Annotated in this window: 58 protein-coding genes, 1 tRNA gene, 1 other RNA gene and 1 pseudogene (2 of these 61 only partly in view); 16 read left to right on the top strand and 45 right to left on the bottom strand. The window is 45.7% G+C overall.

Translation table 11 applies throughout. The annotated features are described in order from the left end of the window. Positions 1-2,797, bottom strand: the 5' portion of a protein-coding gene (gene hrpA, locus ICN29_RS02080; protein ID WP_216861463.1) for an ATP-dependent RNA helicase HrpA. Its footprint begins 1,202 nt before the window's first position; the window shows 2,797 of its 3,999 coding nt (coding positions 1-2,797); the start codon lies at positions 2,795-2,797; its stop codon lies off the left edge, out of view. A 53-nt stretch (positions 2,798-2,850) separates the two neighbouring features. On the opposite strand from hrpA, the gene argA reads away from it, so the two are divergent. Then, positions 2,851-4,215 carry an amino-acid N-acetyltransferase gene (argA, locus tag ICN29_RS02085; RefSeq protein ID WP_216129250.1) on the top strand — a complete coding sequence of 455 codons (1,365 nt, stop codon included), beginning with the start codon at positions 2,851-2,853 and terminating at the stop codon, positions 4,213-4,215. A gap of 23 nt (positions 4,216-4,238) precedes the next feature. Beyond that, a complete protein-coding gene (locus ICN29_RS02090) occupies positions 4,239-4,511 on the top strand; it encodes an oxidative damage protection protein (RefSeq protein WP_216129252.1) in 273 nt (90 codons plus the stop codon). Between the two features lie 261 nt (positions 4,512-4,772). On the opposite strand, the gene rpiA is transcribed toward ICN29_RS02090, so the two are convergent. Continuing rightward, positions 4,773-5,483, bottom strand: coding sequence for a ribose-5-phosphate isomerase RpiA (rpiA, locus tag ICN29_RS02095; protein WP_216129254.1), 711 nt, complete (start codon positions 5,481-5,483; stop codon positions 4,773-4,775). A gap of 113 nt (positions 5,484-5,596) precedes the next feature. On the opposite strand from rpiA, the gene tal reads away from it, so the two are divergent. Continuing rightward, positions 5,597-6,562 (top strand): transaldolase, encoded by a 966-nt coding sequence (gene tal, locus ICN29_RS02100; RefSeq protein WP_216129256.1) that lies wholly within the window; start codon positions 5,597-5,599, stop codon positions 6,560-6,562. A gap of 25 nt (positions 6,563-6,587) precedes the next feature. Here tal and ICN29_RS02105 read toward each other — a convergent pair whose 3' ends face one another. From ICN29_RS02105 to rnr, 3 genes are read right to left on the bottom strand one after another with little or no spacing between them, the layout of a single operon-like run. Further along, the gene (locus tag ICN29_RS02105) at positions 6,588-6,770 is read right to left on the bottom strand and encodes a YgaP family membrane protein (RefSeq protein ID WP_216129258.1); all 183 of its coding nucleotides are present in this window, start codon (positions 6,768-6,770) and stop codon (positions 6,588-6,590) included. Between the two features lie 18 nt (positions 6,771-6,788). Further along, positions 6,789-7,556 carry a 23S rRNA (guanosine(2251)-2'-O)-methyltransferase RlmB gene (gene rlmB, locus ICN29_RS02110; protein WP_216129260.1) on the bottom strand — a complete coding sequence of 256 codons (768 nt, stop codon included), beginning with the start codon at positions 7,554-7,556 and terminating at the stop codon, positions 6,789-6,791. 16 nt (positions 7,557-7,572) lie between these two features. After that, positions 7,573-9,954 carry a ribonuclease R gene (gene rnr, locus ICN29_RS02115; RefSeq protein ID WP_216129262.1) on the bottom strand — a complete coding sequence of 794 codons (2,382 nt, stop codon included), beginning with the start codon at positions 9,952-9,954 and terminating at the stop codon, positions 7,573-7,575. A gap of 155 nt (positions 9,955-10,109) precedes the next feature. Between rnr and ICN29_RS02120 the strand changes: the two genes are divergently transcribed. Then, positions 10,110-10,196, top strand: a tRNA-Leu gene (locus tag ICN29_RS02120). Between the two features lie 86 nt (positions 10,197-10,282). On the opposite strand, the gene ICN29_RS02125 is transcribed toward ICN29_RS02120, so the two are convergent. The 19 genes from ICN29_RS02125 to ndk form a co-directional block, all read right to left on the bottom strand. Next, the gene (locus ICN29_RS02125) at positions 10,283-10,624 is read right to left on the bottom strand and encodes an AzlD domain-containing protein (RefSeq protein WP_216129264.1); all 342 of its coding nucleotides are present in this window, start codon (positions 10,622-10,624) and stop codon (positions 10,283-10,285) included. Further along, positions 10,621-11,349, bottom strand: a complete 729-nt coding sequence (locus ICN29_RS02130; RefSeq protein WP_216129266.1) for an AzlC family ABC transporter permease — start codon at positions 11,347-11,349, stop codon at positions 10,621-10,623. The genes ICN29_RS02125 and ICN29_RS02130 overlap by 4 nt, the downstream gene beginning before the upstream one ends. A 9-nt stretch (positions 11,350-11,358) precedes the next feature. After that, positions 11,359-11,856 (bottom strand): hypothetical protein, encoded by a 498-nt coding sequence (locus ICN29_RS02135; protein ID WP_216129268.1) that lies wholly within the window; start codon positions 11,854-11,856, stop codon positions 11,359-11,361. A gap of 25 nt (positions 11,857-11,881) precedes the next feature. Continuing rightward, positions 11,882-12,565, bottom strand: a complete 684-nt coding sequence (locus ICN29_RS02140) for a dienelactone hydrolase family protein (RefSeq protein WP_216129270.1) — start codon at positions 12,563-12,565, stop codon at positions 11,882-11,884. 110 nt (positions 12,566-12,675) lie between these two features. Next, positions 12,676-13,167, bottom strand: coding sequence for a hypothetical protein (locus ICN29_RS02145; protein WP_216129272.1), 492 nt, complete (start codon positions 13,165-13,167; stop codon positions 12,676-12,678). A gap of 72 nt (positions 13,168-13,239) precedes the next feature. Then, on the bottom strand, positions 13,240-15,456 hold the full coding sequence (locus tag ICN29_RS02150; protein WP_216129274.1) for a malate synthase G: 2,217 nt from the start codon (positions 15,454-15,456) through the stop codon (positions 13,240-13,242). Between the two features lie 54 nt (positions 15,457-15,510). Next, positions 15,511-16,851, bottom strand: coding sequence for an adenylosuccinate synthase (locus ICN29_RS02155; RefSeq protein WP_216129276.1), 1,341 nt, complete (start codon positions 16,849-16,851; stop codon positions 15,511-15,513). Between the two features lie 56 nt (positions 16,852-16,907). Further along, entirely contained in the window at positions 16,908-18,068 is a 1,161-nt protein-coding gene (locus tag ICN29_RS02160; protein WP_216129278.1) for an ATP phosphoribosyltransferase regulatory subunit, read from the bottom strand. A gap of 20 nt (positions 18,069-18,088) precedes the next feature. After that, positions 18,089-18,958 carry a protease modulator HflC gene (hflC, locus tag ICN29_RS02165; RefSeq protein ID WP_216129280.1) on the bottom strand — a complete coding sequence of 290 codons (870 nt, stop codon included), beginning with the start codon at positions 18,956-18,958 and terminating at the stop codon, positions 18,089-18,091. Next, positions 18,958-20,484: an FtsH protease activity modulator HflK gene (hflK, locus tag ICN29_RS02170; RefSeq protein ID WP_216129282.1), complete on the bottom strand. Its 1,527-nt coding sequence runs from the start codon at positions 20,482-20,484 to the stop codon at positions 18,958-18,960. Before hflK ends, hflC begins: the two co-directional genes overlap by 1 nt. After that, on the bottom strand, positions 20,474-21,715 hold the full coding sequence (gene hflX / locus ICN29_RS02175) for a GTPase HflX (protein WP_216131907.1): 1,242 nt from the start codon (positions 21,713-21,715) through the stop codon (positions 20,474-20,476). Before hflX ends, hflK begins: the two co-directional genes overlap by 11 nt. Continuing rightward, positions 21,708-21,950, bottom strand: a complete 243-nt coding sequence (gene hfq / locus ICN29_RS02180; RefSeq protein ID WP_216129284.1) for an RNA chaperone Hfq — start codon at positions 21,948-21,950, stop codon at positions 21,708-21,710. The genes hflX and hfq overlap by 8 nt, the downstream gene beginning before the upstream one ends. A 122-nt stretch (positions 21,951-22,072) precedes the next feature. Continuing rightward, positions 22,073-23,437, bottom strand: coding sequence for a ribosome biogenesis GTPase Der (gene der / locus ICN29_RS02185; protein ID WP_216129286.1), 1,365 nt, complete (start codon positions 23,435-23,437; stop codon positions 22,073-22,075). Beyond that, positions 23,434-24,579 carry an outer membrane protein assembly factor BamB gene (bamB, locus tag ICN29_RS02190; RefSeq protein WP_369411619.1) on the bottom strand — a complete coding sequence of 382 codons (1,146 nt, stop codon included), beginning with the start codon at positions 24,577-24,579 and terminating at the stop codon, positions 23,434-23,436. Before bamB ends, der begins: the two co-directional genes overlap by 4 nt. Before the next feature lie 20 nt (positions 24,580-24,599). Next, positions 24,600-25,259 (bottom strand): YfgM family protein, encoded by a 660-nt coding sequence (locus tag ICN29_RS02195; protein WP_216129290.1) that lies wholly within the window; start codon positions 25,257-25,259, stop codon positions 24,600-24,602. A 60-nt stretch (positions 25,260-25,319) separates the two neighbouring features. Beyond that, positions 25,320-26,639, bottom strand: a complete 1,320-nt coding sequence (gene hisS / locus ICN29_RS02200; RefSeq protein ID WP_216129293.1) for a histidine--tRNA ligase — start codon at positions 26,637-26,639, stop codon at positions 25,320-25,322. Between the two features lie 30 nt (positions 26,640-26,669). Next, positions 26,670-27,941, bottom strand: coding sequence for a flavodoxin-dependent (E)-4-hydroxy-3-methylbut-2-enyl-diphosphate synthase (gene ispG, locus ICN29_RS02205; RefSeq protein ID WP_216129295.1), 1,272 nt, complete (start codon positions 27,939-27,941; stop codon positions 26,670-26,672). A 13-nt stretch (positions 27,942-27,954) separates the two neighbouring features. Continuing rightward, the gene (gene rlmN, locus ICN29_RS02210; protein ID WP_500797028.1) at positions 27,955-29,097 is read right to left on the bottom strand and encodes a dual-specificity RNA methyltransferase RlmN; all 1,143 of its coding nucleotides are present in this window, start codon (positions 29,095-29,097) and stop codon (positions 27,955-27,957) included. A gap of 76 nt (positions 29,098-29,173) precedes the next feature. Next, a complete protein-coding gene (ndk, locus tag ICN29_RS02215) occupies positions 29,174-29,599 on the bottom strand; it encodes a nucleoside-diphosphate kinase (protein WP_216129299.1) in 426 nt (141 codons plus the stop codon). Between the two features lie 270 nt (positions 29,600-29,869). Between ndk and ICN29_RS02220 the strand changes: the two genes are divergently transcribed. Then, complete coding sequence (locus ICN29_RS02220) at positions 29,870-30,571, top strand: Bax inhibitor-1 family protein (RefSeq protein WP_216129301.1); 702 nt, start codon at positions 29,870-29,872, stop codon at positions 30,569-30,571. A gap of 64 nt (positions 30,572-30,635) precedes the next feature. Here ICN29_RS02220 and ICN29_RS02225 read toward each other — a convergent pair whose 3' ends face one another. The 15 genes and pseudogenes from ICN29_RS02225 to dnaX all read right to left on the bottom strand — a co-directional run bounded on the left by ICN29_RS02225 (position 30,636) and on the right by dnaX (position 47,618). Beyond that, positions 30,636-31,052 (bottom strand): hypothetical protein, encoded by a 417-nt coding sequence (locus tag ICN29_RS02225; RefSeq protein ID WP_216129303.1) that lies wholly within the window; start codon positions 31,050-31,052, stop codon positions 30,636-30,638. A 275-nt stretch (positions 31,053-31,327) separates the two neighbouring features. Further along, a complete protein-coding gene (rlmD, locus tag ICN29_RS02230) occupies positions 31,328-32,764 on the bottom strand; it encodes a 23S rRNA (uracil(1939)-C(5))-methyltransferase RlmD (protein ID WP_216131910.1) in 1,437 nt (478 codons plus the stop codon). Then, positions 32,757-33,578, bottom strand: a complete 822-nt coding sequence (locus tag ICN29_RS02235) for a 3'-5' exonuclease (RefSeq protein WP_216129305.1) — start codon at positions 33,576-33,578, stop codon at positions 32,757-32,759. The genes rlmD and ICN29_RS02235 overlap by 8 nt, the downstream gene beginning before the upstream one ends. A gap of 16 nt (positions 33,579-33,594) precedes the next feature. After that, on the bottom strand, positions 33,595-34,350 hold the full coding sequence (locus ICN29_RS02240; RefSeq protein WP_216129306.1) for a peptidoglycan DD-metalloendopeptidase family protein: 756 nt from the start codon (positions 34,348-34,350) through the stop codon (positions 33,595-33,597). Between the two features lie 26 nt (positions 34,351-34,376). Continuing rightward, positions 34,377-35,000: pseudogene (locus ICN29_RS02245) on the bottom strand (protein-L-isoaspartate(D-aspartate) O-methyltransferase); the annotation flags it as partial. A gap of 29 nt (positions 35,001-35,029) precedes the next feature. Continuing rightward, positions 35,030-35,815: a 5'/3'-nucleotidase SurE gene (gene surE / locus ICN29_RS02250; RefSeq protein ID WP_216129310.1), complete on the bottom strand. Its 786-nt coding sequence runs from the start codon at positions 35,813-35,815 to the stop codon at positions 35,030-35,032. Beyond that, positions 35,815-38,892 carry an efflux RND transporter permease subunit gene (locus ICN29_RS02255; RefSeq protein WP_216129312.1) on the bottom strand — a complete coding sequence of 1,026 codons (3,078 nt, stop codon included), beginning with the start codon at positions 38,890-38,892 and terminating at the stop codon, positions 35,815-35,817. Before ICN29_RS02255 ends, surE begins: the two co-directional genes overlap by 1 nt. Beyond that, positions 38,893-40,152, bottom strand: coding sequence for an efflux RND transporter periplasmic adaptor subunit (locus ICN29_RS02260; RefSeq protein WP_216129314.1), 1,260 nt, complete (start codon positions 40,150-40,152; stop codon positions 38,893-38,895). A gap of 9 nt (positions 40,153-40,161) precedes the next feature. After that, positions 40,162-41,679 carry a TolC family protein gene (locus ICN29_RS02265; protein ID WP_255538026.1) on the bottom strand — a complete coding sequence of 506 codons (1,518 nt, stop codon included), beginning with the start codon at positions 41,677-41,679 and terminating at the stop codon, positions 40,162-40,164. Between the two features lie 183 nt (positions 41,680-41,862). Then, positions 41,863-43,278 carry a carbohydrate porin gene (locus ICN29_RS02270; protein WP_216129317.1) on the bottom strand — a complete coding sequence of 472 codons (1,416 nt, stop codon included), beginning with the start codon at positions 43,276-43,278 and terminating at the stop codon, positions 41,863-41,865. Between the two features lie 334 nt (positions 43,279-43,612). Continuing rightward, a complete protein-coding gene (locus ICN29_RS02275) occupies positions 43,613-44,596 on the bottom strand; it encodes a DUF6282 family protein (protein ID WP_216129319.1) in 984 nt (327 codons plus the stop codon). Positions 44,597-44,752: 156 nt separating this feature from the next. After that, entirely contained in the window at positions 44,753-44,971 is a 219-nt protein-coding gene (locus ICN29_RS02280) for a TA system antitoxin ParD family protein (protein WP_216129321.1), read from the bottom strand. Position 44,972: 1 nt separating this feature from the next. Further along, positions 44,973-45,587: a recombination mediator RecR gene (gene recR, locus ICN29_RS02285; RefSeq protein ID WP_216129323.1), complete on the bottom strand. Its 615-nt coding sequence runs from the start codon at positions 45,585-45,587 to the stop codon at positions 44,973-44,975. A gap of 10 nt (positions 45,588-45,597) precedes the next feature. Beyond that, positions 45,598-45,921 (bottom strand): YbaB/EbfC family nucleoid-associated protein, encoded by a 324-nt coding sequence (locus ICN29_RS02290; protein ID WP_216129325.1) that lies wholly within the window; start codon positions 45,919-45,921, stop codon positions 45,598-45,600. Between the two features lie 50 nt (positions 45,922-45,971). Next, entirely contained in the window at positions 45,972-47,618 is a 1,647-nt protein-coding gene (dnaX, locus tag ICN29_RS02295) for a DNA polymerase III subunit gamma/tau (RefSeq protein ID WP_216129327.1), read from the bottom strand. Between the two features lie 32 nt (positions 47,619-47,650). Here dnaX and ffs point away from each other — a divergent pair. From ffs to ICN29_RS02320, 5 genes are all read left to right on the top strand, one after another. Beyond that, an RNA gene (ffs, locus tag ICN29_RS02300) (signal recognition particle sRNA small type) lies at positions 47,651-47,749 on the top strand. 137 nt (positions 47,750-47,886) lie between these two features. After that, entirely contained in the window at positions 47,887-48,267 is a 381-nt protein-coding gene (locus ICN29_RS02305) for a carboxymuconolactone decarboxylase family protein (protein WP_216129329.1), read from the top strand. Between the two features lie 16 nt (positions 48,268-48,283). Then, positions 48,284-49,234: a Bug family tripartite tricarboxylate transporter substrate binding protein gene (locus tag ICN29_RS02310; RefSeq protein WP_216129331.1), complete on the top strand. Its 951-nt coding sequence runs from the start codon at positions 48,284-48,286 to the stop codon at positions 49,232-49,234. A gap of 119 nt (positions 49,235-49,353) precedes the next feature. Continuing rightward, positions 49,354-49,503 (top strand): hypothetical protein, encoded by a 150-nt coding sequence (locus ICN29_RS02315; RefSeq protein ID WP_216129333.1) that lies wholly within the window; start codon positions 49,354-49,356, stop codon positions 49,501-49,503. Further along, entirely contained in the window at positions 49,504-49,695 is a 192-nt protein-coding gene (locus tag ICN29_RS02320; protein ID WP_216129335.1) for a hypothetical protein, read from the top strand. 16 nt (positions 49,696-49,711) lie between these two features. Here the strand turns inward: ICN29_RS02320 and ICN29_RS02325 are convergent, their stop codons facing one another. The 5 genes from ICN29_RS02325 to ICN29_RS02345 all read right to left on the bottom strand — a co-directional run bounded on the left by ICN29_RS02325 (position 49,712) and on the right by ICN29_RS02345 (position 54,219). After that, positions 49,712-50,185, bottom strand: a complete 474-nt coding sequence (locus ICN29_RS02325) for a TspO/MBR family protein (protein ID WP_216129337.1) — start codon at positions 50,183-50,185, stop codon at positions 49,712-49,714. A gap of 204 nt (positions 50,186-50,389) precedes the next feature. After that, complete coding sequence (gene dxs, locus ICN29_RS02330; protein WP_216129339.1) at positions 50,390-52,276, bottom strand: 1-deoxy-D-xylulose-5-phosphate synthase; 1,887 nt, start codon at positions 52,274-52,276, stop codon at positions 50,390-50,392. A 14-nt stretch (positions 52,277-52,290) separates the two neighbouring features. Then, positions 52,291-53,592 (bottom strand): glutamyl-tRNA reductase, encoded by a 1,302-nt coding sequence (hemA, locus tag ICN29_RS02335; protein ID WP_216129341.1) that lies wholly within the window; start codon positions 53,590-53,592, stop codon positions 52,291-52,293. Between the two features lie 138 nt (positions 53,593-53,730). Further along, a complete protein-coding gene (locus ICN29_RS02340) occupies positions 53,731-53,970 on the bottom strand; it encodes a hypothetical protein (protein WP_216129343.1) in 240 nt (79 codons plus the stop codon). Positions 53,971-54,006: 36 nt separating this feature from the next. Continuing rightward, a complete protein-coding gene (locus ICN29_RS02345; protein ID WP_216129345.1) occupies positions 54,007-54,219 on the bottom strand; it encodes a hypothetical protein in 213 nt (70 codons plus the stop codon). 246 nt (positions 54,220-54,465) lie between these two features. On the opposite strand from ICN29_RS02345, the gene pufB reads away from it, so the two are divergent. From pufB to ICN29_RS02370, 5 genes are all read left to right on the top strand, one after another. After that, complete coding sequence (gene pufB / locus ICN29_RS02350; protein WP_112294365.1) at positions 54,466-54,609, top strand: light-harvesting antenna LH1, beta subunit; 144 nt, start codon at positions 54,466-54,468, stop codon at positions 54,607-54,609. 15 nt (positions 54,610-54,624) lie between these two features. Further along, positions 54,625-54,828 carry a light-harvesting protein gene (locus ICN29_RS02355; RefSeq protein WP_216129347.1) on the top strand — a complete coding sequence of 68 codons (204 nt, stop codon included), beginning with the start codon at positions 54,625-54,627 and terminating at the stop codon, positions 54,826-54,828. An 86-nt stretch (positions 54,829-54,914) separates the two neighbouring features. Further along, positions 54,915-56,327, top strand: a complete 1,413-nt coding sequence (locus tag ICN29_RS02360; protein ID WP_216129349.1) for a PucC family protein — start codon at positions 54,915-54,917, stop codon at positions 56,325-56,327. A 239-nt stretch (positions 56,328-56,566) separates the two neighbouring features. Then, entirely contained in the window at positions 56,567-56,749 is a 183-nt protein-coding gene (locus tag ICN29_RS02365; protein ID WP_215295283.1) for a hypothetical protein, read from the top strand. After that, the gene (locus tag ICN29_RS02370) at positions 56,746-56,901 is read left to right on the top strand and encodes a hypothetical protein (protein WP_216129351.1); all 156 of its coding nucleotides are present in this window, start codon (positions 56,746-56,748) and stop codon (positions 56,899-56,901) included. The genes ICN29_RS02365 and ICN29_RS02370 overlap by 4 nt, the downstream gene beginning before the upstream one ends. 33 nt (positions 56,902-56,934) lie before the next feature. On the opposite strand, the gene ICN29_RS02375 is transcribed toward ICN29_RS02370, so the two are convergent. After that, a complete protein-coding gene (locus tag ICN29_RS02375; RefSeq protein ID WP_216129353.1) occupies positions 56,935-57,408 on the bottom strand; it encodes a glutathione peroxidase in 474 nt (157 codons plus the stop codon). 136 nt (positions 57,409-57,544) lie between these two features. On the opposite strand from ICN29_RS02375, the gene ICN29_RS02380 reads away from it, so the two are divergent. After that, positions 57,545-57,671 carry the beginning of a Coenzyme F420 hydrogenase/dehydrogenase, beta subunit C-terminal domain gene (locus ICN29_RS02380; protein ID WP_216129355.1) on the top strand. Its footprint extends 1,070 nt past the window's final position, so the window shows 127 of its 1,197 coding nt (coding positions 1-127); the start codon lies at positions 57,545-57,547; the stop codon falls past the right edge of the window.

A 57,671-nucleotide genomic window follows, 5' to 3' on the forward strand; every position in this document is an offset into this window, starting at 1 on the left:
AGAATGACTTTGCATAGTCAGGCAGCGGCACACAATGACGGCGCAGTTTTTGCGGCAAGGATTTGAGTAGTAGTAGCACCTTCTCCTCACACATACCCGGCACTAGCCATTCACAACGACGGCCGTCCACTTGATTGAGTTGCGTTAGTGGCACCACCAAGGTAACGCCATCTTTCGGGCTACCGGGTTCAAAGTGGTAAGTAAGGTCTAGCTCCGCACCACCAACCATCATTTTCTTAGGGTAACGATCGACCGTAATACCGGCAGCCTCATGACGCATCAAGTCTGCTTTTTCTAGCCGTAACTGGATATCTAGGTTGGGTTCTTTTTTAAACCAGGCTTTCAGTCCTTCGCGATTACAGATCTCTTTCGGAATGCGTGACTCGTAGAAAGCAAAGAGCAAATCATCATCTACTAAGACGTCAGGACGCCGTGAGCGATGCTCCAGCGCTTCGATTTCTTTAATGAGACGACAGTTATGCCAGAAGAACCCAAAAAGCCCAGGATATTTTTTCTTGGCATCAGCCTCGGTCTCACGATATAGAGCAGGCGTATCCATCCGGCCAAACAATCCTTCCTCAACTAAAGCTTGGCGAATGAATAACTCTCTGGCTTCTTCTGCGTTATGCGGCTCATAGCGTACTCGTCGGCCATGATAAATAGGTAAACCATACAAGGTGCCGCGTTCAAAGGCCAGTACTTCACCCTGACGGTTATCCCAGAAGGGGTCGCTCAGCGATTTAATCAGGCGATGGGCTGCCACCTTCTCAACCCACTGCGGTTCAATCTTCGCAATAGTGCGAGCATACATACGGCTAGTTTCTTGAAGCTCCCCTGCCAATATCCAAGCCCCAGCCTTTTTACCAATCGTTGAGCCTGGCCAGATGAATGGACGAATGCCCCGGGCACCCACATAGCCACCTGTCTTGCTATTGCGGTCTTGAGACTTTTCATCTTCCTCTTTTTTAGCCACATAACCTAGTAGACCTGTCAGTAGAGATAAATGGACTTGCTCGTAACTCGCTGCAAGGCCATTTTCTTTCCAGCCCTTTTCACTCAGCATGCTGTGTAATTGAACGTACACATCTCGCCACTCACGCAAGCGACGTGGTGATAAGAATTTACTTCTACACAAATTTTCTAATTGGCGATTGCTATGCCTATGTTGCAAGGCATCTTGATACCAATTCCAGAGCTTTACAAAACCAAGAAACTCAGAGCGCTCATCTGCAAACTGGAGATGCGCTTGATCAGCCGCAGCACCTTGATCCATAGGTCGCTCACGGGGATCTTGGGTTGCCAAAGCCGTAGCAATAATAGTGACTTCCTTTAGAGCATTTTGCTCTTTTGCTGCTAACAACATTCTGCCAATCCGCGGGTCAAGCGGTAAGTCAGCTAACTGCTTACCAATCGCCGTGAGCTTAAAGCTATTGTTAATATCCTTACTATCAGTAGCATCAGATTCATCAAACTCAATTGCGCCTAACTCGTCTAGCAGTTGCACGCCATCCGTAATAGCTCTGCCAAGCGGCTTATCAATGAAAGGGAAATGTTGAATTTTTGGTAAGCGTAGTGCACTCATACGCAATAGCACTGCTGCTAATGAGCTACGGAGAATTTCTGGATCAGTAAATTTGGGGCGGCTTTGATAATCGAGCTCGCTATATAAGCGGATGCAAATACCATCTGATACCCGGCCACAACGTCCCGCCCTTTGATTGGCCGCTGCTTGTGAAATGGGCTCAATCTGTAATTGCTCTACCTTGTTGCGATAGGAGTAGCGCTTTACCCTAGCCAAACCACTATCAATCACATAACGAATATTGGGAACCGTTAAAGACGTCTCGGCAACGTTGGTTGTCAGAATGATGCGGCGGCCATTACCCGGACTAAAGACTCTTTCTTGCTCGGCAACGGATTGACGGGCAAACAGGCTGAGAACTTCTGGATGAAAGCGTTGTTGCAATACATGATCCTTGCGCAGCGCTTCTGCGCAATCCCGAATCTCTCGTTCACCTGGTAAAAATACTAATACATCCCCAGCACCGGATGCGCCCTCGCGCCAAACATTGGAAATTTCTTCTGTAACTGTTTCCGGAATTTCTTTGGCAGCCTTAGATTCTTTTTTACCATCGGGCTTAGAGTCTGGCTCTAGGGGAGAATACCGCTGCTCTACCGGAAAGAGACGTCCACTGACTTCAATGACTGGGGCGACTTTACCGTCGATTGTGAAGTGCTCTGCAAAACGCTGGGCATCAATTGTGGCTGAAGTGATGATGAGCTTGAGATCGGGCCTCTTCGGCAGTAGCTGTCTAAGATAGCCTAATAAAAAATCAATATTCAGACTACGTTCGTGCGCTTCATCGATGATGAGCGTGTCATAGGCTTTGAGCTGTGGATCACGTTGGGTCTCCGCCAATAAGATGCCATCGGTCATCAGCTTGATCGAGGCGGTTTGACTAGTCTTATCTGCGAAGCGTACTTGATAGCCTACATCCTGACCAATCGGCGAGCCTAGCTCTTGGGCAATTCTCTTGGCTGTGGCAGTAGCCGCTATCCGGCGAGGTTGAGTATGACCGATCAGCTTACCGCTGTTAATGGTGCCCCTCCCGAGGTCCAAGCAGATCTTGGGTAACTGGGTAGTCTTACCAGAGCCCGTCTCTCCACAAACAATCACTACCTGGTGGTTCAGCAAGGCGTCCTTGATGATTTGCCTCTGACCAGAGACAGGCAATTCTTCCGGAAAACGGATCTCTAGCCTGCGTGAGGTGTTGGAAGCAGGCACAGGCTTTGGCATTGCTTTGGGTTTTTGTTGGTTTATGGGCTCTTGCACCCTATAATTTTCTCACTATGCCAACAAATGCACCGAATCAGGCCTCAAGTGCCGAAGAATCTACCCCCAACTTCCCCTTTGTAGGGTGGTTGCGCGACGTTGCGCCCTACATTCATAGCTTCCGTGAAAAAACCTTTGTGATTGCTTTTGCCGGTGAGCTCGTCCAAGAAATTGGTCTTGAGAATCTGATTGAAGACATTGCCATGTTGCATGCCATGGGCATGCGCATTGTTTTGGTCCACGGCATTCGTCCACAGATTGAAGAGCAACTGACCTTACGTAAGATTAAGAGTAAGTTTGGTAAAACCGCAATGCAAAGCTACCGGATCACTGATGCTGCTGCACTGGAGTGCGTTAAAGAGGCTGCCGGTGAATTGCGTCTGGATATCGAAGCGGCTTTTAGTCGTGGCTTACCGAATACTCCGATGGCAGGATCACGTATTTCTGTGATCTCCGGAAACTTCATTACCGCGATGCCCATAGGTGTGGTTGAGGGTACTGATTACATCCATACCGGCTTAGTGCGCAAAGTAGACTCCGCATCTATTAGGCTCTCTTTAGATAGCAATAAAATTGTTTTGCTCTCCCCTTTAGGCTTCTCGCCTACTGGACAAGCATTCAATCTAGCTTATGAAGATGTTGCTGCCTCTACTGCTGCTGCACTTAAAGCAGATAAGTTGATTTTCTTAAGCCCTTACGAAGGGCTCCATGATGCAGAAGGTGATCTGATTACTGAGCTATCTATGCCTCAACTCCAAGACTATATGGCCGAGAGTAAGAATGTGGATATTGGTATGAAGAGCTTACTCAATATTGCTGGTAGAGCTATTAAATCTGGCGTGAGCCGTGTTCACTTCTTACCTTGCAATCAAGATGGTGCATTGCTTGAAGAACTCTTTACCCACGATGGTATTGGTATGATGCTCGCCTCCTCAGATATTGAGAATTTGCGCGAAGCCAATCAGGATGATGTCGGCGGTATTTTGCAATTGACGATGCCACTTGAAGAAGAAGGTATCTTGGCAGCTCGGGGACAAGACGTGATTGAGCGGGATATTCAGCGCTTCTCAGTAATTGAGCATGACCGTGTTTTATTTGGCTGCGCTGCCCTCTTTCCTTTCCCTAACGGCGTTGGTGAACTTGCATGTTTAGCTGTAGATCCTGATGTTCAAGGCTCAGGCGATGGCGAGCGTCTGCTTAAACGCGTTGAAATGCGCGCCAAACAAGAAGGTATCAAGAAACTATTTGTTCTCACCACCAGAACAGAGCATTGGTTCTTAAAGCGTGGCTTTAAGCGGGCAACGGTTGACGATTTGCCTGAAGAAAGAAAGCAAATTTACAACTGGGACCGTAAGTCCATGGTTTTAACTAAAGATCTATAAGAAAAATAAGAAAGGTATTGCAGATGGCACGCATGGTTCAATGCATCAAACTTAACAAAGAGGGTGAAGGAATGGATTTCGCTCCACTTCCTGGTGATCTTGGCAAAAAGATTTGGAATCAAGTATCTAAAGAGGCTTGGGCTGCATGGTTAAAGCATCAAACCATGCTCATTAATGAAAACCGCCTCAATATGGCTGATCCTCGTGCTCGCCAATACCTTTTAAAGCAGGTTGAAAAGTACTTCTTTGAAGGTGGTGCAGATATGGCAGAAGGTTATACCCCGCCAGCAGAATAAAAAGCGGCTTTATTGGGTATTGCGATACAACATAAATAAATGCCTAAAACTTGTTCTCAAGGGTTGACACTCTAAAAACTCAGGCATAGGATGTAATCGTAGTGAGGCAGATATAGTGCCCCGCTACATTGGCGAAAGCCACTTAAGAATGAGCATATCTATATGCTCATAGGCTAAGGAACTAAATACCTTCCGAGCGCCTGCGCCATGCAATCCATGGCAAACAACCCGATGGGGAAGCCCCGTCGGGTTTTTTTATTTTTAGAGGACGATTCTTTCTACGCCAGCAGCATTGCTGACTAGCAGGATGTTAGCTTTTTCTTTAGCAAAGAGCCCAACAGTGATAACGCCCGCAATTTGATTGATTTGCACTTCGATTTTGATGGGGTCGCTAATCTTTAAACCTGCCACATCTAAAATCCACCCACCGTTATCAGTCACAAAAGGCTCGCTCGGGGTTTCATTTAAATCTGCACGCGTATTTTTAGCCAGGCGCAGTGTTACCTTGCCTCCCAGTTTTTCTAACTCTCTACTCACTACGCCTTTTGCTAAGGGGATGATTTCTACTGGAAGAGCAAAGTTACCAAGAACAGGAACTTGCTTGGATGAATCGCAAATGCAGATAAATTGCTTTGCCATAGAGGCAATAATTTTTTCACGAGTGAGCGCTCCACCACCACCTTTAATCATGTGGCCTGCTGGATCGATTTCATCGGCACCATCGACATAGGCGGGTAAGCTCATGACATCATTGGGATCTAAAACCTGAAAGCCATGCTTTAGTAAGCGCTCTGTAGTCGCGTTTGAACTCGATACTGTTCCAGCAAAATGATCTTTATGGGAAGCTAAGGCATCAATAAAGCAGTTGGCGGTTGAACCGGTACCAACCCCTAAAATTTGCCCTGCCGGCAGTTTTAAGACTTCATCTCGCGCTGCCTCGCCCACCATTTGTTTGAGTTGATCTTGGTTCATATGCCTGCGCAACGCCCTTATGCCTTAACTGGAACTGAGTAATGAATACATCTATCATATGATATCTATAAGAAACCCACTACAGCAGACTCCTTATTTAGACCAATCTAGCCATGAATAGCACCTCTTTAGCCCATAACCAACTAGAGCAGCTCAAAAAGCTCACCACGGTCGTTGCCGATACTGGCGACTTTGAACGGATGCAAGAGTTCCAACCGCAGGATGCTACGACCAATCCATCGCTCATTCTCAAAGCTGCTCAGCAAAGTAATTATCAAAACTTGGTGCAGTCAGTTAAGAATACACATCCAGGCATGAGCCCCACAGATTTAGTGGACTACATTCTGGTGGCATTTGGCTTAGAGATTCTTAAAATCATTCCTGGCAGAGTATCTACTGAAGTCGATGCAAGGCTTTCTTTCGATACTAAAGCGACCGTTACCAAAGCCAAGCACCTGATCTCCTTATATGAATCACAGGGCACTGATCGTAAACGTATCTTAATTAAACTTGCAGGTACTTGGGAAGGTATCGCTGCCGCAAAAGAACTCGAGGCTGCTGGTATTCATTGCAATATGACTCTGCTCTTTTCATTAGTGCAGGCTGCAGCTTGTGGCGCTGCAAACGCAAGATTAATTTCTCCATTTGTGGGTCGTATTACCGATTGGAATAAAGCAAAGCTGGGAGCCAATTGGAATGATGCTAGCCATGGTGGTGCAAACGATCCTGGCGTGACTTCAGTAAAGAAAATATTTACCTATTACAAGCACTTTGGCATCTCCACAGAGATCATGGGTGCGAGCTTTCGTAATACCAGCCAAATTCTGGAACTGGCAGGCTGTGATTTATTAACTATTAGCCCAGAGCTGCTAGCTGAGTTACAAAGCGGCACTGGCATGGTGAGTAAAAAACTGGATGCAGCCAATACTCATGGTGAAACTATCACCCCATTAAAGCTAGATGAGTCAAGTTTCCGTCTGCAATTGAATAATGATGCGATGGCTACTGAGAAACTGGCTGAGGGTATTCGCAATTTCTGTATTGATACAGAAAAGCTAGAGGCCTTACTTGCTAAGTAAAGCTTCTTGCTAACTGCTCGCCTTATTATTTGGCGGTATTAATCCCTAGCATGCTATAGACCGCACAATTGCCAAACACTCCAGTTGCTAGAGGAATAACTCCAATCCATGCCCAGGGACCCGTAATACCAAAGGTTGCCAAACCAATGAGGGTAACTCCGACGGTCATGCGCAAAATACGATCAGTGTGACCAATATTGCATTTCATAAAAGCCTTTCAGTAAACCTACTTGGCAGCTTTGTTAGTTACTTTCGCTAGGCGCTGTCTTAATGCCTCATACAAGCATACGCCACTTGCAACAGAAACATTCAAACTTTCTACTACACCCTGCATTGGGATGCGTACGAGCTCATCACAGGTTTCTTTTGTGAGGCGTCGCATGCCCTCACCCTCGGCTCCCATAACGATTGCAATGGGGCCAGTGAGATCAAGGTCATAGATGGATTTTTCAGCTTCATCATCGGTACCAATTAACCAGACGCCCGCCTCTTGCATCTCTTTCATACTCCGCACGAGGTTGGTCACAGTAATGACGGGCATCACTTCAGATGCGCCACTCGATACCTTACTGACGGTTGCATTAATAGATGCTGAGCGATCTTTTGGAATCACTACCGCGTCAACCCCAGCGCCATCTGCTACACGTAAGCAGGCGCCAAAGTTATGGGGATCAGTAACGCCATCTAAAACGAGAAATAAGGATTTCTTCTGCGCACTCTCAGCATCTTCAACCACCTCAGTGATGGTGCGCGCAATCGTCATTTTTTCAGCTAAGGCAACCACCCCTTGGTGGCGATCATGGCCTGTGAGCTTATGTAAGCGCTCAGAATCAGCAGCATGCAAGCGCTCACCCAAAACCTCTTCGGCCTGCTTTAAAAAATCACCCATCCGCCTATCACGACGACCCGGATCAAAATACACTGCCTTTAGGCTCTCTGGGTCAACGCGTAAACGCGCTTGAACCGCATGAAAGCCAACTAATATTTGTTTCATTTGTTTTATTTATTCTTTATTTACGGCGAGCATTGGTGCTGCGGACTGGCGGCTTACTACCAGCAGGCTTACCAACAGACCTGCCAGGCTTCGATTTGCCATTCTTCCGACTGGCTTTGCTCTTAGATTGATTGGCGCTTAAATTACCTGCAGACTTAGCGGCGTTCACATTAATACCGCTAGGTTTTTGTGGGACCTTGCTTTCTGGCCTACTCTTCTTAGATGCGGCTTTCTTATTGGGTCTTCCGGTGTCAGTAGCTAGTATTAACTGACGGCGACTAGACGAGCCGCCCACTTCTGCACCGATCGACTTCACCAGACTAAATTCAATCTTACGGGCATCTAGGTCAACGCGACTCACTAAAACATGTAAACGATCACCTAACCGATACCGAATACCAGTTCTCTCTCCGCGTAATTCTTGACGAGCCTCGTCAAACTGGAAATAATCGCCACCGAGTTCGGTGACGTGAACCATCCCCTCTACAAAGAGGTTCTCGAGCTGAATGAATAAACCAAAGTTGGCGACACTCGTTACTGTGCCAGCATATTCCTGACCTAAATGGTCACGCATGTAATAACACTTAAGCCAAGCCTCGACATCACGTGAGGCTTCATCTGCGCGACGCTCATTCGATGAGCAATGCACGCCCAACTGACCCCAAATAGGCAAGGCGGCATTCGCCCCTTTTGGTGTTTTAGTCCCTTTGGCCGTATTTGCCTTAGCGTCACTATGAGATTTTTTAGCATTGACTGCGTTCTCACGGCCCTTACCTTTGCGAGGCAAAGTCAAATTGAGTGGAACAGTTGGTGACAATGCCGGGACGTATGCTTTCTTCTGCAGGATAGACTTAATCACACGATGGGTAAGCAAGTCAGGATAGCGGCGAATTGGGCTTGTGAAATGAGAATACGCTGGGTAAGCCAAGCCAAAATGACCTTCGTTGTCCGGCTGGTACATCGCTTGCTGCATAGATCGCAAGACTACTGACTGCAACATATTGGCATCAGGACGATCTTTGATCTCACGCATAAGTTTTGCATAATCGCGTGGCTTCGGTTTTTCACCACCGCCCAGAGAAAGGCTTGAGGTTCGCAATACTTGGCGCAAGGTCATTAACTTCTCTTCAGAAGGCTCTCCATGCACGCGATACAGACTTAAGTGTTTATTTTTATCAATGAAATCAGCAGCACAAACGTTTGCTGTCAACATGCACTCTTCAATTAAGCGGTGTGCCTCATTGCGTAGACGCGGTTCAATCCGTAAAATCTTGCCAAGCTCATTACTGATGATCTGAGTCTCAGTAGTTTCAAACTCAATAGCGCCCCGCTTCTCGCGAGCAGATAACAAAATCTTATATAAGGCGTAGAGATTTCCTAGTAATGGACTGAACTCAGAAAAACGCGCGGCCTCAGGTCCCTTGCTATTCGATAGAATCTCCCAAACGGTGTCATAAGTGAAGCGCTGGGCAGAGTGCATTACCGCAGGATAAAACTGATAGGCCAACACAATGCCGTTGTTATCCACTACAGCATCACAGACCATACACAGACGATCTACATTAGGATTTAGCGAGCACAAACCATTAGAGATCTTCTCGGGAAGCATCGGAATGACACGCCTTGGGAAATATACCGAAGTAGCGCGCAGTAAGCCCTCATCATCCAAAGGGTGTCCGGGCTTCACATAATGGGAGACGTCGGCAATACCGACAATCAAGCGCCAAGCTTTGGTTTTGCCGTGCATGATCGGCTCGCAATACACCGCATCATCAAAGTCTCTCGCATCAGCGCCATCAATCGTGACTAAAGGAATGTCTCGTAGATCAACCCGACCTTCTAAGTCTTCTTGTTGCACAGAGTCTGGCAGTGCAGCGGCCTCTTTCATGGCAGCAGCTGAGAACTCATGTGGCACGCCATACTTGCGGACAGCGATTTCGATTTCCATACCAGGATCGTCGATCTCACCTAAGACTTCAACAACACGGCCAAGGGCTTGACGATAGCTATCTGGGTAATCGATGATCTCAACACTCACTACTTGACCCAGTTTGGCCTGGCCTTGCCCCTTGGGGGGAATCAAGATGTCATGGCCAATACGGTTATCTTCAGGTGCCACAATGAGTACGCCATTTTCATTGAGGAGGCGACCAATCACGACTTTATTTGCATGGAGTACTACTTCGACAATCTGCCCCTCTGGGCGACCACGTCGATCTGTTCCCAACACTTTGACGTTGACTCTATCGCCGTGCATGACGCGAGACATCTCTCGCTCAGAGAGAAAAATATCTTCACCACCATCATCGGGAATTACAAATCCAAATCCATCTCGGTGGCCTTGGACTGTTCCTAAACGGTCAGCCTCACGCGGCACCAAGTCTTTTGCTTTACGCATTTAATTCCTTCGGCAATACATGCCCTTGCTATATCTATTGATATCTATTTTTGTTATTAATAAGCCTACTGTATCAAACCATCAAGTCTATGGGGAAAAAGCCAAATTAGCTCAGAAAAGCCTCTATAGCCCTCATCCCTCTATAATAGAGCCATGCCCAGGTGGCGAAATTGGTAGACGCACCAGCTTCAGGTGCTGGCGATCGTAAGGTTGTGGGGGTTCGAGTCCCTTCCTGGGCACCAAACACACTCACTAGACCTTATATGGGGTCAAACCAGCAGATTGCAAGCTTTCGCCTCACTGCTCTCTTGCGATCTTTCTCTCTTTATTAGGCGAACCAAAACCGAGCAGCTGTATAGACTGCCATACCAATCACCAGCGTTGGGATCATTTTCCTAGTGAAATAGAAGGCAATCAGGGCTGCAATTCCGCCCCAAATATTTGGGAACCTCAGATTAAATTCAGCGATACTGGAGGCGCTTACAGGTAAGAATATTTCTGGAGCCAAAATGGCAATCAATGCAGCTAATGGGGCATACCGAATTGTCTCTAGCGCCCACTCTGAAATTTTGATGCGATTACCTAGAAAAATAAAGAAGCAGCGCGCCACGAAAGTCATCGCAATCATCCCAATGATGAGGTAAGTCATTCTCATGCTGCTGTCATTCATGAGATCGCCCCTTCTTTTGGAGATTTATCCAATATCATCCCTACAACTATTGCTGTACCGACTGCCAAAATGATATTGAGCCGAAATGGCAAGCCATAAGTCATTACTGCTACAACTCCCGCCGTTACTGCGGCCCACCTGGCTGACGCGCGATCTAGCATCGGCCCAATAATGACTATCAAAGCGACTGCGCCAGCAAATGCTAAACCCCAGTCATTCGGGATTTGGCTTGCAAGCAAGATTCCCGTGATAGACGCCACCTGCCAAAAAAACCAATTAGCAGCCTGAAAGCCCATCATTGAATAGAGGCGTAAATGCTCTGGATCGGCGGCTAGCTCCTTTTGCGTTTCGGGCTTTGGGAAGCGCTTAATGTGATTTAGATAAGAAAAATCTGTAGTGAAATAGCCCAATAAAATTCTGCGCCAAGTTGATAGATAGAAAAAATGGGCTTGCAATCCAAGGCTGAAAATAACGAAGCGTAAGTTCACCATGAAAGAAGTTGTCAAGATTACCCAAATAGGTGCGCCTACAGCAAGCAAAGGAAGCGCAGCAAGCTGAGCTGAGCCTGCGTAAACTAGTAGACTCATCGCAATTGCTTGCTGAATAGTTAATGCGGACTTAGCCATGGCAATGCCAGTAACTAAGCTCCAAGTCATGATTGTCACAGCGGAATGTGACATCTCCTTAAAGCCGTAGATAAATTCCCGCTGTTGTGCTGGCGTCATATAGAGGATCTAGATTCCCATAGATCGTTGCAAAATCTTGGGCTTCATTTCATCCCATAGACTTTCAAAATCTTCTATTTTTGCTTCGGTTAGCTTCATTGGCTCAAAGAGTCCACCAAAAACAATGGAGCTCTTCCTCACTACCGTTTTATCAAACTCTGTAAGACTGATTGGCTTATCTTCCATATCTCGCGTTAGTTCTGCGGAACAAACGATGGCATCTTCATCATCACGATCCACAACTGCAAACTCAATGTATTGCCTACTCTTATCAACGATGACTAAGGTACCACGCGCATAAGCAACGGCATCATGCTCTTTGACGATATACGCCAAAAACTGATCCTCTTCTTCCTTTTCCATAGCAAGATCATCTATAAAGAAAAGGAATTGATCCCCCTCCCCATTCACTAAGGTGAATACCTTTGGCACTACCCCATGACCCAAGGCTAAGTTGCGATAGTAAGCAGAAATTTCTACGGCGAGGTTTTCAGAGAACAAATGCATAGTATGAATGTAGCTGATGAATGAATTAAGCCAAGATCTTCTTTAGAAACTCTAGGGTACGATCCCAGGCTAATGTGGCAGCCTCGGCCTTGTACTCCAATGGCGGCATGCCACGAACAGCAGATTTAGGGTTAGCAAAACCATGCTTGGCATCATAACGGTGAAATTCATAATGGCAGCTTGCTTGTTTCAACTTTTCTTCTAGCTGATCTACACCTGTAATTGAGAAGAAATCATCATGCAACGCCCAATGCGCCATCATCGGCTTCTGAATCGCTGTTGCATCTACATACTCCAATGGAGGATATCCGTACCAAACAATGGTGCCATCGAGTTCAGGAACATTACAAGCGGATAGCACTGTCAGAGCACCGCCCATACAAAATCCAGTAACAGCAACCTTCTTGCTACCAGTTGCCTTTAGATATTGAACAGCTCCACGAATATCCTGAGAAGCAGCATCGCCAAAGTTTAGTCCACTCATTAAATGCTCAGCCTCATTAGCTTCAAGTGCTAACTTACCGCGATATAGATCAGGCACCAAGGCACGGTAGCCAGCTTTAGCTAAACGATCAGCTACCGACTTCACTTCATCATCTAAACCCCACCACTCCTGAAGGACCACCACTCCAGGGGCATTGGCTTTATCAAGAGGCTGGGCTAAATAGCCTTCAACAGCACCCCCATCGGGTCTTTTAAACTGAATCATGTAACTTCCTTTCGTCTTTCTAAATACTTTACTTGAATGGCCAATACTATCGCGGAACTTGGAAGCTGAAATAATCGCCTGCGCAATACTTAAAAAATTAAACTCCCATTTTATTGCTTGATGTAATAGCCATAAACGCAGCGATTTCCACGTCGTGATGGATCATGCGTATCTTGAATCACTCCATCAACTATTGCAGTTAAATGCTTGGAAACCTTCACAATTAATGTTCCGCCTGGAAGCTCATTAGGCCTGAGGTGTACCTTGCAGCCTGCCCCCACCTTCATTGTTGGAACCCACTCAAAACCGAGTCCAACGATGTAATCATGAAAGACATTGCGATGGTTGCCGTTTCGAGGTGATGCACCCTTGTTATTTAGGCGCCTTGCTAAACGGTCGTTCTTCAGTTCAGCGTAGCTTTGATTGGCGCTTCTTAAGTCTTCATAGACCTGCATATAAGGCAGTTTGGCGGCAATAGCGATTGATCTCACAACACAATCACCAGCCCCACCCTTAAAACCAGCCTGCTCCCTGCCTCCGTCATTAAGTTTTAGAGGGAAAGTCTGCTGGGGTCGAGAAAATAGATTTAGTAAGCCAAACATATTGATGTGTCTAATAAAAAATGGATTTGCTTTGTGGGCAAATCCATTTTGGTTTTTTAATGTCCACGAAAATTACTTCGCTTGTGCTGCTTTTACTTTCAAACGCCAAGCATGTAGTAATGGTTCGGTATACCCATTTGGCTGCTCAAGACCCTTAAAGATCAGATCGCTTGCAGCTTGATAAGCATATGAATCTTTGTAGTTTGGCATCATTGGCTTGTATAGAGGATCGCCTGCATTTTGCATATCAACAATACCAGCCATACGTTGCAAAGCTTCATTCACTTCTGCTTTAGTGACGTATTTATGCAGCAACCAGTTAGCAATATGCTGACTAGAAATACGCAATGTCGCACGATCTTCCATTAAACCTACGTTATAGATATCAGGTACCTTAGAGCAACCAACACCTTGGTCAATCCAGCGAACCACGTAACCCAAAATACCTTGGCAATTATTATTCAGCGCTTCACGAATCTCTTCTTTTGTCCAATCAGGATATAGGGCGATTGGCACAGTCAAGAGGTTATCCATTAAGGTCTCATACTCAGCTTTAGTGTCTTGTTTTTCCATGTCCTTTTGGATTTGCGCAACGTTAACTTGGTGATAGTGCATTGCATGCAAAGTCGCTGCTGTGGGTGATGGCACCCAAGCTGTATTAGCTCCGGCTTGAGGGTGTGCAATTTTTTGCTCCACCATTTCTTTCATGAGATCTGGCGCAGGCCACATGCCCTTACCAATCTGTGCGCGGCCACGTAAGCCACAATCCAAGCCTGCTAATACGTTACGGCGTTCATACGCTCCAAACCATTTAGCGATCTTCATCCGCCCTTTGCGAACCATGGCACCGCCGTACATTCCGGTATGCATTTCATCGCCAGTGCGATCTAAGAACCCGGTATTAATGAAGGCAACACGTGCGCCAGCAGCAGCAATGGCAGCTTTAATATTGACGCTCATACGACGCTCTTCGTCCATGATCCCTAATTTCACAGTGTTCTCTGGCAAACCAAGTAATTTCTCAACCCGACCAAAGAGCTCACTAGCGAATGCTACTTCTTCTGGGCTATGCATTTTTGGCTTAACAATATAGACAGAGCCTTTGCGTGTATTGCCAATAACTTGGCTCGCTGGGCGCTTAATGTCGTATAAAGCAATTAATACTGTCACTACTGCATCTAAGATACCTTCGTAGATTTCCTTACCTTCACTAGTAATGATGGCGGGGTTGGTCATCAGGTGACCAACGTTGCGAAGGAATAAGAGTGAGCGGCCATGTAGTGTCACCACGCCATCTTTTGCGTTAACCGCACCAATACCTGCCGTGTATTTACGGTCTGGATTCAGTGTACGGGTAAAAGTTTTACCACCCTTACTGACTTCTTCAACTAAGGTTCCTTTGAGAATGCCTAACCAGTTCTCATAAGCCAGCACTTTATCGTCAGCATCAACCACTGCTACTGAATCTTCTAGGTCCAAAATGGTTGAAAGAGCAGCTTCTAGTACTACATCATTGACACCAGCTGGATCAGCCGCACCAATGGTTTTGGTCTTATCAATTTCGATATCAATATGAATACCGTTATTGCGTAGCAAAATAGATGATGGTGCAGCAGCATCGCCTTGATAGCCAACAAACTGTTTCTCATCAAGCAGACCAGTAGTACTGCCATCTTTTAATTTCACGGATAGTTTTTTATCTACGACGCTATATGCCACTACATCGCTGTATAAAGCTTTAGCTAAAGGAGCAGATTCATCTAAAAACTGACGCGCATAGGCAACTACCTTTGCACCACGAATCGGGTTATAAGCACCATCTTTATCGGCACCACCTTCTGTGGAGATAACATCGGTACCATAAAGGGCATCATACAAAGAGCCCCAACGGGCATTGGCAGCGTTTAAGGCATAACGGGCATTGAGTACTGGTACGACAAGTTGAGGGCCGGCCTGGAGAGCCAGTTCATCATCTACGTTCTCCGTGGTAGCTAAAACAGTGTCAGGTACCTCATCGATATAGCCAATTTCTTTCAGGTGTTTACGATAGGCAGGCATATCCTTGATTGGACCTGGATTGGCTTTATGCCACTGATCTAAATCGGCCTGCAGGCGATCACGCTTAGCTAGCAATGCTTCATTTTTTGGGCTTAAGTCTTTAACGATCTCATCAAAACCTTTCCAAAAATCAGCGCTTTTAATGCCGGTACCTGGAAGTACTTTGTCTTCGATAAAACGGTAAAGCGGAGTTGCCACTTGAAGGCCATTGCAGGTAGTGCGCGCAGTCATGTTGATATTTTCTTAAGCAAAAGTGAATAAATTAAGTAAAGGAATTATTTTCCATTAACCCTGGAAAGGATGCTGGAGCAAGATAGTTTCGTCACGCTCTGGTCCTGTTGAGACCATGGCAATAGGCTTACCAGCGACTTCTTCAATACGACGCAAGAAGTTTTGTGCTTCGATTGGAAGCTTGTCCCACTCCCGAATGCCGAAGGTAGTGCCCTTCCAGCATGGGAAGTCTTCATAAATAGGTTCGCAGCGTGAAACAGACTCAGCGCCACGCGGCAATACATCAAGAGTCTTACCGTCTAGCTTATAGCCAACGCATAAGCGAATAGTCTCCAAACCGTCGAGCACATCTAACTTGGTAATACACAAACCAGAAAGACCGTTAATCTGAATCGAACGTTTTAAGGCAGCAGCATCTAACCAACCAGTGCGGCGTGGGCGACCTGTTACAGAGCCAAACTCTTTACCAACTTCAGCTAGACGGATACCGACTGGGTCTTGCTTTGCTGGGTTGTCATGATCATAGAGCTCACTTGGGAATGGGCCAGCACCAACACGGGTGCAATACGCTTTAGTAATACCTAAGATGTACTGCAAAGAATCTGGTCCAACACCAGAACCGGCAGCAGCATTACCCGCTACACAGTTGCTGGAAGTGACGTATGGATATGTGCCGTGATCAATGTCAAGTAAGGTACCCTGCGCGCCTTCAAATAGGAGATTTTGACCGGCCTGCTCAGCAGCATAAAGCGCACTGGAAACGTCTACTACCATTGGCTTAATGCGCTCCGCATAAGACATTGCTTCTGCTAGCGTCTTTTCATAATTGACGGGCTCTGCACCATAGTAATTAGTGAGCATGAAATTGTGATATTCCAAGTTCTCACGCAATTGCTCAGCAAACTTCTCTGGATAGAACAAATCTTGAACACGCAGTGCACGACGTGCAACTTTATCTTCGTACGCAGGTCCAATCCCGCGGCCAGTCGTGCCAATTTTGGCTTCGCCACGCTTTTTCTCGCGCGCATGATCAATTGCAACGTGATACGGGAGAATCAAAGTAGTTGCTTCAGAAATCTTCAAACGAGACTGAACATCTAAACCAGCAGCCTCAAGCTCACCAATTTCTTTAAAGAGCGCTTCCGGGGATAGAACCACGCCATTGCCGATGTAGCAAATGACCTCTTTGTGCATGATTCCAGATGGAATCAGACGAAGAATTGTTTTCTTGCCGCCAATGATGAGGGTATGGCCCGCATTGTGACCACCCTGAAAGCGAACCACAGCTTTTGCATGATCTGTTAACCAATCAACTACTTTTCCTTTGCCTTCATCACCCCACTGGGTGCCAATGACAACAACGTTACGACCCTTAGCTTGCTGCTTTGAAGACATATTGAAATCCAAAAAAGATAATTACAAAATAGGTTAAAAAGTCTGCTTGCTTTACTTTATTTTTTCTTTACTTCCCAAGAGCTGCCCTGCTTTACCAGCTCTCGATCACATTCATATTCGGCTGCCTCTACTTTTTCACCAGCCATCGCCTGAATCACTACTTCACCAGAATCACGTAAGGCTGCAATCGCTTTACTTAAGGCAGCATCTTCAAGCCATGGAGCAAGGATGGCTAACTTACGTACCTTCAGTGGTGAGAGGTTAGCTAAAGTCAATAGATCTAATGAAAAACCAGTTGCAGGACGTGAGCGGCCAAAGGCCTGACCGACATGGTCATAGCGCCCGCCTCTAGCGATTGGCTGAGGCAGTTTGTCTACATAAACAGCGAACATCACACCGCTGTGATATTGATAACCACGCAAGTCTGCCAAATCAATACTGAGCTCTAAGCCACTTGATGCACTCACCGCAGCAACTAAGCGCTCGAGATCTGCCAATGCTTGATCAATTGCAGCATGCTTAGGTAATATTTTTTTAGCCCTTGCTAACACTTCTGCACAAGGACCATTGAGCTCAGTGAGAGCCATCAGCGCTTCACTAGTTTTAGTTGGCACGCTTGCCGCCCATTGAGTCAGGCGCGGACGATCTTTAGTCTGCAATAAGCTGTATAAGGTTTCAGTCGTCTCTTTATCCAACTTCTGGTCAGCCAAAATACCATTCAAAATGCCAGCGTGAGATAGATCAAGGTAAACCTTGTCTAAGAGCGCAATTGAAAGTGTTTTGAGCAATAAAGTGATCGCTTCAAAGTCAGCTTCCCAGGTAGCACAACCATAAATCTCTGCGCCCAATTGCAAATCTTCACGTGCAGAGCTACCTACTGGTGTGCGAGCGTGTGCGACAGAGCCGGCATAGCAAAGACGGGTCACTCCAGTGCGATTTAATAAGTGCGCATCAATACGCGCCACTTGCGGCGTTATATCGGCACGCAAGCCCAGGGTGCGTCCTGACATCTGATCTACTAACTTAAAGGTTTGGAGATTGAGATCTGAACCAGTGCCAGTCAATAAAGAATCCAAGAACTCCAAAATAGGAGGGGCAACTAGTTCATAGCCATAGGTTTGATACAAATCTAAGATTGCACGACGCAAAATCTCTACCTTGCGAGCTTGCGCTGGCAAAACGTCTGCAATATCTTCAGGAAGCAACCAGCGATTCATGATCTAGACAATTTACTTTCTTATTTTTTGTGCAGGAACTTGAAGAACTCGCCGTTAGGTTCGACCACCATGATGTCTTTCTTATCTTTGAAAGAGCTACGATAGGCTTCCAAGCTTTGATAGAACTGGGCAAACTGTGGATCACGTCCAAATGCCTCAGCATATAGCGCTGTCGCCTTCGCGTCCCCTGCACCTTTAATCTTTTGGGCATCACGATAGGCTTCTGCCAAAATCGTATCGCGTTGACGCTCTGCATTGGCCCGAATCTTGTCAGACTCAGCGGCGCCCGTTGAGCGCAATTCATTAGCGACCCGCTTACGCTCAGCCTCCATACGGCGATATACCGAATCGCTAATCTCAGCCAAGAGATCTACGCGCTTTAAACGCACATCCACAATCTCTACGCCAATATCAGCTGCATCATCAGCCACTTTCTTGCGAATACCCTGCATGACCTCTTCACGCTGATCAGAAATCAACTCGCGTACAGTGCGCTTAGTGAACTCTTCATTCAAAGCAGAACGCACTAACTGGGTTAAGCGATCTTGCGCTAAGCGCTCATCACCCTTGAAGCTAATAAAGAACTTGCGAGGGTCAACAATACGCCATTTCACATACGAATCTACTAAGAGATTCTTCTTTTCTGCAGTAATAAAGCGCTCTGCCTCTGGATTATCAATTGTTAGAATGCGACGATCAAAGAAGCGCACGTTTTCAAATGGGGATGGCAGCTTCACGCGTAAGCCAGGAGTTTCAATCACGCGCACGATCTGCCCGAAAGAGAATACAACCGCAAATTTACGTTGATCAACAATAAAAATACTAGACGACAGTACATAGATCAAAGCAACGAAGGCGATGCCTGCAGCTATTAAACGATTTGCACTCATTATCTAGGGTCCCGATCACGACTACGGAAACCATCGCGCTTATCGAGAGAGCGATCGTTACTATTGTTTACTGCAGGCGCTGAATTTATTGAGCTCCCACTTGTGTTGGGAGATGGATTATTTATTCCGGTTGCGCCACCTACTGTCACACTTCCAGTCGGAGTAGATGTACTCGTTTGATTCACTTGAGAGCTGGCTGCCTGTGCACTTTCTGCGCTAACTTGAGCAACAATCTTATCTAGTGGCAAATACAAAAGGCTATTACTCTTGGTTGTGTCCACCAAAATCTTGGTGACATTGTTATACATCTCGCGCATGCTATCGATGTACATCCGATCACGCGTTACTTGCGGCGCTTTGGAATACTCCACTAATATTTGTTTGAAGCGAGTAGCGTCACCTTCAGCAGTGGCCATCACTCTAGCCTTATAGCCTTCAGCCTCTTGAATTAAACGGGCTGCAGTACCTTTAGCGCGTGGAATGATGTCATTAGCATAGGCCTGACCTTCGCTCTTCAAGCGCTCCTGATCTTGGCCAGCTTTTACCGCATCGTCAAATGCAGCTTGGACCTGCTCAGGTGGCTGCACGTTTTGTACAGTCACACTAGTCACGAAAATACCACTCTTATAGCTATCTAATATCTTCTGAATCGAGTTTGCTAAATCAATACCAATTTTTTCGCGTCCTTCGTAGAGCACGGTGTCCATCTTGCTACGAGCAACAATTTCACGAACGGAGGTTTCAGCAGCTTGTATCACTGCAGCATCTGGATCACGATTGTTAAATAAATAATCGGTTGGATCTTTTAAGCGATATTGCACAGCAAAGCGTACGTCGATAATGTTTTCATCTTCGGTAAGCATCGAAGAATCTTTTTGATTCGTTGCCTTAATCAATACCGGGCGACCCACTTCAACAGAGCGAACGCCAGAAAGATTTACTGTTTCATCCGACTGAATTGGCCAAGGCATACGCCAGTTGATACCTGGCCTAGCAGTATCAGCGTATTTACCAAAGGTCAAAACCACGCCAGCCTGACCTTCTTGAATGATGAAAAAGCCACTGCAAATCCAAATGAAAAAGAAAACTGCTGCACCAATCAGGATGCTAGCCTTAGAACTGAATGGATTGGTGAAATTGAAGTTTGGCGCACTCATACCGCCATTGCCGCCACCGCCACCATTGCCGCCGCCGCGCTGTGATGGCGGAGGAATATCAGTGCTATTGGGTTTATTCGCTGGCTGGCTGGGTGAACCGTCTGGTTTTTTCTTGCCGCCAAAGATGCCAGCAATTCTGTCATTGAAATCACGCCAGAGCTCATCCAAATCTGGAGGGCCGCCTGGCTTAGTTGGTGAATTCGTTGGTGAATTCGTTGGTGCAGTTTCTGTCGGCTTATTCGTATCCGGATCTACTTTTGGAGCTTGATCACTACCCTGCCCATCTTTAGCATCTTTGGAACCGCTGTTGTGGCTATTGCCCCAGCCTGGATCATTGACCGAAAAGAGGTCGAGAAATTTACGCATCATTAGAAAAATAGCTTCGGTTTGGGATCGGATTAAATTCAGCAGTATCTGGTCGTTCGGGTAAGGGTTCTAAAAACTCGTCCGGGGCCAATTGCTTCTTGGCACGGTTGTGCTCAACCCTTATTCTATCAGTCATTTGCGAGCATTCAGCCAAGGCCGCGCGGAGCAAATCAAGACCTAGGCCTGTTCTGGCAGACAGGAAAACCTGGCCAGGAAAGCCCTGCCCATCTCGCTCTAAAACTGCCCCGCGGGTAAAGGTTTGAGGCATCTGGTCAATCTTGTTCATTACCTCAATCCGAGGGATCTGATCTGCCCCAATTTCTTCCAAAACCGCCTCAACTTCAGCCTTCTGCTCCCGAGCTACTGGGCTGCAGGCATCAATAACATGCAAAATCAGATCAGCATGGATGGTTTCATCCAAAGTAGCCCTAAAAGCCTCAACCAGCTGATGAGGCAGATCGCGGATGAATCCCACGGTATCGGAGACCACAATCGAACCCACCCCCTCCAAATGCACTTTTCTAGAGGTGGTATCTAAAGTGGCGAAAAGTTGGTCAGCAGCATAAGTCCCTGCTTTCGTTAGGGCATTAAATAAAGTCGACTTGCCAGCATTGGTATAGCCCACCAGAGAAACAGAGAACACATCCTTTCGATTGCGCGCCCTTCTCTGCGTTCTTTGTTGGCGTTGGAGTTTCTCGAGCTCATTCTCTAAACGCTTCGCTTTCGTTGCTAGCATACGGCGGTCTAGCTCCATCTGGGTTTCACCTGGACCGCCACGCACACCAATACCGCCACGTTGACGCTCCAAGTGACTCCAAGCTCTTACTAAGCGAGACATGCGATAGCGCACTTGCGCTAACTCGACTTGAGTTTTACCAATGTGACTTTGCGCTCTTTGACTAAAGATATCTAGAATCAAGCCCGTGCGATCCATCACATGACGGTCAAGGTGACGTTCTAAGTTGCGCTGCTGCGTTGGAGAAAGTGGATGATTGAAGATCGCAAGCTCTGCGTTCTGCTCTTCCATCACGCGCTTGAGTTCGTTTACTTTTCCAGAGCCAATATATAAAGCCGGATCTGTTCTGCCTTTACGGGCAATGACACTAGCTGTGGGAATGGAGCCAGCGCTATCAGCCAAGAGACTGAGTTCAGCCATGCTATCTGCAAAATCTTCGCGTCCCGTATCAACACCAACGAGGACGGCGCGTGCCGCATCTACTCCAGTTTTATACAGGGGCGCCTTCTTCTATGCGGAAGTCAATCGCACGCGCTGGGACAATCGTAGAGATTGCATGTTTGTAAACCATCTGCGTTACCGTATTGCGTAATAGCACGACGTATTGATCAAAGGATTCAATATTGCCTTGCAATTTAATACCATTAACGAGATAGATCGAGACAGGAATGTGCTCTTTGCGCAAGGCATTCAGAAATGGATCCTGTAGTAATTGAATTTTGTTGGTATTCATACTGCTCCTCATTTGTTTTGTAATTAGGGAGTCTTGCTTTTTTTGATGAAATAAAACTTTTAAAAAGTACTGCTATCGAATCTTCTATATTGAGCCCAATTATAAAAAAATCAAGCCCAAAATCACCGCTTTTTACCTTTTTTTCCCTTATCCGCATCTACGTAGGGGTTTTTAGCGGTATTCATCTGAATTCTCAAAGGGGTGCCGCGTAATTTGAAGACATCCCTAAAGCGCCCTTCTAAGTAACGCTTATAGCTATCCGTTACGCCACTTAATGATGTTCCATGAATCACCACAATTGGAGGGTTCATGCCCCCTTGGTGGGCATAGCGCAATTTTGGACGGCCCATACCAACCCGTTTAGGTTGCTGGTGCTCAATGGCCTCTTGCAAAATACGCGTCAAGCGTGGGGTTGGTAATTTCGCCATTGCAGCAGCATAGGCAGAATCCACATCTTTAAATAACTCTTTGAGACCTGTACCTTTTTTAGCAGAGATCGGGTGTACGTTTGCAAAATCCAAGAAACGCAATTTTTGCGCAATCTCCAAACGAGCACGTTCTTTAACATAGGTGTCAATGCCGTCCCACTTGTTAACGGCAACAACTAATGCGCGGCCTGCTTCAACAATAAATCCTGCAATGTGTGCATCTTGCTCAGAGATATCTTGCTGCGCATCAAGCATCAAAATCACGACATTGCAGTCTGCAATCGCTTGCAATGTTTTCACCACTGAGAATTTCTCAATTGCCTCAAACACTTTGCCACGACGACGCAAACCTGCTGTATCCACTAGGATGTATGGTTTGCCATTGCGCTCAAAAGGCACTTCGATCGCATCACGAGTCGTGCCTGGCATATCAAATGCAATTACCCGCTCTTCACCGATCAACTTATTAATCAGCGTGGATTTACCTACGTTTGGACGACCCACTACCGCAATCTTCATTGGGCGATTTGGATCGTTTACTAATTCTTCTTCGTCAGGCTCTGCAATTCCTAATGAATCTAGGGCGTCATCGATCAGTCCACGAACACCATCGCCGTGCGCAGAGGAAATTGGGAATGGCTCACCTAAACCAAGTTCATGAAAGTCTGCAGTAACAATGCCGGATTGCATGCCTTCAGTTTTATTCACTGCCAAAATGGTTGGGCGACCGGTCTTGCGTAAGAAGTCAGCAATGACGCGATCTTGTGGCGCCATCCCTAAGCGGCCATCGACCAAGAAAATCACAATGTCAGACTCCGCTACTGCTTGCTTAGTCTGTTTTGCCATCTCCGCAACAATGCCAGTTTTGGCAACAGGCTCAAAACCGCCGGTATCTACGCAAATAAAGGCGCGTTCGCCAATGCGGCCCTTGCCGTAATGGCGATCTCTTGTTAGGCCGGAAAAATCTGCCACCAATGCATCGCGAGAACGCGTCAGGCGATTAAAGAGGGTCGACTTCCCAACATTGGGGCGGCCGACGATAGTGATGACCGGATTCATTTAGGACTGTAGGCCGCGATTTTGCCACCCTGAGACTGAACCAAGATGAGTCCGCCTACTGCAATCGGAGCAGCGGAAATTGGATTACTGTCGTGACGAATACGCGCGATGATGTCACCATTTGCCTGGTTCAATGCATGAACATAGCCTTGAGCATCACCTAATAGGAGAACTTTTCCAATTGCTAATGATTCACCTACATCACGATAGGAGAGTTTGGTATTTTCCCAAACCTGCGTACCATCTTTAGTTGCAAATGCAGTCACATAGGATTTTTCATTGGCTGAGAAAACCATTTCTAGACTTTGAGCAGTACCGGTATAGCTTGAGTAGTCTTTGAACCAAAGTAAGTTCCCAGTGCGTGCCTGGCCGCAACCAACACGACCCTGATACGAGACTGCGCAGACGATGTCCCCATCCATACTAGGCTTAGCAGTCACATCATTCAAGCGCTCAATTTCTGAGAAGCCTTTAGGAAATGACACTGGGGTTTCCCACACTAATCCACCGTTAGCTATTGCAATCATGCCAAAGCGCCCACCTGCAAAGCCAGTCACAATCACTTCATTGCCAATAGCCAGCATGCCGTAACCAACACGCAATGACAATGCAGATTGTTGACGCTGATAAACCCACTTACGAGCACCTGTTTGTGCGTCTAAGCCAATAAAACGATTATCGAGTGCTCTCACAACCACAATTCCACCAGCAACAATGGGCTCGCTCAAGACTTCACTGTTAACACTGACTTTCCATAGCTGTTTGCCAGTATCGTCATATGCGTAGACAGTGCCTCGGGTGCTCACAGCAACCGTTGTGCGGCCGTCAGAGCCAGGACCAATAGATAGGCGTTCAGGAACAGAAGCCTCCCATAACTTGTTACCAGAAGCTAATTCAATCTTGACCAAATTGCCACGATGTGAAGCAGCATAGACGGCATCCCCTGCCACTACTGGATGAAAGTTGAAGCCTTCAGAAGAGCCAACGCTAGTTGACCATACCGCTTGCATATCAAACTGATTTGTCACTGCCGCTAATTCAGAAGGCTTGCGAACGCGAGAGCTGCCACCACAAGCAACTAGTGCAGTAGCAAGAACGCCTACAAGGATAGTGCTGCCAGCAACTCTTACTAAGCGCTTCATTCTATTAATCTTGACAGTCATTACTGTGCTACCCCTCCAACTGCATCCAACTTCACCTTCAAGAGACGGCGCGCCTCTTCAGGAAACTCTTTAGCTTGGTTTAATGTCTTCCATGCATCTTCATAGCTTTTTTTAGCTTCAGCATTTTTCTTCTGCGCTAAATACCAATCACCACGACGCTCTAACCACAATGCTTCAAAGCCAGCAACCGGCGTTTCTTTTAAGATTTGATCCGCTTCGGCAAAATCTTTTTCAGCGCCCTGCTCAATTAACTGAGTGACTAGGCGTAATTTTGCTAGCGCCAAGTAGCCATCATTAGATGCATTCTTGGCGGCCCAACGAAGATAGTCGATAGCCTTAGCGTTATCACCAGCATCTGCAGCAATACGTGCAGCAATCAAGCTAGACATCGGAGCATACGGTGTACGAGCAAAATCTTTTTGCAAATCATTGGCAGCGCGCAAGGTCTGCTCTTGATCGCCTTTGGCAACTGCACTGATCATCGTTTCATACAGCTTAGATGCCTCTAGAGCCTGTCTATTAAGCCACCATCCATAAGTATTGTAAGCAGCATAGGCAAACAAGACGACAGTCAGTACCCCAGTAATCAGATTACGGTACTTTTGCCAAAATGCTTTGAGTTGGTCTAACTGTTCTTGTTCTTCTAGATCTAAAGGCATGTGAATCCAAGCTAATTAATAAGTGGTTTATTGCTATTAAATGCAACCAATAGACCCATTCTATTCGGAGGCGCCTACTAAGGCTTCAATTACGGCTTCTAATACTCCATCTAAAGGGATGGCCTTTTGCTCACCGCTAGAGCGCAAGTCTTTGATCTGAGCCTCATTCTTGGCTAATTCATCTGGGCCAATAATGACTGCAAACGCTGCTCCACTGGCATCTGCTTTCTTCATTTGTGACTTAAAGCTGGCAGACTGGCCATCAGGCGAACAGAACAGAATGGCATCAATGCCAGCGCTTCGTAAGCGCTCAGCAATAATCATGGCAGCAACAAGAGTCTCACCACCTTGATGCAATACAAAGATATCGCATTGAGATTGAGCCTCAGGCAATGATCCAGAGACCTTCATTAGCTCCAGGACGCGCTCCATGCCCATAGCCCATCCACAAGCAGGTGCTGGTTTGCCACCCATACGTTCAATCAATGGATCGTAACGGCCACCGCCAGCAATGGTACCCTGCGCCCCTAATTCATCTGTCACCCACTCAAATACCGTGAGGTTGTAATAATCCAAACCACGAACTAAACGCGGATTAATCTTGCAAGGAATATTATTTGCTTTGAGTAACGCTTGCACTGCATTGAAGTGCGCAAGGGATTCCTCACCCAAGAAATCCAATAATTTGGGTGCGCCTTCAATCAATGTTTGCATCTCTGGATTTTTAGAATCAAGGATACGCAAAGGATTAGTGATGAGGCGGCGTTGCGAATCTTCATCCAGCTGTGCTTTATTCCGTTCAAAGTAAGTTACTAAGGCTGCACGGTGCTCAGCACGCTCGTTAGCCTGCCCTAAAGAATTAATCTCAAGGCGAACCCCAATGAGGCCAAGCTCGTCCCATAGGCGTTGGCCCATGAGTATGATTTCAGCATCAATATCTGGGCCGGCAAAGCCTAAAGCTTCAATACCAAACTGGTGGAACTGACGATAACGACCGCGTTGTGGACGCTCATGCCGAAACATCGGTCCGGTATACCAAAGACGCTTAGGTCCTTCGTAAAGTAAATTATTTTCAATCACAGAGCGCACTAATGCAGCAGTGCCTTCAGGACGCAAGGTAAGCTGCTCACCATTCAAGCGATCCTCAAAGGAATACATTTCTTTCTCAACGATATCGGTGACTTCACCAATACCCCGTTGAAATACCGCAGTAGCTTCCACAATTGGGGTTCTCAAAAACTCATAGCCGTAAGCGCGAACCAAATCACGCAAGACATGATCAAGGTGGGCCCACTGCGCAGCATCGGCTGGCAGCAAGTCATTCATGCCTCGCACGCCGTTTATTTTCTGGACTTTAGTTTTGTTAGATTGATCAGTCATTTTTATTCTTGTTTTACTAATTTGGCACTATTAAGCTTTTGCTGCGTAATTCTGTTTAACGTACTCATCAACGATGACCTGAAACTCTTGGGCAATTTTCTCACCTCGCAGAGTTTTCACCTTAATACCATCTACAAACACGGGTGCCGCTGGGGTTTCGCCAGTCCCTGGCAATGAAATGCCAATATTAGCGTGCTTGCTCTCACCGGGGCCATTCACAATACATCCCATCACAGCTACGTTCATATTTTCTACGCCAGGATGGCTTTTCTTCCACACTGGCATTTGTTGACGCAAATAGGATTGGATGTCAGCTGCCAACTCTTGGAAAGTCGTACTGGTTGTTCTACCGCATCCAGGACAGGCAATGACCATCGGTGTGAAATTACGTAAGCCCATAGTTTGCAAAATCTCTTGCGCAACAATCACTTCATTCTCACGCGGCGCGCCAGGATCAGGCGTTAAAGAAACGCGAATCGTATCGCCAATACCTTCTTGCAACAAAATACCCATTGCAGCAGTAGAAGACACGATCCCTTTACTGCCCATACCAGCTTCGGTTAAGCCTAAGTGGAGCGGGTAGTCAGAGCGGCGCGCAAGATCACGATAGACTGCCACCAAGTCTTGTACGTTGCTCACTTTACAAGACAGCATAATTTGATTGGGGTTCATGCCTAGCTCAACTGCTTTTTCTGCAGATTGCAATGCAGACTGAATCAATGCCTCAATCATGACCTCTTGCGCAGTCTTTGGTGCTGCTAAGGCAGCATTGCTATCCATGATGGATGCCAAGAGCTCTTGATCTAAACTTCCCCAGTTCACACCGATACGAATTGGCTTGTCATATTTGCAAGCTGATTCAATCATTTGCGCAAACTGTGGATCGCGTTTAGCGCCCTTACCCACATTGCCTGGATTGATACGGTACTTGGAAAGTGCTTTAGCGCACTCTGGGTAATCATTTAATAAAGTATGACCGTTGTAATGAAAGTCACCAATCAATGGCACCAAGACATCCATCTTGTCTAACTGCTCGCGAATATAGGGCACTGCAGCTGCAGCTTCTGGCGTGTTGACAGTAATGCGTACCATCTCTGAACCAGCCCGCGCCAACTCTTTGACTTGGATCGCCGTACCTACCGCATCTGCGGTATCGGTATTAGTCATAGATTGAACACGCACGGGCGCATCACCACCCACAGTAATGATGTTCGTTTTCCAGGCAACGGTTGCTTGACGCGTTGCACGCTTTGGGGATGGGCCCAAAGGTAACTTTGGTGATGAGGAAGGATTAGAGCTCATATAGACCTAATAATTAATTTAACTTTTTCAGCCACTCGATGGGCTGCTCTTGTGATTCTGCAACAATTTCTGCATCGTGCACAGCACGTTCACGCACTCGGGTGCGATCTACAACATCCCCTGCCAATTGTCCGCAGGCAGCAGCAATATCATCACCACGGGTCTTACGTACTGTAGCCACCATGCCTGCATCTAAGAGGATGCCAAAAAAAGCATGGATCCGCTGGGCTGATGAGCGCTTCAGACCTGACTCTGGGAATGGATTGAAGGGGATGAGGTTTATTTTGCACTTGATGTTTCTGAGTAAACGCACTAATTCTTTTGCCTGAATATCTGAGTCATTCACGCCATCTAACATACAGTATTCAAAGGTCAAGAAATCCCTTGGTGCAAATGGCAAGTAACGCTCACATGCATCAAGCAATTCGCGTAAGGGGTATTTTTGATTGAGTGGCACTAGTTGATCACGCAAGGCGTCATTCGCTGCGTGCAATGAAACTGCTAGCGCAACTGGGCAATCTTGTGCCAGCCGATCCATCATCGGTACTACTCCCGAGGTTGAGACTGTGACTCGACGACGTGATAAGCCATAGGCTCTATCATCTAGCATCAAACGCAATGCAGAGACCACATTATCGTAGTTCAGCAATGGCTCACCCATGCCCATCATCACCACATTCGAAATCACTCGGCCAGTATGCTCCCAGCCTGGGGTTGGAAACTTTTCAACTCTACGAATTGCCTCTGGATCGCTACGCAAAAGATGTTCAGCAAACCAGAGTTGGCCAATGATTTCTCCGGAGGTGAGGTTGCGTGAGAAACCTTGACGCCCTGTAGAACAAAAACGGCAATTGACCGCACAACCTGCTTGAGAAGAGATGCACAAGGTGCCTCGATCATCCTCAGGAATAAAAACGGACTCGACGGCATTACCAGCCCCCACGTCCATCAACCACTTACGGGTACCGTCTGAGGCATGCTCATCTTTAATGATCGGCAAGGAAAGTACTTCTGCTTTATCTAGCAAGTTCGCTCTGAAGCTTTTTGCTAAATCACTCATCTCGTTAATGTCTGATACACCACGCTGGTGTATCCACTGCATGAGCTGCTTTGCCCTAAAGGGCTTTTCATTTAACCCCGCGACATACGCCGCCATTTGGTCGGCGTCAAAATCTAAGAGATTTACGCGCGGGGAGGTCAATGCGCCTACTTATAAATAAATAAGTGACTGATTAGCGAGTGAAAACATTGATGCCAGGGAAGAAGAAAGCAACTTCCACAGCAGCTGTTTCAGGAGCATCAGAACCATGTACAGCGTTTGCATCAATGCTGTCAGCAAAGTCAGCACGGATTGTGCCTTTGTCTGCTTTTTTAGGATCAGTAGCACCCATCAAATCACGGTTCTTAGCAATCGCACCTTCACCCTGCAATACTTGAATCATCACTGGGCCAGAAATCATGAAGCTCACCAAATCTTTGAAGAAAGGACGATCTTTATGAACGCCATAGAACTGCTCAGCCTCAACTTGTGAGAGATGCGCCATTCTGGAAGCAATAATCTTCAAACCAGCGGATTCAAAACGGTCATAAATTTTGCCGATGACGTTTTTAGCGACAGCATCAGGTTTGATGATAGAAAGGGTGCGTTCAATTGCCATGCAAGACTCCAATAGTGATTTCAATGATGTTTGTTGGCCTAGGTGAAAAACGGCTTAAATAGCCCTGCCAAGCTCAACGACCCCCGAATTATACATTGCCTGACCGTATTTACCCTTATATAAGTAGGGCTAAGCCATTGAATTTACAAGGCATAAGCCCTCATTTTGTAGGTCTTTTATCTGGGGACTTGAATTTAGGGTGTTTTGTCTATACTTACTGTCAACAGCCCTTCATGGGCTCATGTAATTACCTTGAAAGAAGGAGTCAATATGAGTGATCTGAACTCTTACGGCTTTGGCCAAACCGGCTCAATTAGCACTATGCAGGTACGCAATCGCGTACTGCGTAATACCTATGCTCTCTTGGCGCTATCCATGGTTCCAACAGTAATTGGTGCATGGCTTGGCGTTGCAATGGGTTTTAGCTTATTTGCTGGTAGCCCATTCATTGGTTTCATCGTCTTCATGGCAGTTGCCTTTGGCTTCTTCTGGGCAATCGAAAAAAACAAAGAGACTGGTGTAGGTGTTCTGCTGCTCTTGGGTTTCACATTCTTCATGGGCATCATGATGTCCCGCTTGATTGGCTTTACCCTTAATAGCTATAGCAATGGCGCCACCCTCATCATGTTGTCTTTTGGTGGTACAGCAGCCATCTTTGCTACGATGGCAACGATTGCTACTGTCAGTAAAAGTGATTTTTCTGGCATGGGCAAATGGTTGATGGTTGGCGTACTGCTTTTGATCGTTGCTTCAGTGGCAAACATCTGGTTACAGTTACCTGCCTTGATGTTGACTGTGATGGTTTTGGCTATTGCAATCTTCTCAGCCTTTATCCTAGTTGACGTACAACGCGTCATCAATGGCGGTGAAACCAACTACATTATGGCTACTCTGGCTATCTATTTAGATGTGTATAACGTCTTTACTAACTTACTGGCACTTTTAGGTATTGTTGGCGGGAACAGAGATTAAGTAATTATTTTCTCTCAAAAAATAAAGGCGCTCTTGGCGCCTTTATTTTTGTGCTGCATCGATATTACTTAGCAGTTAAATCATCGCACCATGCATAGTAGGTATTAATCCATTGGCTAAATGGGCCTTCACTAGCTCTACCAGATCCACATCCTACTAATTTATTTCCAGTGATGTCATAGACGCCAAAACCACCCTTATAGGAGATTTGCAATTTCTTTCCATCAGCAGAAATGGTGCCAATTTCATAAGCTTTATAGCTGGGGTTTTGATACATAAATTCAACGTGCTGACCGTCTTGCTTCAAAATGGTTAATGTAGCCACTATCGTTTGATTTTGTACTTTTGGATTCTTCTGGGATGCATTGATTGAAGTTTCAACCGTATTGCCACTATAGACCTTGGCTAAGGTTGGGATAGTTTGTGCATTTACGAGGAAGCTCATACCTAGGCCAAGCGTGAGGCCAATCATTGATTTCATAAAATACCTTTGCGTGAAAATAAATATGATACCTATTTTTTATCACGCAATGGTATTGCGCTGCCTTAAATTAATTAGTCACAAACATGCTGACCGCATAAGACAGTGCAATCAAAATTAATATGATTGCAATACTATCTGAGGCTTTCATGGCAATCCCTTTGATGAAATTGTTAACAGTCACACCTCACTGCACAGCTTTAATCTACTCTTCTATAAGACTGGGAGTTAGGTCTATTGCACCGTAAAAAAGCACAATGCACTAAATCAGTGATTTAGAGGGGCCTTAAGCGGTTAAATACCGCAATGGACTCCACATGGGAGGTATGCGGGAACATGTTCACAATCCCCGCACTGCTGAGCGTATAGCCTGCGTGGTGACATAAGATCTCCACATCTCTAGCCAATGTTTTGGGATTGCATGAGACGTACACAATGCGCTGCGGCAGTAAATTACTTTGCTGAGTATGCAGCTCTGCAAGCGCTCTACAAATTTCCATAGCGCCTTCACGCGGCGGATCCATGAGCCAACGCTCTGCCTTACCCCAGGATGTAATTGTTTCTGGAGTCACTTCAAATAAATCGCTTTGCATGAAGCTGGCCTTATCGGTAAGGCCATTATGTATGGCATTTTCTTTTGCACGTATTGTTAGAGTTTCTAAGCCTTCTATTCCCAAAACTTGCTTTGCTTTTCTAGCAAGGGGTAATGTGAAATTACCAAGCCCGCAAAATAAATCGAGCACACGATCAGATTCCTGAACTTCTAATAAACGAATTGCCCTACTCACCAGTGCGCGGTTCATCAAGTGATTCACTTGTGTGAAATCAGCCGGCTTAAATGGTATCTCGATTTGAAACTCAGGAAGGCGGTAGCAAAGCTTGCCAGTCTCTGGGTAAAACGGGGCTACAGTCTCCATTCCTTTGGGTTGGAGCCAAATCCAGACTTCATGCTGGTCTGCAAATTGCCGCAGTAATTGCTCGTCAGCCATTGTTAAAGGCAGTAGGTTTCTAAACACCAATGCAGTTACTGGTTTCGATTTCTTGGGGTCATCAGAATGAGGCTCTTCTGGCTCGCCAACCGCAATTTCAATTTGGGGCATACGATCCACAATCGATAAGCCCATTACCAATTTGCGCATCTCTGGTAGTAAATCAGAAACATGCTTTGGCAAAATCTCACAGGCAAGCATGTCGGCTACATAGCCGCTCTTACCTTCATGAAAACCAATCAAGACTGTACCTTTCTTGATTGAGCGGTTCACTACACTTAAGCGTGCCCGTTGCCGATATTCCCAAACAGGACCACCCATCGGTCGCAAAATTTCTTCTGGTTTGACCTTAGCGATATGTCGCAGGTCATCTTCCAGAACTCGCTGTTTCATGGCAACCTGTGCCCGAATATCTAAGTGCTGCATCGTGCACCCGCCACAGACGCCAAAGACTGCACACTTGGGCTCTGCTCTAAATACTGCTGGTTTTAGGATCTCGCGTAGCTTTGCTTTACTAAAACGGGCTTTTTCATTGGTGATGGTGTAAGTAACTAACTCAGTTGGTAATGCGCCCTTAATGAAAATCACTTTACCGCTTTGACCAAGCGCTTGCTCTTGCTCATTAGGAGCTAAACGGGCAATCCCTTGTGCGTCTAAATCGAGTGCTTCAACTTTTACTGGCTCAGTCACTTCGATATTGACTGGCTTAGCACCTCTACGCATCCGGTGCGAAACCTTGCAGGTACTCTTGCCACTGAGCGCCATGAGGCTCTTTGGCTTCTTTTTCTAGATAGGCTTTTACAAACTCTATTTCTTCCTGGTATTCGGCTAATGAGAATCCACCGCGAAGCAATTGAAAACGGCAATACATGAGATAAGTATTAACGACATCAGTTTCGCAATAGCGGCGAATGTCATCGATCTTGCCGTCTTGGTACGCAGGCCATACTTGACTGCCATCCATACCCATCTTACCTGGAAAGCCGCAGAGTTTTGCTAAACCATCTAAGGGCGCATTCGCTCTGCCATTGAACTTTGCTAGAAGATCCATCATATCGAGATGACGCATGTGATAACGACTAATGTAGTTATTCCACTTAAAGTCGCGACTGTCAGCCTCTTGGCTCTCACCCATTTCCCAATAGCGTGGCGCCTGAATGTGATTAGCTAGTGCACGATAATGCAGCACTGGTAGATCAAAGCCGCTACCATTCCAGGAAACCAATTGTGGCGTGTACTTCTCAATCAAATCAAAGAAGGCTTGAATTAAAACTTTCTCATCATCTTGGGAAGTGCCCAGAGTTCCTACTTTAATTTGGGGAGCACCCTCTTTAGTGCTTCTGCGAATCACACAAGAAATGGCAACAATCTTTTGCAAGAAGAGTGGCAAAAACTCGCTACCTGTTTTGGCCGCTTTATCAGCCATTGCTTTAGCCGCCACTTCAGCGTCGCTCATGGAGTCTGGATAGTCTTCTAGCCGACGTATGCCTGCTACATCTGGAATAGTTTCAATATCAAAGACTAGGACAGTAGCCATATACTCTTGCCGATCGTTACTGCAGATACGGTGTTGGATTGACCGGCTTACCGTTGACGCGTAATTCAAAATGGAGTCTTGCCGAAGTAGTATCCGTATCACCCATCTCAGCAATCTTCTGCCCTTTACGAACAGCATCACCCTCTTTCACAATGAGCTTACTGTTATGTGCATAAGCAGTGAGATAAGTATTGTCGTGCTTAACGATGACTAAGTTACCGTAACCACGCAAACTATTGCCGGCATAAACCACTTTGCCATCAGAGGCTGCTAATACAGGCTCGCCAACTTTACCGGCGATATCGATACCTTTAGTAGTTTCGCTAAATTCAGCAATTACCTTACCTTTAGCAGGCCAAGACAAACGAATGCCAGGCTCTGCAACGATTTCTGGCTTAGTAGGTTCTGGTGCGGGCTCATCCGCTTTAGCACTTGCAGGTTTTGTATCAACTGCTTTCGCAGGCTTTGGTCCTGCAGGGGCTTTAATCAATACCAGATCGCCAACCTCAATGATATTTGGATTAAAGCTTGGATTGGCGGCAGTATTCCACTGCGCTACATCACGTGGCGCTTGACCATGATCTAAGGCAATGCGCGCTAAGGTGTCACCCTTTTTAACGCGATAGTAACCAGGAGGCGTTGGCTCGGGTAATGGGCTAACGCGATCAGTTACGGTGGCAGGCTTTGTGCGAGGGGTAGAGCAACCGACAGTCAGCATCAGGGTTGCGGACATGAAGGCAATCAGGAGGCTCTTAGATAAGCTATTAGGCATATTGGATATTCAATTCTGATGAGATCTCATACTACCCCTGATTGTAAAGGGACAAAAAAGACCTCGTCCAGCACAGTTCTTTGATAGCGCTGAGAGCTCATCCTTTCAACCATGATGAGTTGTTGCTCTTTTTCATTTTTAGCAACTGGGGCAACCAAACGCCCTCCAATAGCCAACTGATCTAACAAGGCATCGGGAATACCGAGGCCAGCTGCAGCCAGGATGATTCCATCAAAGGGGGCAGCCTGAGGCAAGCCTAAGATACCGTCACCATAAATCAAGCGCAGATTATTAATCCGAAATGGGCGTAGCTTGGCTCTAGCTAAGTCATGTAGCGACCGAATGCGCTCGATTGAATACACCTCATCGGCCAACAGGCTGAGTACTGCTGCTTGATAGCCACAACCAGTACCAATTTCTAAAATCTTACCCAGCTTATGTCTGGGCTTATGCAAAAGCTCAATCATGTGAGCGACTACCGATGGCTTAGAAATTGTTTGTTCTTGTCCAATCGGTAACGCTGTATCTTCGTAGGCTTGGGCATGGAGGCCGGCATCAATAAATGCATGGCGTGGCACAGTGGCGATTGCCTCCAGGGTCTTGCCGTGCTTCACACCACTAGCGTGCACCTTGGCTGCCAGTGCTTGACGATAAGCCGCGAATCTTTCGGTAGGAGCCTTCAACCGCGATCCCAGCCATTAGCGCGCATCGCCGCTAAGCGTGCATGATGACTTAAGTCTAATTGCATTGGGGTAATGGATATACAACCTTCATTAATTGCATGAAAGTCGGTACCCTCAGAGCCTTCTTTAACCTCTCCTGCAGCACCAATCCAATAGATCTTGTCACCCCGCGGGCTATCTTGAACAACTACCGGCTGCGAGTGATGGCGGTTACCTAAACGCGTGACGCGCCAGCGATATAAGTCAGCATAGGGACGATTGGGAATATTCACGTTGAGCAATGTTGCTGTGCCTTCTGTTCGAGCAAGTGCTGAAACTAACATTTGTGCCACAACATCGTGAGCAGCCTTAGCAGCATCCTCAATCCGATTCCAGCCACGATCAATTTGTGAGAAGGCAATGCCCGGAACACCGAACATCACCCCTTCTACCGCCGCAGCAACCGTACCGGAGTACAGCACATCTTCACCCATGTTCTCGCCCTGATTAATGCCCGAGATCACAAGGTCCGGCTTTTCATCTAAGAAGCCTGTCATTGCTACGTGCACACAATCGGTTGGCGTACCGTTGATAAAGAAGAATCCGTCACGCTCACCACCTGCAACGCGATGGATTGAAAGCGGTCTAGATAGGGTTAAGGAGTTTGATGCCCCACTATGATTCTGCTCCGGAGAAATCACAGTAATACGCCCTAATGGACGTACCGCATTAACCAAGGCCAATAAACCAGGAGCAAGGTAACCATCGTCATTCGAGACCAAGATGTGGGGTTGCTTTGACATCAAACTAAACCAGGAGAATGCTTACCAGGCGCTCTCATCGCAGCATAAATTACTGGTAATACTAAGAGAGTCAGGATTGTGGTTGTTACCATACCGCCAACAATCACAAGAGCTAAGGGGCGCTGCGCTTCAGATCCAATCGCATGAGAGAGCGCTGCCGGCAGAAGACCTAATCCAGCTAACATTGCAGTCATCATGACAGGACGAACGCGTAAGGCAGCCCCATCAACCATGGCATCTTTCATGGCGCCATGCTCCTCCGCTACTGTCTTATTAATATAGGAAATCAAAATGACGCCGTCCTGAATGGCAATACCGAATAAGGATAGGAAGCCAAATAAGGCAGAGATACTGAGAGTCTCTCCACCCAAGTGAAGCGCAATGATTCCGCCGATGGCAGCAAAAGGAACGTTAATCAAAACAATCACAGCATCTCGGAGATTACCCAGGGCAGTAATGAGCAATAGGAAAATTGCTAGCAAGGTTAGTGGAATAATGACCATCAACTTTTGCTGGGCTGCTTTCATTTGATTAAACTGCCCATCCCAACTAATCATGTAGTTAGTCGGTAAGGTCACATTCTTTTCGACGAGATATTTGGCATCCTCAACCGCACCACCCAAATCTCGGTTACGGACACTAAAAATAACTGCTATGTACCGTTTACCAGATTCACGGTAGATAAAGAAAGGTCCATCTGTTAGCTGTACCTTAGCAACCATTGATAAAGGCACTTTTTGGCCATTAGGTGTATCAACCAGCAAACTGCTGACATCAGGAATATCGTTACGGCTAGCCTCGTTTAGGCGCACTACAATCCCGAAGGTTTTTTCATCTTCCAGAAAGTTAGTTACTGGTGCGCCACCAATCGCATTAGCCACAACAGTTTGAATATCAGCAACATTGACCCCATAGCGCGCAGATTTCTCGCGATCAATTTGGATGTTCAGAGTCGGCTGACCAAGTTCTTTAAGAATATTCTCATCCTCGATGCCGCGAACTTTTCTCAATTGCGCCACTACTTCATGGGCTTTTTCTGCCAGGACTTCTAAATCCGAGCCAAAGATCTTGACTGAGTTTTCTCCTTTAACGCCAGAGAGGGCCTCATTGACATTATCTTGAATATATTGCGAGAAGCTAAAGTTAATTCCAGGAATCTTACTGAGCTCAGCCTGCAAATGCATTAGAAGTTGATGCTTGCTTGTACCTTTTGGCATTGCGTCTGGGGCTTTTAAATACAGGCCATACTCCTGATTAAATACACCAGTAGAGTCAGTACCATCATCAGGACGACCAATCTGGACCGCCACTTTCTCTAACTCAGGTTGCTTTAAAAAGATTTCGCGCAGCTGGTTAGCTACCTTGGTAGAGTATTCGAGATCTACTGTATTAGGAAGAGTAACACGTAACCAAATATTATTTTCTTCCAGAGTCGGCAAGAACGCTGTACCCAATCTGGTAGCACTAAATAATGTCACACCTAAAATAAAAATAGCCACAGTAATCACATGGCGTGGATGATCCATCCACCTTCTCAACAAGGGGCGATAGTGATCTAACATCCAAGCAATAAATTTTGGCGGCTTATGGCTAAAGTTATTACCAAAGACGTATGACATGGAGGCCGGCAAGAATGTCAGACTCAGAACGATAGAGGCAACCAAAGCAAAGCCCATGGTAAATGCCATTGGCTTAAAAATGATGCCTTCAACACCACCCATTAAGAACAATGGAGAATAGGCAACGATGATGATGCTGGTGGAATAAATCATGGCGCGTTGCACTTCGCTAGTAGCCAGAATAATGCTTTGATTGACGCGCTTACCACCCTCTTCCAGATGACGCATGACGTTTTCTGTAATGATCACAGCTGCATCTACGATCACGCCAAAGTCAATGGCACCTAGTGAAATCAGATTAGCTGGCACATTAAAGACATACATCATGATGAAAGAAAAACCAAGAGCAAGTGGAATGACAGCGGCAACCACTGCAGCAGCCCGCAGATTTCCTAAGAAAACATAAAGTAAGGCCAGCACCATAGTCATACCAAAAAACATCGTGTGCTTCACAGTGCCTACCGTGATATCCAAAAGCACTTGGCGGTCATAGAAGGGCTTAACCTGAATACCGGGAGGCAATATATGGTTATTGATATTCGTAATCTTTTCTCGTACGCGAGCCAATACTTCAGATGCATTCTCTCCGCGACGTAGGTACACAATACCTTCAACAGAGTCAGGATTTTCGTCAAACTGGAAAAGACCTAAACGGGGTGCATTGCCAATTTGAACGTTAGCTACGTCACCAATACGAACTGCTACTCCCTTATTCACTGCAATTACAACCTGCTTGATATCCTCAATATTGCGCAACAAGCCGACGCCACGCACAACAAATTGCTGTTCACCGCTTGGCAGTACGCCGCCACCAGTATTGTCATTGGCTTTAGATAAGGCATCAATTAATTGTGAAACTGTAACGCCCTTAGATTGCAAACTCTCTGGGCTCACAATCACCTGATATTGCCGAACCTTACCCCCAAATGAGGAAACGTCAGCAATCCCCGGAGTTTGCTTGAGCTCTTTATAAATCTCGTAATTTTGTAACGTCTTTAAGCGCGTGGGCGATGCATAGTCAGAGGTCACCTGGTAGCGCAAAATTTCACCAGTAGCGTCTGAATCTGGACTAACGCTTGAGTTCACACCGGCAGGAAAAGTTACATTGCCTAAATTAGCAATGAATATCTGGCGAACTTTAAAAGGATCTACATTGTCGTTAAATTTCAGCGTAACAACGGAAAGACCGAATAAGGAAACCGAGCGAAACGCCTTTACACCAGGAATTCCAGCTAAGGCATTCTCTACCGGAATGGTGACTTGCTGTTCTACTTCAGTCGTACTTCTGCCAGGCCACTGAGAGATCGCCTGAATCGTAAGTGGCGCAACACCTGGATAAGGCTGAATTGGTAACTGCTTTAAGCTAAAGGCGCCAAACACCAATAGTATCAACGCACCAGCAAGAATAATGATGCGCTTTTCTATAACTCCCCGAATGAAGGAGGTAGCAAAACTCAATTATTCCTCCTGTTTGGCAAAACGGTCATTCAATAAGACCGCGCCATCCGTTAATACCTTCATGCCAGGCTCTAAACCTTCAGTTACAGCAAACTTCTTGCCATCGAGGTCATAACCCTTCACAGAAAATCTACGGAAACTATCAGGACCCGTTTTAATGATGGCATAACGCATCTCACGAACGCGGATGATGGCCGACTGTGGCACTACTACCGCCTCGGTTTCTGCTGTTTTCAAACGCGCACTAACATACATATCAGGACGTAGGAGTCCATCAGGATTTTCAACATCACAACGAATCAGCAAGGCATGTGTCTCAGGATCGATCGCAGGCGCAATATAGTTAGCCGTAGCAATAAATTCTTTATCAGGATAAGACTCTGATCGCAGAATCATGGTCTGTCCTTTTTGAATCTTACGAATATCTTGTTCATATACATTACCCAAGAACCAAAGCTCTTTTGGATTAGCGAGGGAAACCAATACATCACCAGCATTCACGATGGAACCTGGCTCTACAGCACGTTTTACGACAACCCCTTGGAGCGGAGAACGCATAATCAAGTTGGACTGAGTCTTACCAGTTTTTTCAAGCGATTTAATATCGCCATCACTAGCGCCCAAATTCCGCATGCGGTTACCAGCAGCTTGTTGGGTAATTTGTGCATCACCTAGCAAATCGCTCATTGTCTTATTGGTCTCTAAGACCTTTGCAGTTTTAGATGACAACAGATACTCCTGCTGGGCAGATAAAAATTCTGGGCTATAGAGCTCTATTACTGGTGAGCCAACCTCTACTGGAGCACCATCAAATGCATAGATTCGCTCAACCCTACCTGGCGCCCTTGCAGAAAGTACCTTTGCTTTCTCGGCATTAAATGCCAAGCGACCAGGAACCTTCAGTTCAACTGGAACTTTAACCAAAGTGGCATCTTGGAAAATATAAATACTCGGATTAAGCTCAATACCCGGAAGCTTTAACTCCATCGTACCTGTGCCCTCAACACTCAGTGCCTTTGCTGTTTTTTCTATCTTGACCGGACGATTTACATTGACAAGAAGGCCAATAACAAAACCTAGTATCAAAATAGAAACACAAATCATCGCTAAGCGAAGTCGAGCGCGCGTCTCTGGTAAGAGCGCCCAATAGGAGCGGTGGATTTCATTCGCGCTAGCTTCAACGCGAGCAAGAAATCGATCTTTTAACTTCTTAAACTCTTCAAAAGCGAGCTTCAGGATTTTAATTAGCTTGTCCTTCAAAACAACTCCTTAGAAAGGTTCTTTACCAGCGGAGACGAACAATACTGCCTGAGCCTGCAATAAGTTAGCTTCTGCAAAAGCCAATTGAACTTCCAAATTACGCAACTGGGTTTGTGCTGTCAATAAATCATTAAAACCTTGACCGCTATTAGAATACTGTATCAATCCTACTTTATATGCAGCATCTGCCTGAGGAACCTGACTTCCCCTTAAAAACTGGGCTTGGTTCTTGGCCTGCTCATAGGCAGCATATGCAGAATTAACGGCAAGCACAATCTGCTGGCGATTAGAGATATTGCCTGCTTCAGCAGCTGCTTGATTACGCTGTGCCTGCTCTACCCCATACTTTTCTTTGGTAAAGAAATAAAGAGGAATGATGAGATCTAACTCCAACTGATAAAACAAGGCTCCATTATTTGAGGCAAATGGTCCGCGCGGTGTGAACGAAGAACCAATGACCTGAAAGTCTGGCAGGTATGCTTTCTTGGCAAGAGTGACACCCTTGCGTGCAGCATCTAGTTGTAGAGCTGAACTTTTTAATGCAGGATGACTCGATTCTGCATAGTCTTCTAATTCGACTAAAGTTGGTACAGCACTAATGGCACGGCGCACATCTCCACGTAATACTAATTTTTCGCGGGAGTGACGGCCCACCAAAGTATTGATATTGTTGATCCCCACTTGCAGCTGACGCTCAACATTGAACTGATCTGCTTGTGCTGAACTTTGTGCAACTTGAGCATTGAGGTATTCCACATAGGCTGCAGCATTATTAGAGTAACGCGCTTTAGCAACGTTCTTGATCATCTCTAGGCGAATGACTGATTCCTTAAGCACTTGCAATTGCTTCTGCGCAGACAGCGTGTTGTAGTAAAGAGTTGAGAGCTGCGCACCCAATTGCAAATAGGTAGATTCAGAACTGGCTAAGAGCGCTTCTGCATTAGTATCAGCAATTTCTGCTGCCAAGCTTTTCTTGCCAGGGAACTGAAAGGGTTGCGCTACAGAAATCGAGTTATTGTTGCTGATCCCATTAGGGTAAGCTGTAGATGGCACATTCGCTCCACCCAATGCAAATGGTGAATTGGCTGGCATACCAGACCAGACCAGACCTACTTGAGGATTTGCTGGTGCTGCAATTTGAGGAACAGTTGCCTTGGCAGATAGATAGGACTCGCGCAATGAAGATAGTTGCGGATTATTCATCTTGAGTTCATTCCACAACTGACGCAAGTCCATCTCCGTTGGGCCTGATGGCACACTCTTGACATAAATTTTGGGAGTGTTTTCCTTAGCAACTGGAGTAAATAATTCAGCCGCTTTAGTACCTTGGTCTTGAGTACTTAGTTGCGAACCAATAGATGGTGGCGCCGCTAAAGAAGAGTCACCCGATTGAACGGTGACATTCGCAGGAGTTCTATCACCAGATATTTGTGCAAACGCAGAAATAGCAAAAGTAGCCATTGCATATGGTGCAATGTATTTAAGTAGATTGACTACCCTCGTTTTACGTTTGCCGTTAATCAACAAATGCGGCCGCCTCTAAATCAATCAATGCTATTTTTTAGCCCCTGATGCAGGTTTAGAACTTGCAAATGCCCGTTTCAGGGGGTTTTGTAGATTATAGGTGACAAAAGCCAAAAGTCTAATAATTGGAAATACCTATCTTATTGATTCTAAAGATAATAATGAATAGCTTAGCCCTTTAAGTCCTTAAAACTCGGCATGAATCCTGAAAGAGATGATGTTTACAGGGCCGCGGGCTGCGTTATAAGCGGGATTATTGACGTGCTGAAAGTTCAAGCCTGCCAAGATATTCTTGATCACGGTAGCGTTGTAATAGACCTCACCTATCCGCTCAGGACGATAAGAAATTGTCTGGCCAGGACCAGCATAGTCACCAATAAAGTAAGACACACCGCCAGCTTGTAAATACGAACGGCGATAACTGGATAAGCCGTTTTGCATCATCGAAATACCAATGCTGTCGTTTGGACGTGCCCATCGTGTGCCATTCATACCCATACCAACAGAGACTGAGTTATCAGCTTCTGTGAAAGACATCGTTTCTGTATGGCCATCTGAGGTAAATGCACGAGCATAGATACCGAGGTCATGAGTTAAGGCCTGCTCTCCATGAATACCCACACCTGTTTTATATTGGTAGTTGGTACGCACATTATTAATCGCTTGTGTGCCCTGCGCATTATTGGCAGTCACATAATTAGTCGCATCAGAAAAACGCGCCAGGATCATTTTATTGCGATAAGCAAGCACACTCACTTTACCGGGTAAATCGCTAATATGGTGCTGACGCTCAATCTCAAATTGGTCGCCATAGGTATTGAAAACTTGCCAGTTCAGATCACGGCCATTGGGTTTCTTTGGAGCCAACATACGAGAGGCTCGCATTACCCAGTTTTCCAAGTACCACTCGCCCGCTAAGCCAGTACTATAGCCACGTGCGTCGGCAGCATAATCGTATGCTAGATAGGTCATATTGCCCCAGTTCATAAACTGAATACGAGGATCCTTGGCGTAGCGGCTGTCATCAAAAATATCTAAAGTAGAAAACTGACCAGCAGTAATGACAACACGATTACTACTCACCGTTTGCGTAATTTGATTAGCCTCATTCTCGAGAACTTCTTTATTACCCTCTTGATTGATGATGTGCCGCACAAAAGCTCTAGCAGAATAAAATTTGGCATTTAAGCCAGTCGCTTTAGTTGCTTCGCCATTAGTAAACCCACCTAAACCAGTCAGACCTGAGAATGCAACCCCTGAAATTACTTCGGGATTGAAATACACATCAGTATTTGGAGCAAGCCGAGCGCCAAAGAATAATGTTCCAGACCAGGTATAACTCATCGACTTCTGAGCAGCCAAGCTATTCATACCCGAATAGCTAGATGTGAAATTGTTATAGCGCTGATTAATGTAAGTAGTTTGGCCGTGTACGTTTACTGGTAAACCCAACAGATCTCCTTCGGTAGGCAAATCTTGAATCGGTGATGCAAAGGTGGCAATTTGGTCCGAGCCTGATCCCGCCTTCTGTGCAAATGCAGAGGCGCCTAGAAAAGTGCAAATAATGCTTAACAGGAGGAGGATGTAAAACTTGCGGGTCATTCACAATTTCTAATTGGGATGCCAGTGCAATGCAATAGCAACATGCCGATAGGAAAAACTAGGCAAACACAGCTTGAGATTGAAGCCCAAGGGTGGCGCAGACCAAATTATCCCCAAAAAAGATCAATTTACCTAGTCTTTATGGCATGGTGATGACAAATACGTCTCGAATTGGGGGTTAATAGATGCAGATATACCACTGAATTCCTATATCTCTTGGTGAGCTCCATAGGCCCCGTCAAATCCTGCCCACAATCCATTTCTGATAAAACAGCAACTATTTTTAAAAAATAAAAAGCCACCCGAAGGTGGCCTTAAGTGAACGAAAAAGAGATTAATCCTTTAGACCCAATAATTTTGCTGGGTTCTTTTTCATCATTTTATCAATGTCGGCTTGCGATACACCTGCCGCCTTAACGGCTGCAATCTCATTCTCAACGCCATCGGGTGGGGTCATCATGCCTTGTTGACCTAAATCCGTTGAGAGCACTAAATGATCTGCACCAATCTCTTTAACCGCCTTGGCAACAACTGTTGCATCGACCTTCTCCCAATGTGTCATCCATTTATATTGGGCATTTGGACCAGTTAAAAACTGCAAATAGCATATTTCAATATACGCGCCCATAGCTGTCACTTGCTTAGCTTGCTCCCAAGAGAGGCCTGGAATATTGGTTAATCCATGTGTGATCAAAATGTTCTTCACGCCCAATTCTTTAGCGCGCTTCACAACCGTAACCACTTCATCAGCAGAAATATGACCGGTAGCTAGAATCAAATCTTCACGAGCAATAATCTTGAGAACCTGCTCCAACTCTGGAGTAATTTGACCGTTTGTTGCAACAACAATTCCTGATTGATTTTTATCAACCAAAGTCTTGACATGCATATCCGAATCAAAAGTCGGTAGCCAAACTACTTTTCCGCGACCACCAGACATCCGATGCATCCACTCTACGGCTGCAGGATTTACACCGCCTACAGACTTGTTGAGAACAATGCCTCCCCATACCTCAATACCTGGAACCTGCTGCATGACTAATGCAGCGCGATCATTCGTTGTAACCACATGGTTCTTAATCACAATTCCCCGCATACCTTTGCGCCTAGCAATGGTTGCCAACTCATTATCAGTTAAAGATCTTCCGAAGACATCAGGATCTGGGTGCACATGCATATCAATCACACCGGCTGCAGGGCTCACTTTAGGTGGTGGTGGCGGAAAACCTACTTGAGCCTGGGTAATATTGGAAGCCAATATTAAGCCAGCACTCAATAGGCTAGCTACTAAAATTTTGCTTGATTGAAATTTACGCACGATTCATCTCCCTGATTGAACTTCTTTCTTATAATATGCTGACTCTATCCTCTCTATTCCAGTAGGTAATTAAGTAGTTCCCCTATAAGTCCAGGAAATAGGATTTGGGGAGGTCTTAAAGCAACTTGCTTGTTAGACAAAGGATATCCAACTAGGCTATCCGAAACGAAATCTACTTAGCTTATTAAGGCTCATCTCTACCCTGCTTGCCAAAATATCTTGCAGCATATGGACTGGCAGATCGGGGTTTTCATCACATGCCTTGCCTAGACGGGCCCAATGCTCAATCTGCTCGGGGAGGGTTCTTTTTGCGATCTTAGATGCAGACTTAGCATCCTGGATTAATGACTCTGATAATTTAATTGAAGCCAACATATTAACGACGATCCATCAAAGCTCTGGCCAAGGTACCTGCATCGACGTACTCTAGCTCGCCACCCACCGGAATACCTCTCGCAATACGGGTAACTTTAATACCTTTAGCTTTGAGCACTTCACCAATGTAATGGGCAGTAGCCTCGCCTTCGCTAGTGAAGTTTGTCGCTAGTACTACCTCCCGAATGGGCACGTTCGTATCTGGATTCTCAATACGAGCAAGTAAGCGATCAAAATGAATTTCGTTGGGGCCCATACCATCCAGTGGTGAGAGACGACCCATCAATACAAAGTAATTGCCTTTGAAACTTAAGGTCTGCTCCACCATCACTTGGTCGGCAGGCGTTTCTACAATACAGAGCAAGGATGGATCACGGCGCTCATCTGAGCAAGTAATACAGATTTGAGTTTCTGAGAAGGTATTACAACGTGCGCAGTGGCCAACAGTCTGTACTGCCTCACCCAAGGACTGGGCCAGTACTGCAGCCCCATTGCGATCATGCTGCAAAAGATAGAACGCCATGCGCTGAGCAGACTTGGGGCCTACTCCCGGGAGCACACGCAAAGCCTCAATCAAACGACCGAGTGCATCTTGAGGTGCTTCATGACGCGCCATAAATGATTGCTTAGAAAGGCAACTTAAAGCCCGGAGGCATTGGCATTCCAGCAGTAGCACCAGACATCATTTGTGCGCTAGCGGCTTCTACTTGTTTGAATGCTTCGGTATAAGCAGTAACAATCAAGTCTTCTAGCATCTCACGGTCGTCCATTGCGCCTGGATCAATTTGTACCCGCTTAAGTTCGTATTTGCCAGAGATCGTTACTTTCACTAAGCCGCTAGCCGCTTGGCCAGTCACTTCCAGCGCAGCCAACTCAGCTTGCGCAGTTTTCATCTTCTCTTGCATCTGCTGAGCCTGTTTCATGAGGCCAGCAAGTCCACCTTTCATCATCGCTTCTTTTCCTTAGTGCTGTATTACTGAATTTAAATTAAAGGGGTGCATTACAGCGGCTTCACAGAGCCGCCAACTACTTTAGCGCCAAACTCTTTTTCTAATTGCTGGATAAAAGGATCAGCGGCAATCATTTGTTCGGCGTTCATTCTTTTCTCTTGATGAATCTGGGCATCAACCTTAGCAACGGTCTTACCTTCTACTTCACCTTTTTCAATCACGATCTTGACTGGTTTACCGAAATATGTAGTGAGCGCCTCACCTAAGCGAGCAATAGAAGCTTCTGAAGCGAGTTGCGGCATGGGTGTCACGATCGTTGCCTTTACACCTGCTGCAGAATCTTTCCAATCTTGCAACTCTGTCTGAAATGCTAACTGTTGCACCAAACCTTTTACTGGTAATTGCCGCACCAAGCTATGCCAGTCTGGGCGATTTGCAGCATCACCTACAGGAGTAGCTGCGGCTACTAGCTTCGTTGCTATAGATGCTGCTGCAGACACTACTGTTTTGGCTGTTGGCGCTGGAGCAGACATTGGACGTGGTGCGCTAGCGACTGGAGGAGACGATGGTGTTGGAGCTGTACCCCCACCGCCACTGCTCCCTGGACGAAATGCCAACATCCGCAAGAGAGTCATGGCAAAGCCAGTTTGCTCATCTGGCGCGAGTGATAAGTCGGGGCGGCTAGTAATACTGATTTGGTAGAAGAGTTGCGCCTCTTCTTTAGTGAGTTGAGTAGCTAAGCGACGAATCTCGCCTGCTTCTGGCCAATCCTCTAATACCGATTCTGGAACTACTTGTGCTGCTGCAATCTTTTGTAGCAGGCTAGATAGATCTTGCAATGCTAATGAGAAAGACATACTGCGCTCTCCCATTTCATTAGCAACTGCGAGAAGGCTTGCGCCATCTTTTGCAATTAAGCAATCTAAAATACGAATGAGATACGCATCGTCTAATGTGCCAAGCATGCCACGTACAGATTCTTCAGTCACTTTGCCTGCTGCATAGGCAATCGCTTGATCAGTTAATGACAGGGCATCGCGCATTGAACCTTGAGCTGCTTTAGCTAAGACACGCAATGCATTGACTTCGTAAGTCACTTTTTCTGCTGCAAGCACTTTCTCTAAATGCTCAACAATGAGGGCTACAGGCATTTGCTTAAGGTTGAACTGCAAGCAACGAGACAAAATAGTGACGGGGATCTTTTGTGGGTCGGTAGTCGCCAGAATAAATTTGACGTGCTCTGGAGGTTCTTCCAGAGTTTTCAGCATGGCATTAAAGGCATGATTGGTGAGCATATGCACCTCGTCAATCATGTAGACCTTGAAACGAGCATTGCTTGGTGCGTAAGCTGCTTTTTCTAGAAGAGCGGCAATGTCGTCAACACCACGATTACTGGCTGCATCCATCTCTATATAGTCAACAAAACGACCCGCATCGATTTCCATACAAGCTGGGCATTTTCCGCAAGGCTGCGAAGTCATCTTGCCTGCACCATCTGCACCTGTGCAATTGAGGGCTTTTGCCATAATGCGCGCAATGGTGGTCTTACCTACCCCACGAGTGCCCGTAAAGAGCCATGCATGATGCAGGCGTCCTTGATCTAAGGCATGGGTCAAGGCCTTAACCACATGGTCTTGTCCTACTAACTCAGAGAATGTTTTGGGGCGCCACGAACGGGCTAATGCCAATGCTGTCATGTCTTACATTCTAACAAGCTAAAATGGAAGTGGATGGGCCTCCCCGCATGGTGGGTTGGATAACCTGGTCAGGTCGGGAACGAAGCAGCCAAACCCAATTTCTGCCAGTGCCGGGGGTTTGGCTCATCCACCCTCCCCTTGAAAAATCGATGAATCTGAAGATCTTCAGCATCCTTAAACTTGCATAAACCAAGCAAATATCAGTTCAGAAGCAGAAATGGTACATTCAATTACAGAACGATTGTGATATGTGAACATAGGAGGCAATATGAACGAGAACGCAGGTTACAAGGCTGGATTGGCAGTTCGCAAAGAGGTTTTAGGTGAAAAATATGTCAACGATTCACTGGCTAATGCTGATGAATTTACCGAACCACTGCAACAGTACTTAACTGAGCATGCTTGGGGGGCTGTCTGGGTGAGAGAGGGTCTGGAGAAAAAGACACGGAGTATGTTAAATCTCGCAATCCTGATTGCAACCAATCGCCCTGCCGAACTTCGACTTCATATACGGGGCGCATTAAACAATGGTGTCACCAAAGAAGAAATGCGTGAAATCTTTTTGCACTGCGGGGTATATTGTGGTGCACCAGCTGCACTTGATGCTTTCCATAACGCCAAAATTGTATTTAAGGAAATGGGGGTTTAGTTTTATGAAACTATTGATGAGCCTATTATGTCTATGGTTAGGTGCTTTCTCGTATAGTCACGCCCAAATCCCAAATGAGAAACCGATTCGTATCATCGTGCCATTTTCTAATGGTGGACCCACCGATGTAGTGGCAAGGGTATTGGGACCTAAGCTATCTTCCATTCTCAAACGACCTGTAGTGATTGAAAATAAAGTGGGAGCCACTGGTGGGATAGGCGCCCTATTTGTAGCTAAATCAATCCCCGATGGAGATACCCTACTGCTGGGTACCAGCAGCATCATGGCAGCAAGTCCAAGCCTTACTCTGAATTTACCTTACGACCCGGTGACTGATTTTTCTCCCATCTCCATGGTGGCAACTATCGAAAACATCTTGGTTGTTAACCCTAGCTTACCGGTCAAAAACATTAAAGAACTGGTGGCGTATGCCAAAGAGAATCCTGGAAAGCTGACTTATGCTTCATCCGGCATTGGTAGTACATACCATTTAGGCGCAGAACTATTCAGCTCACAAACAGGAATCCAATGGGTGCATGTGCCTTACAAAGGGGCCGCACCTGCAATACAAGACGTATTAGCCGGCCATGTGCAAGTGATGTTTGATAACGTCTCTTCAGCAATACCCAATATCAAGGCAGAACGTTTAAAACCTTTAGGGGTTGCCAGCTTGAAGCGCTACCCTACTTTGCCAGATGTACCCACCATTGCCGAACAGGGAGTGCCTGGGTATGAAACGACTATTTGGCTAGGCTTATTTGCGCCTGCAAATACTCCGCAACCAATCATTACTCAACTCAATAAGGCTGTTCGTGAGGCAGTGAACTCTAGCGAATATAAAGACAAACTCGAATTTTTGGCTATGCAACCCGTTGTTAGCTCACCCCAAGAACTAGCCAGACTTTTAAAAGCAGATACCGCTAAGTGGGCCAAGGTTGTCAAAGATGCAGGCATCAAACCTGAATAACTTTAGGCAGTTAACTTCACCCGCACACACTAAATGTGAAAGCAGACCTACTGAGGTATAGTTTTATTTAGGTAGCTCTCTATTAATCTGAGGACTAGTTTAAATATAGGAGAAAAGTGATGTCTAGAGATAAATTAGGATTAATTGCGTTTGGTCTTGCGCTCTTGGGCTTCATCGTTTTTGTCAAAACGGGATCGCTACTTTTGTTTGTAATAGGCATGATCTTAGTAGTCGCATTGGTATTTTCTAAGAATAAATTCATCCAATAAATGACGGGTGTCATGCTCGAGCTGGTGATTGAGTTTGGTGTGATTTTGATTTCACCGATTGTTTTTCACTACTACCTTTGGAAGTATAAAAAAATAGCTCCTGCAGTCATTCTGAAAGATTTCAAAATTTATGCCGGCTTGTATGGGCTTATCTTAATTACCGGCATCTTTGCCATTTGGGGCCAGCATTAAGAGCAAGTAAGCTTTTTTATCCAAAGGGACCATTCAGTCGCACAGTATCCCAGTTCAAAACAATCGCAATAGTGACCCATATTAAATATGGCAGCATATATAAGCTGTATTTAGTAGACACCTTTCGTAGCGTCAGCAATATAGCAAGCACTGAAAGCCATAAAAACACCGCTTCATATAAAGACCAGTCTGGTCTTTGAAAGCGAAAGTACAAAATACTCCATAGCAAGTTCAGAAAAGCATTAACCCAAAATAAAAAAGTGAGGCGACTCAGAAGCGCGGGGTTAGTGGTCAAGTGCTTTACAGCGACCCAAGCAATGCCAGACAAAACAAAAATAGTCGACCAGATCGGGCCAAATGCTGCATCAGGCGGTTTCCAAAAAGGTTCTTTTAAGGCTTGATACCAAGGCCCCAAATCCGTTGCTAAACCCCCTAGAATCGCCACCGTTAAACCCCAGGCTAATGGCATAGCCATTTTTTTATTTAACATTAATTTTCCTTCAAGAGAAGTAGTGCCGTGGGAGATTCTGAAAGTTTAGTACTTAGGTGTAATAGTAAATTAAGAAAAAAACGAGAATGAATAAGTTCAGAGTGCCAAAGATGATCAGAACTGGTTTACCAATATATTGCCACTTTGCCTCTTTAGATAACAGCTGTGTCTGATTTTTTTCTTTCTTAAACATAAATAAGTCACTTATATCTGAAAGTGATCTCGCACTTTAGTTAGGATTTTCTTCGGAGATAATCCATATAAATCTAAGAGCACATTCACATCGCCATGCTCTACATACTCATCAGGTAAGCCAATTTGTAGAGTCGGTATCTGAATCTTGTGCGTGGAGAGAGCTTCTAAACACGCGCTGCCGGCCCCACCTTGTGTTGCGCTGTCTTCAATAAAGACTAAAGCATCATGGCTTTTCGCGAGATCCAAGAGCAATTGCTCATCTAATGGTTTTACAAAGCGCATATCAGCAACAGTAGCATCAAGCTCCTCTGCAGCCTCTAGTGCGTTATATAACAATGGGCCAAAGCAAACAAAGGCAATCTTTTTCCCAGGAGCTTGCGCATTTTTTGCTTTGCGAACAATCACACCTTTTCCGACGGGGATAGTCTCTAGTTTTTGAGATGCTTCCGGACCCACTCCAGAGCCGCGTGGATAACGCACGACAGAGGGGCCATTGACACCAAAAGCAGTCGTCAGCATATTTCTGCAATCTTCTTGATTAGATGGTGTCATCAAGACCACATTGGGTAAGCATCTTAGAAAAGCAACATCAAATACACCTGCATGGGTTGGTCCATCTGCGCCAACCATACCGGCTCGGTCGATGGCAAAAACAATTGGTAAATTCTGCAAAGTTACATCGTGTATGAGCTGATCGTAGCCCCTTTGTAAAAAGGTCGAATAGATTGCTACTACCGGCTTTAGACCCTCACAAGCAATACCCGCTGCAAAAGTGACTGCATGCTGCTCTGCAATTCCGACATCAAAGTAACGATCAGGGAACTGTGCCTCAAACTGGACTAAGCCAGAACCCTCGCGCATTGCTGGCGTAATACCAATCAGACGCTTGTCCTCTTTGGCCATATCGCAAAGCCATTCACCAAATACTTCGGTATAGGTTTTTTTACCTGGTGCAGAAGGTTTCAGGCCTTCACTAGGATTAAATTTGCCGGGGCCATGATAAGAAATCGGGTTTAACTCTGCCCTCTCATACCCTTTGCCTTTTTTAGTAACGATATGCAAGAATTGCGGGCCATCAGTCTGAGCAATCTTTTTGAGGTTCTCAAGGGTAATGATGAGATCGTCAAGATTATGGCCATCAATTGGGCCATAGTAATCAAAACCAAATTCTTCGAAAATCGTGGCTGGGCCAATCATCCCTTTTGCATGACCTTCCAGTCTTTTGGCAAACTCTCTTAAGGGAGGCGTATAGGAAAGCATCTTATCCAAACCTTTTTTGGTAGCACCGTAGAGCGAGCCGCTAATCAGCTTTGCCAAATATCGATTCAGCGCCCCAACCGCAGGAGAAATCGACATTTCGTTATCGTTCAAAATCACGATTAAGGGAATCGATTTATCAACTCCTGCATTATTTAAACCTTCATAGGCCATGCCAGCGCTCATTGAGCCATCGCCAATGACTGCGATGACATTGCGCTTTTCGCCCTTCACTTTGCTGGCGACTGCCATCCCGAGAGCTGCTGAAATGCTAGTAGACGAATGTGCTGTACCAAAAGCATCGTATTGACTTTCTGAGCGCTTTGGGAAGCCAGATAAGCCACCAAACTGACGCAAACTCGGCATCATTTCTCTGCGCCCTGTCAAAATTTTATGGGCGTAACTTTGATGTCCTACATCCCAAACAATCCGATCATCAGGAGTATCAAACACATAATGCAAAGCAATTGCTAGCTCAACGGTTCCTAAATTAGAGGATAAGTGCCCGCCAGTACTGGCAACAGATTGCAGAATGAATTCACGTAACTCATCTGACAATTGGGCAAGCTCAGACTGCTCGAGCTGCTTTAAGTCCTGTGAAGAATTGATGGTGTGGAGTACTTTGGTTGCCTGGAGCATATTTAACGCCGAAATTATTTTGGAGAATAAATACTGGAGAGAATTCGCTTGAAATCTTCGATCTCGTTATTGGGTGATTTTTGCAAGGCATTAATAGGTGCATGCATAAATTTATTAGCCAAGGCTTCTGCCATGATCGATAAGACTGCAACTGGATCCTCACCCCTCTTAATGCGTCGTACTGCTTTTTCTAATTCAATTTCCTTGAGGCGCTCTGCAGTAGTCTGCAGCGATTGAATAATCGGTACTAGTGTTCTTTTTTGCAGCGTCTGAAAAAATTCACTCACGCCCTTATCGATAATGGTTTCAGCATCAGCCATCGAAAGTTCGCGGATATGGCGACCTTCATTGACAACGCTACCCAAATCATCAACGGAGTACAGGTAGGCATCTTCAAGCGATCGAACCTCTGGCTCTATGTCCCGCGGGACAGCCAAATCAATCAATACAATCGGTCTGCTATTTCTGGCCTTCAAGGCGGTTTTAATCATCCCCATGCCAATGATTGGCAATGCACTTGCTGTACAAGAAACAATCACGTCAAAGTCCTGTAAGCGCGTTGGCAAGGATTGCAAAGGAAAGGAATCTGTTTGCAGGCCTTTTTCGGCAAAGACTTTTGCCATCTCATCACCACGATCAACTGTGCGGTTGCTGATTGCAATCTGTTTTGGCTTTCGACCGGCAAAGTGCGAGGCACACAATTGAATCATTTCGCCTGCACCAATAAATAGGATTTTGGAGTCCTTCAGATCGCCAAAGATCTTTTCAGCCAAGCGCACTGAGGCCCCAGCCATTGAAACTGAATGCTTACCAATATCCGTTGTTGCTCGGACTGCCTTGGCAACAGAAAAAGTTTTATTGAATAAAGGTTTTAGATATATGCCTAATGTGCCGGCTTGGTCAGCTAATTCAACCGCTTTTTTCATTTGACCTAGTATTTGAGTCTCCCCCAACACCATTGAATCCATTCCACAACTCACTCTAAATACATGCTTTACCGCATCAGTCTCTTTTGCCGAATAAATATAGGGCTTCAATGCATCGCTTTGCAAACGCTTTTGAGAAGTTAGCCAATCAAAAGTACGCTCTTCTAAATGATGGGTAGGATATGAAACATCATTCGCAGCACAATAAATCTCCATGCGATTGCAGGTAGATAAAATTGCGACCTCAGGCATCAATTCAGAATCAGCACTTCTTAAATAATTACGAAGATCCAATAAGGAATCCTGCAAATCTGCTGGAGAAATAGCAACGCTCTCTCGAATATCAATTGGAGCCGTGTGATGATTCACACCAAGATTGAGTATTTGCATGCTAGAGGCTGCTGAAAATAGCTTGTAGTGGGACTAGAAAAATCATGAAAATGATTCTTCATCTTGATGAGCAATATGTCAATCAAGATTGACACCTATTTCCGCTTCCCTACCTAGGGAAAACCCACATATCAATGCTTATTGCTGATTCTTGGCGGTAGCCTCGTAGGCCTTAAATTTTTTGTATGAATTGACTGTGGAATACAAAGCGAAGGCCGTGATCAGCACAAACAGTAGATTGGTAAATGAGTACTCTTGGTACAGAATCCAGACCTGCCCAGCTAAGGCTATTGGGAATACAACAATGGCAAATTTGAGCCAAAGCATGGTTCTTTTAAATTTGGCATCAATTGGGGTTGATTCAACTTGCTTATTCATTACCTATCCTTGTGACTGAAGAGGCTAAGCCTCTGGTTAATCTCGTCTCAGTATACGAAAAACAAAGGCGGTAAGGCCTTGGGCAAGGATAAAGGTGAAGATTGCCCCCATCAGGCCCATAAAAACCCCAGGGACAATGCCTAAATCCAACTGCTTAGCAAATAGCAGGCCCATACCAAAACCGCCCGCAGCGCAGGCTATCTCGAATAGTATTTTTAAAGCGCCAAAACCTTGGCCAGTTTGACTCATTTGATGTTTAAAAAAGAGGTTATGTGGGGCTTATTCTATATCCAATATGGCCTACAGCATCTAAAAATGCCACTATTACGGATAATCTTTTTGCACTGCAATACGTTGACATATAAGGGAAATTCCTAACAAAACTGTATAGATTTATTTACACATTCGTACTAAATTAACCACGTGGTATGTAGGTTAATTAAACACCCTCGTGTGGGTTAGCACGGCGCAGTTAGATTTGAGAGGAAAAAAGCTATGACAAATAACACTCTTACAGGTCTGAGTGTTGAGGAGGCGGAAGAGTTACACCGTAACCTCATTCAAGGTACGCAATTTTTTGGGATGATTGCAGCACTCGCCCACTTACTTGCTTATATCTATTCACCTTGGTTGAAATAATTACAGGAGATTAAGATGATCTACGGAAAAATGTGGACAGTAGTAAGACCAACCGTTGGTATTCCATTGTTTTTGGGTGCGTGTGCAATCGGTTCTTTTTCAGTTCATTTAGCATTACTGAATAACACAACTTGGGTGAAGGCTTTTTTAGAAGGCGGTAAAGCTGCTAAAGCCGGCGCTGTTACATCGGCACCCGCGGCACCAACAGCACAAAAATAAGTTTTATCTTGTCTCATAAGACCTAGATCGTTAGATCTGGGTCTTATTTTTTTGTTTCGTGCATCCGCTGTTTAAACTCAACTTTCATGAATCGTTTTAGTCAAAAATTAATGAGTACCTGGGCTAATTTAGGCCCCCGCTTCTTGCCTTTTGCAGATGCTGCTTCTGCTGAATTACCCCTCGGTAGATTACTCAGACTATCCCTATTCCAAGTATCGGTTGGCATGGCCCTTGTGCTTCTAGTAGGCACCTTAAATCGAGTGATGATTGTTGAGCTTAAGGTCCCAGCTTCACTCGTTTCAATTATGGTTTCCTTACCCATTATTTTTGCTCCCATTAGGGCTTTAATTGGCTTTCGCTCAGACACTCATAAATCTGCTCTCGGTTGGCGTCGTGTTCCCTATATTTGGATGGGAACCATGGTCCAATTTGGTGGACTTGCCATCATGCCTTTTGCTCTACTCGTCTTAGCTGGTGCCGGCAATGCTAGTGAAGCGCCCGCATGGATTGGATTAGCTGCTGCAGGTCTGTCATTTTTATTTGTGGGTGCCGGCATTCACACGACTCAAACGGTAGGTCTTGCCTTAGCCTGTGATCTTGCCCCGCCTAAAGCCCAGGCGAATATTGTTGGTCTGATGTATGTGATGCTATTAATTGGCATGATTGGTAGCGCCCTGATTTTTGGTCAGTTATTAGAAGAGTACAGCCCCGGACGCTTAATACAAGTAATTCAAGGCAGTGCTGTAGTCACGATCGTATTAAATGCGATTGCGCTCTGGAAGCAGGAAAGCCGCGAAGAAGCCCGCGCAAGAGCGCTCGTAGCCAGAGAGCAAAACTTTAAAGAATCTTGGGAAACTTTTAAGGAAGGTGGCCAAGCAATTCGTCGCTTAGTTGCGGTGGGTTTTGGCACGATGGCATTTAGCATGAATGATGTTTTGCTAGAGCCTTATGGCGGTGAATTATTAAACATGAGTGTGAGCGCTACCACGGTGTTAACCGCTACTTTAGCTGTTGGTTGTTTGTTTGGCTTTAGCATTGCCTCCAAAGTATTGAGCGCTGGTTATGACCCCTTTAAGATGGCTAGCAATGGAGCCAAAATTGGTATTCCTGCATTCATATTAGTGATTGCTGCAGCACCCTTTAATAGCACAATCATTTTCATTGTGGGTGTTGTGTTGATTGGATTTGGCAATGGCTTATTTAGCCATGGAACCTTAACTGCCACCATGAGATATGCCCCAGAAAATCAAAGTGGCTTAGCCTTAGGTGCATGGGGAGCTGTGCAAGCTACTGCTGCAGGTATTGCGATTGGAGTCGGAGGAGTATTTCGGGATATTTTGGCTGGCATGGCATCGCGTAATTATTTTGGCGCAGACCTTAATAATCCAGCAACGGGTTACTGTGGTGTTTATCTCTTAGAAATTGCTTTGCTGTTCATTACCATTGCAGCAATGACCAATTTTATATGGCCAGCTAAGCCAGTAGAATCGGTTGCCTAATTGACTACCTGGCCACAAATAGCCGAAAAGACTCTCATCATTTTTGGCTTTTTCATTAGCTCAATTAGTTTTATATTGATTATCTTAAGTCTGTGGGGCTTCATTTCTGCAGATCTATTTTCTTTTGGTATTTCTTCGGGTATTCGCGTATTGGGCAGCTGCGCTATCATGGGATGCCTTCTAAGCGCAGTTGGCTATGGCATTGGAGATTATTTTAATAAGGAAGCGAAGGAGTGAATATGTTTAAAAAATCAGATTACTTCATTCTCATGGCAGTGGTAATTTCTTTCTTTACCTCTGCCTATTTATGGTTTGTTGTCCAAGACCGAGAACAATCTATCTTTACAGCGCTATGGGTGCCCTCAATATTTTGCTTTGGGATTTATTTCAAACTATCTGCATTATTGAATCGTAAAAAATGAGTAACACCACATTACTCCTTCTATCGATCTTTGTTTTTTGCCTCTTAATTGCCGGCCTGTATTACATGGTTCGTGAATTTATGGGTGAAGTGCAAGATGCCTTCCCCGATGTCAACGAATGGCTGGACTCTGACAAGAAGCAAAAGAAGTAATTGCTGCTGGTTTACTACTGAACTGAATCTAATCTAGAGCAGTTGTTGAATTGCCTCTGCCATCTTGCTAGCGCCATCTGCAGATGCAAGTCGGGTGACGGATTGACCATCTTTACTCACAACAAACTTAGTAAAGTTCCACTTAATACCAGTGGTACCTAAGATGCCAGGCGCTTGATCCTTTAAATAGATATATAAGGGATGAGTACTGTCCCCATTCACATCAATTTTTTCGAACATCGGAAAAGTAACGCCATAGTTAGCGCTACAAAATTTTTGAATTTCTTCTGCCGAACCAGGCTCTTGTGCCCCGAATTGATTGCAAGGGAACCCCAATATCTCGAGGCCTTTAGCCTGATTTGCTGTGTACAGATTTTGTAAATCACGGTATTGAGAAGTAAAGCCACATTTGCTTGCGACATTCACGATCAAGAGTACCTTGCCTGCATAATCCTGCAAATTTTCTGAGGATCCATCAAGTCTTTTGAGGGGGATATTCGGTAGCATTATTACTCTCCATATTCATAAAATCGGTCTGCAAATATTTCATATTCAGGTCATAATAAATGCATTATGTTTACTTTGCTTTTTGCTCCCTTACCCTATGAATCATCATGTCTAAAAGACTGAGTAAATCCTACTAATGAATCCTGCTAATGCACCCTATCGAAGCCTCTGCACCGACTGTGGAATTTCTCGAACCGATAACCCAAAACGCTGCGGTGAGGCTTGTCAATTTATTAAGCCTAATTACCCAGAACTCGAAACTC

The sequence above is a fragment of the Polynucleobacter nymphae genome, assembly GCF_018882155.1.
GTDB classification, from domain to species: domain Bacteria; phylum Pseudomonadota; class Gammaproteobacteria; order Burkholderiales; family Burkholderiaceae; genus Polynucleobacter; species Polynucleobacter nymphae.

Coding starts and splice junctions, on each gene's coding strand:
- dxs (WP_216129339.1), bottom strand. CDS start 52,276: ATGCTCCAGGCAACCAAAGTACTCCACACCATCAATTCTTCACAGGAC.
- ICN29_RS02375 (WP_216129353.1), bottom strand. CDS start 57,408: ATGCTACCGAATATCCCCCTCAAAAGACTTGATGGATCCTCAGAAAAT.
- ICN29_RS02155 (WP_216129276.1), bottom strand. CDS start 16,851: ATGTCTTCAAAGCAGCAAGCTAAGGGTCGTAACGTTGTTGTCATTGGC.
- ICN29_RS02290 (WP_216129325.1), bottom strand. CDS start 45,921: ATGATGAAAGGTGGACTTGCTGGCCTCATGAAACAGGCTCAGCAGATG.
- ICN29_RS02360 (WP_216129349.1), top strand. CDS start 54,915: ATGAATCGTTTTAGTCAAAAATTAATGAGTACCTGGGCTAATTTAGGC.
- ICN29_RS02195 (WP_216129290.1), bottom strand. CDS start 25,259: ATGCCTTTAGATCTAGAAGAACAAGAACAGTTAGACCAACTCAAAGCA.
- hflC (WP_216129280.1), bottom strand. CDS start 18,958: ATGAGTGCAAATCGTTTAATAGCTGCAGGCATCGCCTTCGTTGCTTTG.
- ICN29_RS02160 (WP_216129278.1), bottom strand. CDS start 18,068: ATGAATCGCTGGTTGCTTCCTGAAGATATTGCAGACGTTTTGCCAGCG.
- ICN29_RS02125 (WP_216129264.1), bottom strand. CDS start 10,624: ATGAATGACAGCAGCATGAGAATGACTTACCTCATCATTGGGATGATT.
- rpiA (WP_216129254.1), bottom strand. CDS start 5,483: ATGAACCAAGATCAACTCAAACAAATGGTGGGCGAGGCAGCGCGAGAT.
- ispG (WP_216129295.1), bottom strand. CDS start 27,941: ATGAGCTCTAATCCTTCCTCATCACCAAAGTTACCTTTGGGCCCATCC.
- ICN29_RS02225 (WP_216129303.1), bottom strand. CDS start 31,052: ATGAAATCAATGATTGGCCTCACGCTTGGCCTAGGTATGAGCTTCCTC.
- tal (WP_216129256.1), top strand. CDS start 5,597: ATGAATAGCACCTCTTTAGCCCATAACCAACTAGAGCAGCTCAAAAAG.
- ICN29_RS02345 (WP_216129345.1), bottom strand. CDS start 54,219: ATGAGTCAAACTGGCCAAGGTTTTGGCGCTTTAAAAATACTATTCGAG.
- ICN29_RS02135 (WP_216129268.1), bottom strand. CDS start 11,856: ATGCATTTGTTCTCTGAAAACCTCGCCGTAGAAATTTCTGCTTACTAT.
- hemA (WP_216129341.1), bottom strand. CDS start 53,592: ATGCAAATACTCAATCTTGGTGTGAATCATCACACGGCTCCAATTGAT.
- rlmN (WP_500797028.1), bottom strand. CDS start 29,097: ATGGCGGCGTATGTCGCGGGGTTAAATGAAAAGCCCTTTAGGGCAAAG.
- pufB (WP_112294365.1), top strand. CDS start 54,466: ATGACAAATAACACTCTTACAGGTCTGAGTGTTGAGGAGGCGGAAGAG.
- ICN29_RS02355 (WP_216129347.1), top strand. CDS start 54,625: ATGATCTACGGAAAAATGTGGACAGTAGTAAGACCAACCGTTGGTATT.
- ndk (WP_216129299.1), bottom strand. CDS start 29,599: ATGGCAATTGAACGCACCCTTTCTATCATCAAACCTGATGCTGTCGCT.
- hisS (WP_216129293.1), bottom strand. CDS start 26,639: ATGACTGATCAATCTAACAAAACTAAAGTCCAGAAAATAAACGGCGTG.
- ICN29_RS02235 (WP_216129305.1), bottom strand. CDS start 33,578: ATGGCTACTGTCCTAGTCTTTGATATTGAAACTATTCCAGATGTAGCA.
- ICN29_RS02220 (WP_216129301.1), top strand. CDS start 29,870: ATGAGTGATCTGAACTCTTACGGCTTTGGCCAAACCGGCTCAATTAGC.
- ICN29_RS02315 (WP_216129333.1), top strand. CDS start 49,354: ATGTCTAGAGATAAATTAGGATTAATTGCGTTTGGTCTTGCGCTCTTG.
- bamB (WP_369411619.1), bottom strand. CDS start 24,579: ATGAAGCGCTTAGTAAGAGTTGCTGGCAGCACTATCCTTGTAGGCGTT.
- hfq (WP_216129284.1), bottom strand. CDS start 21,950: ATGAATACCAACAAAATTCAATTACTACAGGATCCATTTCTGAATGCC.
- ICN29_RS02105 (WP_216129258.1), bottom strand. CDS start 6,770: ATGAAATGCAATATTGGTCACACTGATCGTATTTTGCGCATGACCGTC.
- argA (WP_216129250.1), top strand. CDS start 2,851: ATGCCAACAAATGCACCGAATCAGGCCTCAAGTGCCGAAGAATCTACC.
- recR (WP_216129323.1), bottom strand. CDS start 45,587: ATGGCGCGTCATGAAGCACCTCAAGATGCACTCGGTCGTTTGATTGAG.
- ICN29_RS02365 (WP_215295283.1), top strand. CDS start 56,567: ATGTTTAAAAAATCAGATTACTTCATTCTCATGGCAGTGGTAATTTCT.
- rnr (WP_216129262.1), bottom strand. CDS start 9,954: ATGCGTAAAGCAAAAGACTTGGTGCCGCGTGAGGCTGACCGTTTAGGA.
- ICN29_RS02305 (WP_216129329.1), top strand. CDS start 47,887: ATGAACGAGAACGCAGGTTACAAGGCTGGATTGGCAGTTCGCAAAGAG.
- ICN29_RS02090 (WP_216129252.1), top strand. CDS start 4,239: ATGGCACGCATGGTTCAATGCATCAAACTTAACAAAGAGGGTGAAGGA.
- ICN29_RS02310 (WP_216129331.1), top strand. CDS start 48,284: ATGAGCCTATTATGTCTATGGTTAGGTGCTTTCTCGTATAGTCACGCC.
- hflK (WP_216129282.1), bottom strand. CDS start 20,484: ATGATGCGTAAATTTCTCGACCTCTTTTCGGTCAATGATCCAGGCTGG.
- dnaX (WP_216129327.1), bottom strand. CDS start 47,618: ATGACAGCATTGGCATTAGCCCGTTCGTGGCGCCCCAAAACATTCTCT.
- ICN29_RS02150 (WP_216129274.1), bottom strand. CDS start 15,456: ATGACTGCGCGCACTACCTGCAATGGCCTTCAAGTGGCAACTCCGCTT.
- ICN29_RS02270 (WP_216129317.1), bottom strand. CDS start 43,278: ATGACCCGCAAGTTTTACATCCTCCTCCTGTTAAGCATTATTTGCACT.
- rlmB (WP_216129260.1), bottom strand. CDS start 7,556: ATGAAACAAATATTAGTTGGCTTTCATGCGGTTCAAGCGCGTTTACGC.
- ICN29_RS02145 (WP_216129272.1), bottom strand. CDS start 13,167: ATGTTTGGCTTACTAAATCTATTTTCTCGACCCCAGCAGACTTTCCCT.
- rlmD (WP_216131910.1), bottom strand. CDS start 32,764: ATGCGTAGAGGTGCTAAGCCAGTCAATATCGAAGTGACTGAGCCAGTA.
- ICN29_RS02240 (WP_216129306.1), bottom strand. CDS start 34,350: ATGCCTAATAGCTTATCTAAGAGCCTCCTGATTGCCTTCATGTCCGCA.
- der (WP_216129286.1), bottom strand. CDS start 23,437: ATGAATCCGGTCATCACTATCGTCGGCCGCCCCAATGTTGGGAAGTCG.
- ICN29_RS02340 (WP_216129343.1), bottom strand. CDS start 53,970: ATGAATAAGCAAGTTGAATCAACCCCAATTGATGCCAAATTTAAAAGA.
- ICN29_RS02370 (WP_216129351.1), top strand. CDS start 56,746: ATGAGTAACACCACATTACTCCTTCTATCGATCTTTGTTTTTTGCCTC.
- ICN29_RS02325 (WP_216129337.1), bottom strand. CDS start 50,185: ATGTTAAATAAAAAAATGGCTATGCCATTAGCCTGGGGTTTAACGGTG.
- ICN29_RS02130 (WP_216129266.1), bottom strand. CDS start 11,349: ATGACGCCAGCACAACAGCGGGAATTTATCTACGGCTTTAAGGAGATG.
- ICN29_RS02320 (WP_216129335.1), top strand. CDS start 49,504: ATGACGGGTGTCATGCTCGAGCTGGTGATTGAGTTTGGTGTGATTTTG.
- ICN29_RS02140 (WP_216129270.1), bottom strand. CDS start 12,565: ATGATTCAGTTTAAAAGACCCGATGGGGGTGCTGTTGAAGGCTATTTA.
- surE (WP_216129310.1), bottom strand. CDS start 35,815: ATGTCAAAGCAACCCCACATCTTGGTCTCGAATGACGATGGTTACCTT.
- ICN29_RS02280 (WP_216129321.1), bottom strand. CDS start 44,971: ATGTTGGCTTCAATTAAATTATCAGAGTCATTAATCCAGGATGCTAAG.